This is a genomic window from Amycolatopsis sp. NPDC058278 (assembly GCF_042881395.1).
Lineage (GTDB): Bacteria > Actinomycetota > Actinomycetes > Mycobacteriales > Pseudonocardiaceae > Amycolatopsis.
Genome location: NZ_JBHVXZ010000002.1, coordinates 57,672 through 115,342 on the forward strand (window position 1 = coordinate 57,672; position 57,671 = coordinate 115,342).

Annotated in this window: 33 protein-coding genes and 1 pseudogene (2 of these 34 cut by a window edge); 24 read left to right on the plus strand and 10 right to left on the minus strand. The window is 73.0% G+C overall.

All coding sequences use genetic code 11. The features are described 5' to 3' along the window. From ACFVYA_RS01345 to ACFVYA_RS01425, 17 genes and pseudogenes are all read left to right on the plus strand, one after another. Positions 1-5,503 carry the 3' portion of an SDR family NAD(P)-dependent oxidoreductase gene (locus tag ACFVYA_RS01345; protein ID WP_387041044.1) on the plus strand. It extends 9,686 nt beyond the left edge of the window, so the window shows 5,503 of its 15,189 coding nt (coding positions 9,687-15,189); its start codon lies beyond the left edge, outside the window; the stop codon is at positions 5,501-5,503. Positions 5,504-5,512: 9 nt separating this feature from the next. After that, positions 5,513-10,804: a type I polyketide synthase gene (locus tag ACFVYA_RS01350; protein ID WP_387041047.1), complete on the plus strand. Its 5,292-nt coding sequence runs from the start codon at positions 5,513-5,515 to the stop codon at positions 10,802-10,804. Positions 10,805-10,883: 79 nt separating this feature from the next. Further along, positions 10,884-16,064: an acyltransferase domain-containing protein gene (locus ACFVYA_RS01355; RefSeq protein WP_387041050.1), complete on the plus strand. Its 5,181-nt coding sequence runs from the start codon at positions 10,884-10,886 to the stop codon at positions 16,062-16,064. Beyond that, positions 16,061-26,392: pseudogene (locus tag ACFVYA_RS01360) on the plus strand (SDR family NAD(P)-dependent oxidoreductase); the annotation flags it as partial. The gene ACFVYA_RS01355 and the pseudogene ACFVYA_RS01360, both read left to right, overlap by 4 nt. Positions 26,393-26,401: 9 nt before the next feature. Further along, positions 26,402-27,187, plus strand: coding sequence for an arylamine N-acetyltransferase (locus tag ACFVYA_RS01365; RefSeq protein ID WP_387041053.1), 786 nt, complete (start codon positions 26,402-26,404; stop codon positions 27,185-27,187). Positions 27,188-27,206: 19 nt separating this feature from the next. Further along, on the plus strand, positions 27,207-27,395 hold the full coding sequence (locus ACFVYA_RS01370; protein ID WP_285988059.1) for a hypothetical protein: 189 nt from the start codon (positions 27,207-27,209) through the stop codon (positions 27,393-27,395). Further along, positions 27,392-28,447 (plus strand): 3-dehydroquinate synthase family protein, encoded by a 1,056-nt coding sequence (locus ACFVYA_RS01375; protein ID WP_387041056.1) that lies wholly within the window; start codon positions 27,392-27,394, stop codon positions 28,445-28,447. The genes ACFVYA_RS01370 and ACFVYA_RS01375 overlap by 4 nt, the downstream gene beginning before the upstream one ends. Further along, positions 28,444-29,778, plus strand: coding sequence for a 3-deoxy-7-phosphoheptulonate synthase class II (locus tag ACFVYA_RS01380; protein WP_387041059.1), 1,335 nt, complete (start codon positions 28,444-28,446; stop codon positions 29,776-29,778). The genes ACFVYA_RS01375 and ACFVYA_RS01380 overlap by 4 nt, the downstream gene beginning before the upstream one ends. Before the next feature lie 19 nt (positions 29,779-29,797). Continuing rightward, positions 29,798-30,589 (plus strand): shikimate dehydrogenase family protein, encoded by a 792-nt coding sequence (locus ACFVYA_RS01385; RefSeq protein WP_387041061.1) that lies wholly within the window; start codon positions 29,798-29,800, stop codon positions 30,587-30,589. A 140-nt stretch (positions 30,590-30,729) separates the two neighbouring features. Next, positions 30,730-31,896: a 3-amino-5-hydroxybenzoate synthase gene (gene rifK, locus ACFVYA_RS01390; RefSeq protein WP_387041063.1), complete on the plus strand. Its 1,167-nt coding sequence runs from the start codon at positions 30,730-30,732 to the stop codon at positions 31,894-31,896. After that, positions 31,893-32,969 (plus strand): Gfo/Idh/MocA family protein, encoded by a 1,077-nt coding sequence (locus ACFVYA_RS01395; protein ID WP_387041066.1) that lies wholly within the window; start codon positions 31,893-31,895, stop codon positions 32,967-32,969. The genes rifK and ACFVYA_RS01395 overlap by 4 nt, the downstream gene beginning before the upstream one ends. Before the next feature lie 14 nt (positions 32,970-32,983). Further along, positions 32,984-33,679, plus strand: a complete 696-nt coding sequence (locus ACFVYA_RS01400; RefSeq protein WP_285988064.1) for an HAD-IA family hydrolase — start codon at positions 32,984-32,986, stop codon at positions 33,677-33,679. A gap of 4 nt (positions 33,680-33,683) precedes the next feature. Next, positions 33,684-34,595, plus strand: coding sequence for a kanosamine kinase (gene rifN / locus ACFVYA_RS01405; RefSeq protein WP_285988065.1), 912 nt, complete (start codon positions 33,684-33,686; stop codon positions 34,593-34,595). Between the two features lie 66 nt (positions 34,596-34,661). Further along, positions 34,662-35,429 (plus strand): PIG-L deacetylase family protein, encoded by a 768-nt coding sequence (locus tag ACFVYA_RS01410; RefSeq protein ID WP_285988066.1) that lies wholly within the window; start codon positions 34,662-34,664, stop codon positions 35,427-35,429. 77 nt (positions 35,430-35,506) lie between these two features. Next, positions 35,507-36,439, plus strand: coding sequence for an alpha/beta hydrolase (locus tag ACFVYA_RS01415; RefSeq protein WP_285988067.1), 933 nt, complete (start codon positions 35,507-35,509; stop codon positions 36,437-36,439). Between the two features lie 140 nt (positions 36,440-36,579). Beyond that, entirely contained in the window at positions 36,580-38,088 is a 1,509-nt protein-coding gene (locus tag ACFVYA_RS01420; protein ID WP_387041224.1) for a DHA2 family efflux MFS transporter permease subunit, read from the plus strand. 86 nt (positions 38,089-38,174) lie between these two features. Then, positions 38,175-38,903 (plus strand): TetR/AcrR family transcriptional regulator, encoded by a 729-nt coding sequence (locus ACFVYA_RS01425; RefSeq protein ID WP_387041071.1) that lies wholly within the window; start codon positions 38,175-38,177, stop codon positions 38,901-38,903. A 6-nt stretch (positions 38,904-38,909) separates the two neighbouring features. Here the strand turns inward: ACFVYA_RS01425 and ACFVYA_RS01430 are convergent, their stop codons facing one another. The 4 genes from ACFVYA_RS01430 to rfbH form a co-directional block, all read right to left on the minus strand. After that, a complete protein-coding gene (locus ACFVYA_RS01430; RefSeq protein WP_387041074.1) occupies positions 38,910-39,398 on the minus strand; it encodes a pyridoxamine 5'-phosphate oxidase family protein in 489 nt (162 codons plus the stop codon). Positions 39,399-39,494: 96 nt separating this feature from the next. After that, positions 39,495-40,706, minus strand: a complete 1,212-nt coding sequence (locus tag ACFVYA_RS01435; RefSeq protein ID WP_387041076.1) for a cytochrome P450 — start codon at positions 40,704-40,706, stop codon at positions 39,495-39,497. 28 nt (positions 40,707-40,734) lie between these two features. Next, positions 40,735-42,000, minus strand: a complete 1,266-nt coding sequence (locus ACFVYA_RS01440) for a cytochrome P450 (protein ID WP_285988071.1) — start codon at positions 41,998-42,000, stop codon at positions 40,735-40,737. 57 nt (positions 42,001-42,057) lie between these two features. Next, positions 42,058-43,365, minus strand: coding sequence for a lipopolysaccharide biosynthesis protein RfbH (rfbH, locus tag ACFVYA_RS01445; protein ID WP_387041079.1), 1,308 nt, complete (start codon positions 43,363-43,365; stop codon positions 42,058-42,060). Between the two features lie 135 nt (positions 43,366-43,500). Between rfbH and ACFVYA_RS01450 the strand changes: the two genes are divergently transcribed. Both ACFVYA_RS01450 and ACFVYA_RS01455 read left to right on the plus strand, forming a co-directional pair. After that, the gene (locus tag ACFVYA_RS01450; protein WP_387041081.1) at positions 43,501-44,712 is read left to right on the plus strand and encodes a glycosyltransferase; all 1,212 of its coding nucleotides are present in this window, start codon (positions 43,501-43,503) and stop codon (positions 44,710-44,712) included. 30 nt (positions 44,713-44,742) lie between these two features. After that, the gene (locus ACFVYA_RS01455) at positions 44,743-45,366 is read left to right on the plus strand and encodes a dTDP-4-dehydrorhamnose 3,5-epimerase family protein (RefSeq protein WP_387041227.1); all 624 of its coding nucleotides are present in this window, start codon (positions 44,743-44,745) and stop codon (positions 45,364-45,366) included. A gap of 53 nt (positions 45,367-45,419) precedes the next feature. On the opposite strand, the gene ACFVYA_RS01460 is transcribed toward ACFVYA_RS01455, so the two are convergent. Further along, a complete protein-coding gene (locus ACFVYA_RS01460) occupies positions 45,420-46,718 on the minus strand; it encodes an aminotransferase class III-fold pyridoxal phosphate-dependent enzyme (protein ID WP_387041230.1) in 1,299 nt (432 codons plus the stop codon). 24 nt (positions 46,719-46,742) lie between these two features. Beyond that, the gene (locus ACFVYA_RS01465; protein ID WP_387041084.1) at positions 46,743-47,735 is read right to left on the minus strand and encodes a Gfo/Idh/MocA family protein; all 993 of its coding nucleotides are present in this window, start codon (positions 47,733-47,735) and stop codon (positions 46,743-46,745) included. A gap of 147 nt (positions 47,736-47,882) precedes the next feature. On the opposite strand from ACFVYA_RS01465, the gene ACFVYA_RS01470 reads away from it, so the two are divergent. From ACFVYA_RS01470 to ACFVYA_RS01480, 3 genes are all read left to right on the plus strand, one after another. After that, positions 47,883-48,767 carry a TIGR03621 family F420-dependent LLM class oxidoreductase gene (locus tag ACFVYA_RS01470; RefSeq protein WP_387041087.1) on the plus strand — a complete coding sequence of 295 codons (885 nt, stop codon included), beginning with the start codon at positions 47,883-47,885 and terminating at the stop codon, positions 48,765-48,767. A 26-nt stretch (positions 48,768-48,793) separates the two neighbouring features. Beyond that, complete coding sequence (locus ACFVYA_RS01475) at positions 48,794-49,864, plus strand: LLM class flavin-dependent oxidoreductase (protein ID WP_387041090.1); 1,071 nt, start codon at positions 48,794-48,796, stop codon at positions 49,862-49,864. 81 nt (positions 49,865-49,945) lie between these two features. Beyond that, the gene (locus tag ACFVYA_RS01480) at positions 49,946-51,367 is read left to right on the plus strand and encodes an NDP-hexose 2,3-dehydratase family protein (RefSeq protein ID WP_387041093.1); all 1,422 of its coding nucleotides are present in this window, start codon (positions 49,946-49,948) and stop codon (positions 51,365-51,367) included. Positions 51,368-51,424: 57 nt separating this feature from the next. Here ACFVYA_RS01480 and ACFVYA_RS01485 read toward each other — a convergent pair whose 3' ends face one another. Genes ACFVYA_RS01485 through ACFVYA_RS01500 form a run of 4 tightly spaced genes read right to left on the minus strand, consistent with a single transcriptional unit; the run spans position 51,425 to position 56,222 of the window. Continuing rightward, positions 51,425-52,927: a bifunctional 3-(3-hydroxy-phenyl)propionate/3-hydroxycinnamic acid hydroxylase gene (locus ACFVYA_RS01485; protein ID WP_387041095.1), complete on the minus strand. Its 1,503-nt coding sequence runs from the start codon at positions 52,925-52,927 to the stop codon at positions 51,425-51,427. A 15-nt stretch (positions 52,928-52,942) separates the two neighbouring features. After that, entirely contained in the window at positions 52,943-54,139 is a 1,197-nt protein-coding gene (locus ACFVYA_RS01490; protein WP_387041098.1) for an acyltransferase, read from the minus strand. Then, a complete protein-coding gene (locus ACFVYA_RS01495) occupies positions 54,136-54,888 on the minus strand; it encodes a thioesterase II family protein (protein WP_387041233.1) in 753 nt (250 codons plus the stop codon). The genes ACFVYA_RS01490 and ACFVYA_RS01495 overlap by 4 nt, the downstream gene beginning before the upstream one ends. Positions 54,889-54,947: 59 nt before the next feature. After that, positions 54,948-56,222, minus strand: a complete 1,275-nt coding sequence (locus ACFVYA_RS01500) for a cytochrome P450 (protein ID WP_387041101.1) — start codon at positions 56,220-56,222, stop codon at positions 54,948-54,950. A gap of 259 nt (positions 56,223-56,481) precedes the next feature. Between ACFVYA_RS01500 and ACFVYA_RS01505 the strand changes: the two genes are divergently transcribed. Together ACFVYA_RS01505 and ACFVYA_RS01510 are read left to right on the plus strand one after the other, a co-directional pair. After that, positions 56,482-57,300, plus strand: coding sequence for a 27-O-demethylrifamycin SV methyltransferase (locus ACFVYA_RS01505; protein WP_387041104.1), 819 nt, complete (start codon positions 56,482-56,484; stop codon positions 57,298-57,300). Between the two features lie 14 nt (positions 57,301-57,314). Beyond that, a protein-coding gene (locus ACFVYA_RS01510) for a thiamine pyrophosphate-dependent enzyme (RefSeq protein WP_285988083.1) crosses the window boundary here: on the plus strand, positions 57,315-57,671 show its 5' portion. 336 nt of this gene lie beyond the right edge of the window; the window shows 357 of its 693 coding nt (coding positions 1-357); it begins with the start codon at positions 57,315-57,317; its stop codon lies off the right edge, out of view.

The following is a 57,671-nucleotide window of genomic DNA, read 5'->3' on the forward strand; positions in this document are numbered from 1 at the left end:
GCTGGCCGGGCTCGCCCCGGCCGACCAGCTGACGCTGCTGCTGGACCTCGTCCGGGCGCAGGTGGCGGCCGTGCTCGGGCACGCCGACGCGAGTGCCGTCCGCGTCGACACGGCGTTCAAGGACGCCGGTTTCGACTCACTGACCGCGGTCGAGCTGCGCAACCGGATGCGGACCGCCACCGGGCTGAAGCTGCCCGCGACGCTGGTCTTCGACTACCCGAACCCCCAGGCCCTCGCCCGCCACCTGCGTGACGAACTCGGTGGCGCGGCGGAGACGCCGGTGGTCACGGCGGCCGCGAAAGCCGACCTCGACGAGCCGATCGCCATCGTCGGGATGGCGTGCCGCCTGCCGGGCGGGGTTGCGGGGCCCGAGGACCTCTGGCGGCTGGTCGCCGAAGGCCGGGACGCGGTGTCGAGCTTCCCCACCGACCGCGGCTGGGACACCGACAGCCTGTACGACCCCGACCCGGCCCGTCCGGGCAAGACCTACACCCGGCACGGCGGGTTCCTGCACGAAGCGGGGCTCTTCGACGCGGGCTTCTTCGGGATCTCGCCGCGCGAGGCCGTCGCCATGGACCCCCAGCAGCGGCTGCTGCTGGAGGCCTCCTGGGAGGCCATGGAAGACGCCGGGGTCGACCCGCTTTCGCTGAAGGGCGACGACGTCGGCGTGTTCACCGGCATGTTCGGCCAGGGTTATGTCGCGCCGGGGGACAGCGTCGTCACGCCGGAGCTGGAGGGCTTCGCGGGCACGGGCGGGTCGTCGAGCGTGGCCTCCGGCCGGGTGTCGTACGTGTTCGGGTTCGAAGGCCCGGCGGTGACGATCGACTCGGCGTGCTCGTCCTCGCTGGTCGCGATGCACCTCGCCGCGCAGTCGCTGCGGCAGGGCGAGTGCTCGATGGCCTTGGCCGGTGGCGCGACGGTGATGGCGAACCCCGGCGCGTTCGTGGAGTTCTCCCGCCAGCGTGGCCTCGCCGTCGACGGGCGCTGCAAGGCGTTCGCCGCCGCGGCCGACGGCACCGGCTGGGCCGAGGGCGTCGGCGTGGTCATCCTCGAGCGGCTGTCGGTGGCGCGGGAACGCGGCCACCGGATCCTGGCCGTGCTCAGCGGCAGCGCGGTCAACCAGGACGGCGCGTCCAACGGCCTGACCGCGCCGAACGGGCCCTCGCAGCAGCGGGTGATCCGCCGGGCGCTGGTGAACGCCGGGCTGACACCGTCCGATGTGGACGTCGTCGAGGCGCACGGGACCGGGACGACCCTGGGTGACCCGATCGAAGCGCAGGCCCTGCTGGCCACGTACGGCAAGGATCGCGAGACGCCGTTGTGGCTCGGGTCGCTGAAGTCGAACATCGGGCACGCGCAGGCGGCCGCGGGCGTCGCGGGCGTGATCAAGATGGTCCAGGCGCTGCGGCACGAGGTGCTGCCGCCGACGCTGCACGTCGACAAGCCGACTCCCGAGGTGGACTGGTCCGCCGGTGCGGTCGAACTGCTGACGGAAGCCCGCGAGTGGCCGCGCACCGGCCGCCCGCGCCGGGCCGGGGTGTCCGCGTTCGGCGTCAGCGGGACGAACGCGCACCTGATCCTGGAAGAGGCCCCCGCCGAAGAACCGGTGCCCACACCCGAGGTTCCGGTGGTGCCGGTCGTGGTTTCCGCGCGGAGCACGACTTCCCTGGCCGCTCAGGCCGGCCGGCTCGCCGGGTTCGCCGGGGGTGACGTACCCCTGGCGGGCGTGGCCCGGGCGCTGGTGACGGACCGGGCCGCGCTGAGCGAACGCGCGGTCGTCGTCGCGGGCTCCCGCGGAGAAGCCGTGACGGGCCTGGAGGCGCTGGCCCGCGGCGAAGGTTCGGCTGCCGTGATCACCGGGCGGGCGGGCTCGCCGGGCAAGCTCGTCTGGGTCTTCCCCGGCCAGGGCTCGCAGTGGGTGGGCATGGGTCGGGAACTCCTGGACTCCTCACCGGTCTTCGCCGAGCGGGTCGCCGAGTGCGCGGCCGCGCTGGAGCCGTGGATCGACTGGTCGCTGCTCGACGTGCTGCGCGGCGAGTCCGATCTGCTGGATCGCGTCGACGTCGTGCAGCCCGCGAGCTTCGCGATGATGGTCGGCCTGGCCGCGGTGTGGCAATCGGCAGGTGTCCGCCCGGATGCCGTCGTCGGCCACTCGCAGGGCGAGATCGCCGCCGCCTGCGTGTCGGGGGCGTTGTCGCTGCCGGACGCGGCGAAGGTGGTCGCGTTGCGCAGCCAGGCGATCGCCACCCGGCTGGCCGGCCGCGGTGGCATGGCCTCGGTCGCGTTGAGCGAAGAAGACGCGACCGCGTGGCTGGCGCCGTGGGCCGACCGGGTCCAGGTCGCCGCGGTCAACAGCCCCACCTCCGTGGTGATCGCCGGGGCGGCCGACGCCCTCGACGAGGTCCTCGAAGCGTTGTCCGGTCAGGAAATCCGCGTCCGGCGGGTGGCCGTGGACTACGGGTCCCACACCAACCAGGTCGAAGCCATCGAGGACCTGCTGGCCGAAACCTTGGCCGGAATCGAAGCCCAGGCCCCGGCGGTGCCGTTCTTCTCGACGCTGACCGGTGACTGGATCACCGACGCCGGGGTCGTGGACGGCGGCTACTGGTACCGGAACCTGCGCAACCGGGTCGGGTTCGGGCCGGCGGTGGCGGCGCTCGTTCGCCAGGGCCACGGCGTGTTCGTCGAGGTCAGCGCGCACCCGGTGCTGGTCCAGCCGCTCGGTGAACTCAGCGACGACGCGGTGGTGACCGGGTCGCTGCGACGCGACGACGGTGGCCTCCGCCGCCTGCTGACGTCGATGGCCGAGCTGTTCGTGCGGGGTGTCCCGCTCGACTGGACCGCGGTCCTGCCGCGGACGGCCCGGGTCGACCTGCCCAAGTACGCCTTCGACCACCGGCACTACTGGCTCCGGCCCGCCGAGTCCGCGACCGACGCGGCCTCGCTGGGCCAGGCGGCGGCCGACCACCCGCTGCTGGGCGCGGTCGTCGAGCTGCCGCAGTCCGACGGCCTGGTGTTCACCTCGCGGCTGTCGGTGCGGACGCACCCGTGGCTCGCCGACCACGCGGTCGGCGGCGTGGTGATCCTCCCCGGCTCCGGGCTGGCCGAACTGGCCGTGCGCGCCGGCGACGAAGCCGGGTGCACCGCCCTCGACGAGCTGATCATCGAGGCGCCGCTGGTCGTGCCCGCCCAAGGCGCGGTCCGGGTCCAGGTCGCGCTGGGCGGCCCGGACGAGACCGGCACGCGCGCGGTGGACGTCTATTCCCAGCGCGACGGCGGCACGGGGAGCTGGACGCGGCACGCCACCGGTGTGCTGTCGTCGGCGCCGGGCCAGGCGCCCGAGTTCGACTTCCACGCCTGGCCGCCCGCGGACGCCGAGCGCATCGACGTCGAGACCTTCTACTCCGACCTGGCCGAGCGCGGGTACGGGTACGGGCCGGCGTTCCAGGGGCTGCGGGCGGTCTGGCGCCGCGGCGGTGACGTCTTCGCCGAGGTCGCCTTGCCCGAGGACCTGCGCAAGGACGCGGGCCGGTTCGGCGTCCACCCGGCGCTGCTCGATGCGGCGCTGCAGGCCGCCACGGTCGGCGGCGAGCCCGGAGAACCGGTGCTCGCGTTCGCCTGGAACGGCCTGGTCCTGCACGCCGCAGGTGCTTCGGCCCTGCGAGTCCGGCTCTCGCCCAGCGGCTCGGACGCGCTTTCCGTGGCAGCCGCCGACGAAACCGGCGACCTGGTCCTCACGATGGCATCGCTCGTGTCCCGGCCGGTTTCGGCCGAGCAGCTGGGCGCGGCGGCCGACACGGGCCACGACGCGATGTTCCGCGTCGACTGGACCGAACTGCCCGCCGTGCCGGGTGCGGAACCGCCGCCGTGGCGGCAGGTGGACACCGCCGACGACGTCGTAGCCCTGGCGGAGAAGGCGGACGTGCCACCGGTGGTGGTCTGGGAAGCCGCCGGTGCGGACGCCTTGGCCGTCACCTCCCGGGCCCTCGAAGTCGTGCAGGCGTGGCTGGCCGCGCCCGCGCTCGAGGAATCCCGGCTGGTCGTGACGACCCGCGGCGCGGTGCCCGCGGGCGGCGACCACACCCTGACCGACCCGGCCGCGGCCGCGGTGTGGGGCCTGGTCCGGTCCGCGCAGGCGGAGCACCCGGACCGGATCGTCCTGCTGGACACCGACGGCGAAGTTCCGCTGGGCGCGGTGCCGGCCTCCGGTGAGCCGCAGCTCGCGGTGCGCGGGACGACGGTCTTCGTGCCCCGGCTCGCCCGCGCCACCCGGATCGCGGACGCGCCCGCCGCGTTCGACCCGGACGGGACGGTCCTCGTCTCGGGCGCCGGATCGCTGGGCGCGCTGGTCGCCCGGCACCTGGTCACCCGGCACGGCGTGCGCCGGCTGGTGCTGGCCAGCAGGCAGGGCCTGGCCGCCGAGGGCGCCCAGGACCTGATCACCGAGCTCACCGGCGAAGGCGCGGACGTGTCCTTCGTCGCCTGTGACGTCTCGGATCGCGACCAGGTGGCCGCCCTGCTCGCGGACCTCCCGGAGCTGACCGGGGTGGTGCACACCGCGGGCGTCTTCGAGGACGGCGTGATCGAGGCGCTGACGCCCGATCAGCTGGCGAACGTGTACGCGGCCAAAGTCACCGCCGCGATTCACCTCGACGAGCTGACCCGCGACCGGGACCTCGGCGCGTTCGTCGTGTTCTCGTCCGTCGCCGGGGTGATGGGCGGCGGGGGACAGGGTCCGTACGCGGCGGCCAACGCCTTCCTGGACGCGGCGATGGCGAGTCGCCGGGCCGCGGGCCTGCCGGGCCTGTCCCTGGCCTGGGGCCTCTGGGAACGCAGCAGCGGCATGGCTGCCCACCTCAGCGACGTCGACCACGCGCGGGCGAGCCGCAACGGCGTCCTGGAACTGACCCGGGCCGAGGGCCTGGCGCTGTTCGACCTGGGGCTGCGGATGGCCGACTCCCTGCTGGTGCCGATCAAGCTGGACTTGGCGGCCATGCGGGCGGGCACGGTTCCGGTCCTGTTCCGCGGTCTGGTCCGGCCCAGCCGGACCCAGGCGCGGTCGGCGTCCACTGTGGACCGTGGGCTGGCCGGGCGGCTCGCCGGGCTGCCGGTGGCCGAGCGCGCGGCGGTGCTGGTCGACCTGGTGCGCGGGCAGGTCGCGGTGGTGCTCGGCTACGACGGGCCGGAGGCCGTCCGCCCGGACACGGCGTTCAAGGACACCGGGTTCGACTCGCTGACGTCGGTGGAACTGCGCAACCGGCTGCGCGAGGCGACCGGCCTGAAACTGCCCGCGACGCTGGTGTTCGACTACCCGAATCCCCTTGCGGTGGCCCGTTACCTGGGGGCGCGGCTGGTCCCGGAGAGCAACGGGAACGGGCACGAGGCGGACGACCGGCTGCGGCACGCGCTGGCGTCCATCGCGGCCGAGGACGCGGGCGAGGAGCGGTCGATCGCCGACCTGGGCGTCGACGACCTCGTGCAACTGGCTTTCGGCGACGAGTGATTGGGGCAAGTGGTGAGTGCGTCGTATGAAAAGGTCGTCGAGGCGCTGCGGAAGTCGCTCGAAGAGGTCGGCACGCTGAAGAAGCGGAACCGGCAGCTCGCCGACGCGGCCGGCGAGCCGATCGCCATCGTCGGCATGGCCTGCCGGCTGCCCGGTGGTGTCACCGGGCCCGGCGACCTCTGGCGGCTGGTGGCCGAGGGCGGCGACGCCGTGTCGGGGTTCCCCACCGACCGCGGCTGGGACCTGGACACCCTGTTCGACCCGGACCCCGGCCACGCGGGGACGTCGTACACCGATCGGGGTGGCTTCCTCCACGACGCGGCCCTGTTCGACCCCGGCTTCTTCGGGATTTCGCCGCGCGAGGCCCTGGCCATGGACCCGCAGCAGCGGTTGCTGCTGGAGGCGTCCTGGGAGGCGCTGGAAGGCGTCGGCCTCGACCCGGCCTCGTTGCAGGGCACCGACGTCGGCGTGTTCACCGGCGCGGGCGGGTCGGGCTACGGCGGTGGCCTGGCCGGGCCGGAGATGCAGAGCTTCGCGGGCACCGGGCTGGCGTCGAGCGTGGCCTCGGGCCGGGTGTCCTACGTCTTCGGGTTCGAGGGGCCGGCGGTCACGATCGACACGGCGTGCTCGTCGTCGCTGGTGGCGATGCACCTCGCCGCGCAGGCCCTGCGTCGAGGGGACTGCTCGATGGCCCTGGCCGGCGGCGCGATGGTGATGTCGGGCCCCGACTCCTTCGTCGTCTTCTCCCGGCAGCGGGGCCTGGCCACCGACGGGCGGTGCAAGGCGTTCGCCTCGGGCGCCGACGGCATGGTGCTGGCCGAGGGCATCAGCGTGCTCGTGCTGGAGCGGCTTTCGGTGGCGCGCGAGCGCGGCCACCGGGTGCTGGCCGTGCTGCGCGGCAGCGCGGTGAACCAGGACGGCGCGTCGAACGGCCTGACCGCTCCGAACGGCCCTTCGCAGCAGCGCGTGATCCGCGCAGCGCTGGCCGACGCCGGCCTCGGACCGTCCGATGTGGACCTCGTCGAGGCGCACGGGACCGGGACGAGCCTGGGCGATCCCATCGAGGCGCAGGCGTTGCTGGCGACCTACGGCCAGGAGCGGGAGACGCCGTTGTGGCTCGGTTCGCTCAAGTCGAACATCGGGCACACGCAGGCGGCCGCGGGCGTGGCGAGCGTGATCAAGGTCGTGCAGGCGCTGCGGCACGGCGTCATGCCGCCGACCCTGCACGTCGACGAGCCCACCTCGCAGGTGGACTGGTCCGAAGGCGCGGTGGAACTGCTGACCGAGAGCCGCGACTGGCCGCGCGGCGACCGGCCGCGCCGGGCCGGGGTGTCGTCGTTCGGGGTCAGCGGCACGAACGTGCACCTGATCATCGAGGAAGCGCCGGAGGAGCCCGCCGCGCCCGTGCCGGCTCCCGCGGACGTCGTGCCGCTGGTGGTCTCCGCGCGCGGCAGGGGTTCCCTGGCCGGTCAGGCCGAACGGCTGACCGGGGTGGACGTGCCACTGGCGAGCCTCGCCGGCGCGCTGGTGTCCGGGCGCGCGCTGCTCGAGGATCGCGCGGTCGTGGTGGCCGGTTCGGACGAGGAAGCCGCGGCCGGGCTCGGTGCGCTGGCGCGCGGTGAAGCCGCGCCCGGTGTCGTGACCGGGAGCGCGGGCAAACCGGGCAAGGTCGTCTGGGTGTTCCCGGGACAGGGGACGCAGTGGGCCGGCATGGGCCGGGAACTGCTCGACGCGTCCCCGGTGTTCGCCGAGCGGATCAAGGAGTGCGCGGCCGCGCTGGACCAGTGGACCGGCTGGTCGCTGCTGGACGTCCTGCGTGGCGAGGGTGACCTGGAGCGGGTCGAGGTGCTGCAGCCCGCGTGCTTCGCGGTGATGGTGGGGCTGGCCGCGGTGTGGGAGTCGGTGGGTGTCCGGCCGGACGCCGTCGTCGGCCACTCGCAGGGCGAGATCGCCGCGGCCTGCGTGTCCGGGGCGCTCACCCTCGACGACGCCGCGAAGGTAGTTGCCCTGCGCAGCCAGGCGATCGCGGCGCGGCTGTCCGGCCGCGGTGGCATGGCGTCGGTCGCGTTGAGCGAAGCCGAGGCCACCGCGCGGCTGGCCCGGTGGGACGGCCGGATCGAGGTGGCCGCGGTCAACGGCCCCGCCTCGGTGGTGATCGCGGGTGACGCCCAGGCCCTCGACGAGGCCCTGGAGGTGCTGGCCGGGGACGGCGTCCGCGTCCGGCAGGTCGCGGTCGACTACGCCTCGCACACCCGGCACGTCGAGGACATCCGCGACACCCTCGCCGAGACCTTGGCCGGGATCACGGCGCGGGCCCCGGACGTGCCGTTCCACTCCACCGTCACCGGCGACCGGGTGCGGGACGCCGGCGTCCTCGACGGCGGGTACTGGTACCGCAACCTGCGCAACCAGGTCCGGTTCGGCCCGGCGGTGGCCGCGCTGATCGAGCAGGGGCACGGGGTGTTCGTCGAGGTCAGTGCGCACCCGGTGCTGGTGCAGCCGATCAGCGAGCTCACCGATGCGGTCGTCACCGGGACGCTCCGGCGTGACGACGGCGGCCTGCGTCGCCTGCTGACTTCGATGGCCGAGCTGTTCGTCCGCGGTGTGCGGGTGGACTGGGCCACGCTGGTGCCGCCCGCGCGCGTGGACCTCCCGACGTACGCCTTCGACCACCAGCACTTCTGGCTCCAGCCGGCCGCGCGGGCGGACGCCGTCTCGCTCGGTCAGGCCGAAGCGGCGCACCCGCTGCTCGGCGCGGTCGTCCGGTTGCCGCAGTCGGACGGCCTGGTCTTCACCTCGCGGTTGTCGCTGCGGACGCACCCGTGGCTGGCCGACCACACCATCGGCGGGGTGGTGCTGTTCCCCGGCACCGGGCTGGTCGAGCTGGCCGTGCGGGCCGGCGACGAGGCCGGTTGCCCGGTCCTGGACGAACTCGTGACCGAGGCGCCGCTGGTCGTGCCCGCGCAGGGCGGGGTGAACGTCCAGGTCACGGTGAGCGGCCCGGACCAGAACGGCGCGCGCACGGTGGACGTCCACTCCCGGCGCGACGACGTGTGGACCCGGCACGCGACCGGCACAGTGTCGGCGACCCCTGCGGGTGGCCCCGGCTTCGACTTCACCGCGTGGCCGCCGCCGGACGGGCAGCGCGTCGAGATCGGCGGCTTCTACGCCGACCTCGCCGAGCGCGGGTACGCGTACGGGCCCTTGTTCCAGGGCGTGCGGGCGGTGTGGCAGCGCGGGGACGAGGTGTTCGCCGAGGTCGCCCTGCCCGGCGACCGGCGGGAGGACGCCGCCCGGTTCGGCCTGCACCCGGCGTTGCTGGACGCGGCCCTGCAGACCGGGACGATCGCCGCGGCCGCGTCCGGCGTGCCCGGCAAGTCCGTGATGCCGTTTTCGTGGAACCGGCTGGCGCTGCACGCCGCCGGGGCCGCGGGCCTCCGGGTCCGCGTCGCGCCCGGCGGGCCGGACGCGCTGACCGTCGAGGCCGCCGACGAGACCGGCGCCCCGGTCCTGACCATGGACTCGCTGATCCTCCGCGAGGTGGCGCTCGACCGGCTGGACACCGCGCGCACCAGCTCGCTCTACCGGGTGGACTGGGCCGAACTGCCCACTGTGGACACTGCGGTGCCCGTCGATCGGGCCGAGGTGCTCGAAGCCGTCGGTGCGGAGCCCTTGGAACTGGCCGGCCGGGTGCTGGAGGCCGTGCAGACGTGGCTTTCCGACGCGGCCGACGAAGCCCGGCTGGTCGTGGTGACCCGGGGTGCGGTGCCCGCCGGCGACGGTGTGGTGCGCGACCCCGCGGGTGCCGCGGTGTGGGGGCTGGTCCGGGCCGCGCAGGCGGAGAACCCCGGCCGGTTCGTCCTGCTGGACACCGATGGCGAAGTGCCCTTGGAAGCGGTGCTGGCGACCGGTGAGCCGCAGCTCGCGCTGCGTGGCACGACGTTCTCGGTGCCGCGGCTCGCCCGCGTCACCGAACCGGCGGAAGCCCCGCTGACGTTCCGTCCGGACGGGACGGTCCTGGTCTCCGGCGCCGGGACGCTGGGTGCGCTCGCGGCCCGCGACCTGGTCACCCGGCACGGCGTGCGGCGGCTCGTGCTGGCCAGCCGGCGGGGCCGGGACGCGGAGGGCATCGACGACCTCGTCGCCGAGCTGACCGGGCACGGCGCCGAGGTGACGGTCGCCGCCTGCGACGTCTCCGACCGGGACCAGGTGGCCGCGCTGCTGAAGGACCACCCGCTGACCGCGGTGGTGCACACGGCGGGCGTGTTCGACGCCGGTGTCACCGGGGCGCTGACCCGGGAGCGGCTGGCCAAGGTGTTCGCGCCCAAGGTCGACGCGGTCCGCCACCTCGACGAGCTGACCCGCGACCTCGACCTCGACGCGTTCATCGCCTACTCGTCCGCCTCCTCGATCTTCATGGGCGCGGGCAGCGGCGGGTACGCGGCGGCGAACGCCTTCCTCGACGGCCTGATGGCCGCCCGCCGCGCGGCGGGCCGGCCCGGGCTTTCGCTGGCCTGGGGCCCGTGGGAGCAGCTCACCGGCATGGCGGACACGATCGACGACCTCACCCTGGCCCGGATGAGCCGGCGCGAGGGCCGCGGCGGCGTCCGGGCGCTGGGGTCCGCCGAGGGCATGGAGCTGTTCGACGCGGCGCTCGCGGCCGGAGAGGCGCTGCTGGTGCCGATCGAGCTCGACCTGCGCGAGGTGCGGGCCGACGCGGCCGCGGGCGGCACCGTGCCGCACCTGCTGCGCGGGCTGGTCCGGGCGGGCCGGCAGGCGGCGCGGGCGGCGGCCACCGAGGACGGCGGCCTGGAACGCCGGCTGGCCGGGCTCACCGTGGCCGAACAGGAAGCGCTGCTGCTCGACCTCGTCCGCGGCCAGGTCGCCGTCGTGCTCGGGCACGCCGACAGCTCCGGCGTCCGCGCGGACGCGGCGTTCAAGGACGCCGGGTTCGACTCGCTGACGTCGGTGGAGCTGCGCAACCGGCTGCGCGAGACGACCGGGCTGAAACTGCCCGCGACGCTGGTCTTCGACCACCCGAACCCGCTCGCGCTGGCCCGGCACCTGCGGGCGGAACTCGGCGTCGACGAGGCGTCCCCGGCCGACGCGGTGCTGGCCGGGCTCGCCGGGCTGGAGGCGGCCATCGCGGCCGCCGGCGCCCCGGACGGCGACCGGATCACCGCGCGGCTGCGGGAACTGCTCAAGGCCGCCGAGGCGGCCGAGGCCCGGCCGGGCCCGTCCGACGATCTCGACACGGCCAGCGACGAGGAGCTGTTCGCCCTCGTCGACGGGCTCGACTGAAACCGCCGTGACATCCGGGGTTTCGCCACCCGGACCCCCGAAAAGCGAGCACACGTGAGACTTCTGGGAGTTGAGTTCAGTGGCTGACGAGGGACAACTCCGCGACTACCTCAAGCGGGCCATCGCCGACGCCCGCGACGCCCGCACGCGGTTGCGCGAGGTCGAGGACCAGGCGCGGGAGCCGATCGCCATCGTCGCCATGGCGTGCCGGTACCCGGGCGGGGTGTCCTCGCCCGAGGACCTGTGGCGGCTGGTGGCCGAGGGGACCGACGCCGTCTCCGCGTTCCCCGGTGACCGCGGCTGGGACGTCGACGGGCTCGTCGACCCGGACCCCGACCGCCCAGGCACGACGTACACGGACCAGGGTGGCTTCCTCCACGAGGCCGGCCTCTTCGACGCGGGGTTCTTCGGGATCTCGCCGCGCGAGGCCGTCGCGATGGACCCGCAGCAGCGGCTCCTGCTGGAGACGTCCTGGGAGGCCATCGAGCGCACCGGCACCGACCCGCTTTCCCTGAAGGGCAGCGACATCGGCGTCTTCACCGGCGTCGCGAGCATGGGCTACGGCGCCGGTGGCGGCGTGGTCGCGCCGGAACTGGAGGGCTTCGTCGGCACCGGTGCGGCGCCGTGCATCGCGTCCGGCCGGGTGTCGTACGTCCTCGGCTTCGAGGGGCCGGCGGTCACCGTCGACACCGGGTGTTCGTCGTCGCTGGTGGCGATGCACCTCGCCGCGCAGGCGCTGCGGCGCGGCGAGTGCTCGATGGCGCTGGCCGGCGGCGCGATGGTGATGGCGCAGCCCGGTTCCTTCGTTTCGTTTTCCCGGCAGCGCGGGCTCGCCACGGACGGGCGCTGCAAGGCGTTCGCCGACAGCGCCGACGGCATGGGGCTGGCCGAGGGCGTCGGCGTCGTCGCGCTGGAACGGCTGTCGGTCGCCCGTGAGCGCGGGCACCGGGTGCTGGCGGTGCTGCGGGGCATCGCGGTGAACCAGGACGGCGCTTCGAACGGCTTGACCGCGCCCAACGGGCCGTCGCAGCAGCGGGTGATCCGCGCCGCGCTCGCCGAAGCCGGGCTGGCACCGTCCGATGTGGACGCCGTCGAGGGGCACGGTACGGGCACGACGCTGGGCGACCCGATCGAAGCGCAGGCGCTGCTGGCCACCTACGGGAAGGGCCGGGACCCGGAGAAGCCGCTGTGGCTCGGTTCGATCAAGTCGAACCTCGGGCACACGCAGGCGGCCGCGGGCGTGGCCAGCGTGATCAAGATGGTGCAGGCGCTGCGCCACGGCGTGCTGCCCCCGACGCTGCACGTCGACCAGCCGTCCACCGAGGTCGACTGGTCGGCCGGCGCGGTCTCGCTGCTGACCGAGGCGCGGGAGTGGCCGCGCGAAGGCCGGCCGCGCCGGGCCGGGGTGTCCTCGTTCGGGATCAGCGGGACCAACGCCCACCTCATCCTGGAGGAAGCGCCCGAGGAGGAGACGCCGGTCGCGGAAGCGCCCTCCGCCGGGGTGGTGCCGGTCGTGGTGTCCGCCCGCGGCGCCGGAGCCCTGGCCGGTCAGGCCGGGCGGCTGGCGGCGTTCCTCGAGACGTCCGGCGAGCCCCTCTCCGACATCGCGGGGGCGCTGGTGTCCGGCCGCTCCCTGTTCGCGGACCGGGCCGTCGTGGTGGCGGGCACGCGCGAGGAGGCGACGGCCGGGCTGGCGGCAGTGGCCCGCGGCGAAAGCACGCCCGGCGTGGTGACCGGCACGGTGGCCGCCTCGGGCGTGCCGGGCAAGGTCGTGTGGGTGTTCCCGGGCCAGGGTTCGCAGTGGGTGGGCATGGGCCGGGAGCTCCTCGACGCGTCGCCGGTGTTCGCCGAGCGGATCGGCGAGTGCGCGGCCGCCCTCGAACCGTGGATCGACTGGTCCCTGCTCGACGTCCTCCGTGGCGAGGGTGACCTGGACCGGGTCGACGTGCTGCAGCCCGCCTGTTTCGCCGTGATGGTCGGCCTGGCCGCGGTGTGGCAGTCCGTGGGCGTCCGGCCCGATGCCGTGGTGGGGCACTCCCAGGGTGAGATCGCGGCCGCGTGTGTGGCGGGGGCGTTGTCGCTGCAGGACGCGGCGAAGGTGGTTGCCCTGCGCAGCCAGGCCATCGCGGCGAAACTGGCCGGTCGCGGGGGGATGGCCTCGGTCGCGTTGAGCGAGGAAGACGCCGTCACGCGCTTGGCGCCGTGGGCCGACCGGGTCGAGGTGGCCGCGGTCAACAGCCCGTCGTCGGTGGTCGTCGCCGGCGACGCCGAGGCCCTCGACCAGGTCCTCGAAGCGCTGGCGGGGCAGGACATCCGGGTGCGGCGGGTCGCGGTGGACTACGCCTCGCACACCCGGCACGTCGAAGACATCCAGGAGCCCCTCGCCGAGGCACTCGCCGGGATCGAGGCACAGGCGCCGTCGCTGCCGTTCTTCTCCACCCTCACCGGCGACTGGATCGGCGACGCCGGAGTTTTCGACGGCGATTACTGGTACCGGAACCTGCGCAACCAGGTCGGCTTCGGCCCGGCGGTGGCCGAGCTGATCGGCCTGGGGCACCGGGTGTTCGTCGAGGTCAGCGCGCACCCCGTGCTCGTCCAGGCGATCAGCGAGATAGCCGACGACTCGGTCGTCACCGGTTCGCTGCGGCGCGAGGAGGGTGGCCTCCACCGGCTGCTCACGTCGATGGCCGAGCTGTTCGTCCGCGGCGTCGACGTGGACTGGGCCACGATGGTGCCGCCCGCGCGCGTCGACTTGCCGACGTACGCCTTCGACCACCAGCACTACTGGCTGCGGTACGTCGAGACCGCGACCGACGCGGCCGGTCCGGTGGTCCGGCTGCCGCAGACCGGCGGCCTGGTCTTCACCTCGGCGTGGTCGCTGAAGGCGCAGCCGTGGCTGGCCGAACACACCCTGGACGACGTCGTTGTCGTGCCCGGCAGCGCGCTCGTCGAGCTGGCGGTCCGGGCCGGTGACGAGGCCGGCACCCCGGTGCTGGACGAACTCCTCATCGAGACGCCCCTGGTCGTGCCGGAACGCGGCGCGATCCGGGTGCAGGTCACGGTGAGCGGACCGGCCGAGAGCGGCGTCCGGACCCTGGAAGTGCACTCCCAGCCCGAAGCCGCCACCGACGAGTGGACCCGGCACGCCACCGGAACACTGTCGGCGACGCCGTCCGCCGGCAGCGGGTTCGACTTCACGGCTTGGCCGCCTCCGCGTGCGCGGCAGGCCGGCGACGAGATCTTCGCCGAAGTCTCCTTGCCGGACGATGCGGACCCCGGCGCGTTCGGCATCCACCCCGCGCTCCTGGACGCGGCCCTGCACCCCGCCCTGCCCGGCGACGACGGTCTGACGCAGCCCATGGAATGGCGAGGCCTGACACTGCACGCCGCGGGGGCGTCGACGCTGCGGGTCCGGTTGGTGCCCGGCGGGTTCCTGGAAGCGGCCGATGGCGCCGGCAACCTGGTCATCACGGCGAAGGAGGTTGCCCTGCGCCCGATGTCGATCGGGCAGCCGCGCACCACCACCCAAGACTCGCTGTTCCAGGTGAACTGGATCGAACTCCCCTCGGGTCACCAGGCCGACGGCGACGCCGACGTGCTGGAGGTGCCCGGGGGCGACTCCCCGCTGACGGCGACGTCCCGGGTGCTGGAGAAGCTCCAGGCCTGGCTGACCGAGCCCGAGGCGGAACGCCTGGTCGTGGTGACGCGCGGCGCGGTGCCCGCCGGGGACGCCCCGGTGACCGACCCGGCCGCGGCGGCGGTGTGGGGCCTGGTCCGGTCCGCGCAGGCGGAAAACCCGGAGCGGATCGTCCTGCTGGACACCGACGGCGAAGTTCCGCTGGGTGCGGTGCTGGCCACCGGTGAGCCGCAGGTCGCGGTGCGCGGCACAGCGCTGTACGTCCCGCGCCTGGCCCGCGCCGACGGGGCCGCGGCGGCCCCGGTGTTCAGTCCACAAGGGACCGTGCTGGTCTCCGGTGCGGGTGTGCTCGGCGAGATCGTGGCGCGGCACCTGGTCACCCACCACGGCGTGCGGAAGCTGGTGCTCGCCAGCCGCCGCGGCCTGGACGCCGACGGCGCGAAGGACCTCGTCACCGACCTCATCGGCGAGGGCGCGGACGTGTCCGTCGTCGCCTGCGACCTCGCCGACCGGGACCAGGTGGCCGCCCTCCTGGCCGCCCACCGCCCGGCGAGCGTCATCCACACGGCGGGGGTTCTGGACGACGGCGTCATCGGGACGCTGACCCCGGAGCGGCTGGCCAAGGTGTTCGCGCCCAAGGTCGACGCGGTCCGTCACCTCGACGAGCTCACCCGCGACCGGGACCTCGGCGCGTTCGTCGTCTTCTCCTCCGGCTCGGGCGTGTTCGGCTCGCCCGGGCAGGGCAACTACGCGGCGGCGAACGCGTTCCTGGACGCGGCGATGGCGAGCCGCCGGGCGGCCGGGCTGCCCGGCCTCTCGCTGGCCTGGGGCCTGTGGGAGCAGGCCACCGGCATGACCGCGCACCTCGGCGGCACCGACCAGGCGCGAATGAGCCGGGGCGGGGTGCGGCCGATCACGGCCGAGGAGGGCATGGCCCTGTTCGACACGGCACTTTCCAGTACGGCACCGGGCGCACCGCCGGCGCTGCTCGTGCCGGTCAAGCTCGACCTGCGGGAGGTGCGGGCCGGCGGTGCCGTGCCGCACCTGCTGCGCGGCCTGGTCCGCACCGGGCGGCGGCAGGCCCAGGCCGCGTCCACAGTGGACAACCAGCTGCCGGGCCGGCTGGCCGGGCTGGCGGCGCCCGAGCAGGAGGCGCTGCTCGTCGACCTCGTGCGCGGTCAGGTCGCGGCGGTGCTCGGGCACAGCGGGGCGGACGCGGTCCGCGCCGACACCGCGTTCAAGGACGCCGGGTTCGACTCGCTCACCTCGGTCGACCTGCGCAACCGGCTGCGGGAGAGCACCGGGCTGAAGCTGCCCGCGACACTCGCCTTCGACTACCCGACCCCGCTGGTCCTCGCCCGGCACCTGCGCGACGAGCTCGGGGCCGGCGACGACGCGCTTTCGGTGGTGCACGCCCGGCTCGAAGACGTCGAGGCGCTGCTCGGCGGGCTGCGGCTCGACGAATCCACGAAGACCGGTCTCACCCTCCGGCTGCAGGGCCTGGTGGCCCGCTGCAACGGGGTGACCGACCAGACCGGCGGCGAAACGCTGGCGGACCGGCTCGAGTCCGCGTCCGCCGACGAAGTCCTCGACTTCATCGACGAGGAGCTGGGTCTCACCTGACCCCGGTTCGAGACCGACGCTCCAGCAACCTTTGTGAGGACACAGGAATGGCCACGGACGAGAAACTCCTCAAGTACCTCAAGCGCGTCACGGCGGAGCTGCACAGCCTGCGCAAGCAGGGGGCCCGGCACGCCGACGAACCGCTCGCCGTCGTCGGGATGGCCTGCCGGTTCCCGGGTGGGGTGTCGTCGCCCGAAGACCTGTGGCAGCTCGTGGCCGACGGCGTCGACGCCCTCTCGGACTTCCCTGACGACCGGGGCTGGGACACCGACGGCCTGTTCGACCCGGACCCCGACCACCCCGGGACGTCGTACACCAGCCAGGGCGGCTTCCTGCACGGCGCCGGGCAGTTCGACGCGGGCCTGTTCGGCGTCTCGCCGCGCGAGGCCCTCGTCATGGACCCGCAGCAGCGGGTGCTGCTGGAGACGTCGTGGGAGGCCATCGAAGATGCCGCCATCGACCCGCTTTCGCTGAAGGGCAGCGACGTCGGCGTGTTCTCCGGGGTCTTCACCCAGGGCTACGGCGCCGGGGCGATCACGCCGGACCTGGAGGCGTTCGCGGGCATCGGGGCGGCGTCGAGCGTGGCCTCGGGCCGGGTGTCCTACGTCTTCGGGCTCGAAGGCCCGGCGGTCACCGTCGACACGGCGTGCTCGTCGTCGCTGGTGGCCATCCACCTCGCCGCCCAGGCACTGCGCGCGGGCGAGTGCTCGATGGCGCTCGCCGGCGGGGCGACCGTGATGCCGACGCCCGGCACCTTCGTCGCGTTCTCCCGCCAGCGGGTGCTGGCCGCCGACGGCCGGTCCAAGGCCTTCTCCTCGACCGCGGACGGCACCGGCTGGGCCGAGGGCGCCGGGGTGCTCGTCCTCGAACGGCTTTCGGTGGCGCAGGAACGCGGGCACCGGATCCTGGCGGTGATCCGCGGCAGCGCGGTGAACCAGGACGGCGCGTCGAACGGCCTGACCGCGCCGAACGGGCCTTCGCAGCAACGCGTGATCCGCAAGGCGCTGGCCGGGGCCGGGCTGGTCGCGTCCGATGTGGACGTCGTGGAGGCGCACGGGACGGGCACCGCGCTGGGCGACCCCATCGAAGCGCAGGCGCTGCTGGCGACCTACGGCCAGGGCCGCGAGCGGCCCTTGTGGCTGGGCTCGATCAAGTCGAACTTCGGGCACACGCAGGCGGCCGCCGGGGTCGCGGGCGTGATCAAGATGGTGCAGGCGCTGCGGCACGGCGCCCTGCCGCCGACCCTGCACGTGGCCGAGCCGACACCCGAGGTCGACTGGTCGGCCGGTGCGGTGGAACTGCTGACCGAGCCGCGCGAGTGGCCCGGCGGCGACCGGCCGCGCCGGGCCGGGGTGTCCGCGTTCGGGATCAGCGGGACGAACGCGCACCTGATCCTCGAGGAGGCACCCCCGGCGGAAGCCGTCACGGAAGAACCGGAGGCCGAGGGGCCGGTGCCGCTGGTCGTTTCGGCGGGCAGCCCCGCGTCCTTGGCGGCCCAGGCCGGCCGCCTCGCCGGCGTCCTGGAGTCCGGCGGCGTGTCACGGGCCCGGCTGGCGAGCGCGCTGCGGTCGGGCCGGGCACTGCTCGGGGACCGCGCGGTCGTGGTCGCGGGAACGGACGAGGAAGCGGTGGCGGGGCTGCGTGCGGTGGCCCGCGGGGAACGCGCGCCCGGCGTGGTGACCGGTTCGGCCAAGCCCGGCAAGGTCGTCTACGTCTTCCCCGGCCAGGGGTCGCAGCGGCTCGGGATGGGCCGCGAACTGCACGACCGGTACCCGGTGTTCGCGACGGCGTTCGACGAGGCCTGCGCGCAGCTGGACGCCTGCCTGGCCGGACGGGCCGGGCACAGCGTGCGGGACGTCGTGCTCGGCGAAGTGCCGGCCGAAATCGGGCTGCTGAACCAGACGGTCTTCACGCAGGCCGGGCTGTTCGCGGTGGAGAGCGCGCTGTTCCGGCTCGCCGAGTCCTGGGGGGTCCGGCCGGACGTGGTGCTCGGCCACTCGATCGGGGAGATCACCGCCGCGTATGCCGCGGGCGTCTTCTCGCTGCCGGACGCCGCGCGGATCGTCGCGGCGCGGGGCCGGCTGATGCAGGCGCTGGCGCCGGGTGGGGCGATGGTCGCCGTGGCCGCCTCCGAAGACGAGGTCGCCGGACTGCTCGGCGAGGGCGTGGAACTCGCGGCCGTCAACGGCCCTTCGGCGGTCGTCCTCTCCGGGGACGAAGACGCGGTCGTCGCGGCCGCCGCCCGCATGCGCGAGCGCGGGCACAAGACCAAGCAGCTCAAGGTCTCGCACGCCTTCCACTCCGCCCGGATGGAACCGATGCTGGCCGAGTTCGCCGCCGAGCTGGCCGGCGTGACGTGGCGCGAGCCGGAGATCCCGGTGGTCTCCAACGTGACCGGCCGGCTCGCCGGGCCCGGCGAACTGACCGGGCCGGGCTACTGGGCCGAGCACGTGCGGCGGCCGGTGCGGTTCGCCGAGGGCGTCGCGGCCGCGGCGGAGGCCGGTGGCTCGCTGTTCGTGGAGCTCGGGCCGGGCGCGGCGCTGACCGCCCTCGTCGAGGAATCGGCCGACGTCGCGTGCGTCGCGGCCCTGCGGGACGACCGGCCGGAGGACACCGCGCTGATCGCCGCGGTCGCCGAGCTGTTCGTCCGCGGGGTGGCGGTCGACTGGTCCGCGCTGCTGCCGCCGGTGACCGGGTTCGTCGACCTGCCGAAGTACGCCTTCGACCAGCAGCACTACTGGCTGCAGCCCGCCGCGGCGGCCACGGACGCGGCCTCGCTCGGGCAGGTCGCGGCCGACCACCCGCTGCTGGGCGCGGTGGTCCGGCTGCCGCAGTCGGACGGCCTGGTCTTCACCTCCCGGCTGTCGCTGAAGTCGCACCCCTGGCTGGCCGACCACGTCATCGGCGGGGTGGTGCTCGTCGCGGGCACCGGGCTCGTCGAGCTGGCGGTCCGGGCCGGGGACGAGGCCGGCTGCCCGGTCCTCGAGGAACTCGTCATCGAGGCCCCGCTGGTCGTCCCCGGCCACGGCGGGGTCCGGATCCAGGTCGTCGTGGGCGCGCCGGGGGAGACCGGTTCGCGCGCGGTCGAGGTGTACTCCCTGCGCGAGGACGCCGGTGCGGAGGTCTGGACCCGGCACGCGACCGGATTCCTGGCCGCGACGCCGTCGCGGCCGAAGCCGTTCGACTTCACCGCTTGGCCGCCGCCCGGCGCCGAGCGCGTCGAGGTCGAGGACTTCTACGACGGCCTCGTCGAGCGCGGGTACGCCTACGGGCCGTCCTTCCGCGGCCTGCGGGCGGTGTGGCGGCGCGGCAGCGGGCAGAACAACGAGGTGTTCGCCGAGGTCGCCCTCCCCGAGGACGACCGCGCGGACGCCGCCCGGTTCGGCATCCACCCCGGCCTGCTGGACGCCGCCCTGCACGCGGGCATGCTCGGTGCCACCACGACGGAAGAGCCGGGCCGGCCGGTGCTGCCGTTCGCCTGGAACGGCTTGGTCCTGCACGCGGCCGGGGCGTCGGCGCTGCGGGTCCGGCTCGCCCCGAGCGGTCCGGACGCCTTGTCGGTCGAGGCCGCGGACGAGGCCGGTGGTCTCGTCGTGACGGCGGATTCGCTGGTCTCCCGGCCGGTGTCGGCCGAACAGCTGGGCGCGGCGGCTCATCATGACGCGTTGTTCCGCCTGGAGTGGGCCGAGGTGACCCCGGCCGGAGAAGCCCCGGCGGATCACATCGAGGTGCTCGAAGCCGTCGGCGAAGAGCCCTTGGACCTGACCGGCCGGGTCCTGGAGGCCGTGCAGACCTGGCTCGCCGACGCGGCCGACGAAGCCCGGCTGGTCGTGGTGACCCGGGGCGCGGTGCCCGCCGGCGACGGTGTGGTGCGCGACCCCGCGGGTGCCGCGGTGTGGGGGCTGGTCCGGGCCGCGCAGGCGGAGAACCCCGGCCGGATCGTCCTGCTGGACACCGACGGCGACGTCCCGCTGGGTCCGGTGCTGGCCTCGGGGGAGCCCCAGGTCGCCGTCCGGGGCACCACGCTGACGGCCCCGCGGCTGGCGCGTGCCGAAGCCGTCGCGGAACCGGTCGTGTCCGGTCCGGACGGGACGGTCCTGATCTCGGGGGCCGGCTCGCTGGGCGTGCTCACCGCCCGGCACCTGGTGGCCCGGCACGGGGTCCGGCGGCTGGTGCTCGCCAGCCGGCGAGGCCCGGACGCCGTCGGCATGGCCGAGCTGACCGCCGAGCTCACCGCCCAGGGCGCCGAGGTCTCCGTGGTCGCGTGCGACCTGGCCGACCGGGACCAGGTGGCCGCGTTGCTGGCCGAACACCGCCCGGCCGCCGTCGTGCACACGGCGGGCGTGCTGGACGACGGCGTCTTCGAGTCGTTGACGCGGGAGCGGCTGGCCGGCGTGTTCGCGCCGAAGGTCACCGCGGTCCGCCACCTCGACGAGCTCACCCGCGAGCGGGACCTCGGCGCCTTCGTCGTGTTCTCGTCCGCCTCCGGGGTCTTCGGCTCCGCCGGGCAGGGCAACTACGCCGCCGCCAACGCCTACCTCGACGCCGTGGTGGCGAACCGCCGGGCCGCGGGCCTGCCGGGCACCTCGCTGGCCTGGGGCCTGTGGGAGCAGACCGACGGCATGACCGCCCACCTCGGCGGTGCCGACCAGGCACGCGCCAGCCGCGGTGGCGTCCTGGCCATCTCGCCCGCCGAGGGCATGGAGCTGTTCGACGCCGCGGTCGGCGCGCCGGACGCGCTCGTCGTCCCGGTCAAGCTCGACCTGCGCAAGACCCGCGCCGGCGGGACGGTGCCGCACCTGCTGCGCGGCCTGGTCCGCCCCGGCAGGCAGCAGGCGCGTCCGGCGTCCACAGTGAACCGTGGACTGACCGGGCGGCTCGCCGGGCTCGCCCCGGCGGAGCAGGAGGCGCTGTTGCTCGACGTCGTCCGCACGCAGGTCGCGCTGGTCCTCGGGCACGCCGGCCCGGAAGCCGTCCGCGCGGACACGGCGTTCAAGGACACCGGCTTCGACTCGCTGACGTCGGTGGAACTGCGGAACCGCCTGCGCGAGGCGAGCGGGCTGAAGCTGCCCGCGACGCTCGTCTTCGACTACCCGACGCCGGTCGCGCTGGCCCGCTACCTGCGTGCCGAACTCGGCGACCCGGCGGCGAGCGTTCCGGTGGCCGCCGCGGCCGCCGCGGATCCCGGCGAGCCGATCGCGATCGTCGGCATGGCGTGCCGGCTGCCGGGCGGGGTCACCGATCCCGAAGGCCTGTGGCGCCTGGTGCGCGAAGGCCTCGAAGGGCTGTCCCCCTTCCCCGAGGACCGGGGCTGGGACCTGGAGAACCTGTTCGACGACGACCCCGACAGCTCCGGCACGACGTACACCAGCCAGGGGGGTTTCCTCGACGGCGCCGGCCTCTTCGACGCGGGGTTCTTCGGGATTTCGCCGCGGGAGGCCCTGGCCATGGACCCGCAGCAGCGGCTGCTGCTGGAGACGTCCTGGGAAGCCCTCGAAGGCCTCGGTGTCGACCCGGGTTCGTTGAAGGGCGCCGACGTCGGGGTGTTCGCCGGGGTGTCCAACCAGGGCTACGGGATGGGCGCGGATCCGGCCGAACTGGAGGGGTACGCGAGCACGGCGGGCGCTTCGAGCGTCGTGTCGGGCCGGGTCTCCTACGTCTTCGGGTTCGAAGGGCCGGCCGTCACGATCGACACGGCGTGCTCGTCGTCGCTGGTCGCGATGCACCTGGCCGGACAGGCACTGCGGCAGGGCGAGTGCTCGATGGCCCTGGCCGGCGGCGTCACGGTGATGGGGACGCCGGGCACCTTCGTGGAGTTCGCGAAGCAGCGTGGCCTGGCCGGCGACGGCCGGTGCAAGGCCTACGCGGACGGCGCGGACGGCACCGGCTGGGCCGAGGGTGCCGGGATCGTCGTGCTGGAGCGGCTTTCGGTGGCGCGCGAGCGCGGCCACCGGGTGCTGGCCGTGCTGCGCGGCAGCGCGGTGAACTCCGACGGCGCCTCCAACGGCCTGACCGCCCCCAACGGGCCGTCGCAGCAGCGGGTGATCCGCCGGGCCCTCGCCGGCGCCGGCCTCCAGCCGTCCGATGTGGACATGGTGGAGGGGCACGGCACCGGGACGGCGCTGGGTGACCCGATCGAGGCGCAGGCCCTGCTGGCCACCTACGGCAAGGACCGGAACCCGGAGAAGCCGCTGTGGCTGGGGTCGGTGAAGTCGAACTTCGGGCACACGCAGTCGGCCGCCGGGGTCGCCGGGGTGATCAAGATGGTGCAGGCGCTGCGGCACGGCGTCATGCCACCCACCCTGCATGTGGACCGGCCCACCAGCCAGGTCGACTGGTCCGCCGGGGCGGTCGAAGTGCTGACCGAGGCGCGGGAGTGGCCGCGCACCGGCCGTCCGCGCCGGGCCGGGGTGTCCTCGTTCGGGATCAGCGGCACCAACGCCCACCTGATCATCGAAGAAGCGCCGGCCGAGGCGGAGCCGGTCGCCGGACCGCACGACGGCGGCGTGGTGCCGCTGGTCGTTTCGGCCCGCACCGCCGGATCCCTGGCCGGCCAGGCCCGCCGCCTGGCCTCGCTCCTCGAGGACGAGCCTCTTCCCGGCGTCGCCGGTGCGCTGCCCGGCCGCGCGCTGTTCGGCGAGCGCGCGGTCGTCGTGGCGGATTCCGCCGAGGAAGCCCGCAGTGGTCTCTCTGCGCTGGCCCGCGGCGAGGACGAACCGGGCCTGGTCACCGGCCGGGCGCCCGCGTCCGGCCTGCCGGGCAAGCTCGTCTGGGTGTTCCCGGGCCAGGGAACGCAGTGGGCGGGCATGGGCCGGGAACTCCTGGAGACGTCCCCCGTGTTCGCCGAGCGGATCGCCGAGTGTGCGGCCGCGCTGGCGCCGTGGATCGACTGGTCGCTGGTCGACGTGCTGCGCGGCGATGACCCCGGCCTGGCGGACCGGGTGGATGTCCTGCAGCCCGCGAGCTTCGCGATGATGGTCGGCCTGGCCGCGGTGTGGTCCTCGGCCGGGGTGGTGCCCGACGCGGTGCTCGGCCACTCCCAGGGCGAGATCGCCGCGGCGTGCGTGTCGGGGGCGTTGTCGCTCGAAGACGCGGCGAAGGTGGTCGCGCTGCGCAGCCAGGCCATCGCCGCGAAGCTCTCCGGCCGCGGCGGCATGGCCTCGGTCGCCCTGAGCGAAGAAGACGCCGTCACGCGCTTGGCGCCGTGGGCCGGCCGGGTCGAGGTGGCCGCGGTCAACAGCCCGTCGTCGGTGGTGATCGCCGGGGACGCCGAGGCCCTCGCCGAAGCCCTCGAAGCGCTGTCCGGCCAGGGCGTCCGCGTCCGGCGGGTGGCCGTGGACTACGCCTCGCACACCCGGCACGTCGAAGACATCGAGGAGACCCTGGCCGAAGCGCTGGCCGGGATCGGCGCCCGGGCACCGCTGGTGCCGTTCCTCTCCACCCTGACCGGTGCGTGGATCCGGGACGCGGGAGTCGTGGACGGCGGTTACTGGTACCGGAACCTGCGCGGCCAGGTGCGGTTCGGCCCGGCCGTGACGGCCTTGCTCGAGCAGGGGCACGGCGTGTTCGTCGAGATCAGCGCCCACCCGGTGCTGGTCCAGCCGATCACCGAGCTCACCGACGAAACCGACGCCGTCGTCACCGGTTCGCTGCGCCGGGACGACGGCGGCCTGCGGCGCCTGCTGACGTCGATGGCCGAGCTGTTCGTTCGTGGCGTCGAGGTGGACTGGACGTCGCTCGTGCCGCCCGCCCGGGCCGACCTCCCGACGTACGCCTTCGACCACGAGCACTACTGGCTCCGCGCCGCGGACACCGCCTCGGACGCCGTCTCGCTGGGGCTGGCCGGGGCGGACCACCCGCTGCTCGGCGCGGTCGTCGAGCTGCCGCAGTCCGACGGCCTGGTCTTCACTTCCCGGCTGTCGCTGCGCTCGCACCCCTGGCTGGCCGACCACGCGGTCCGGGACGTCGTGATCGTCCCCGGCACCGGGCTGGTCGAGCTGGCCGTGCGGGCCGGTGACGAAGCCGGCTGCCCGGTGCTCGACGAGCTGGTGATCGAGGCGCCGCTCGTGGTGCCCCGCCGCGGCGGGGTCCGCGTGCAGGTCGCCCTCGGCGGCCCCGGCGACGACGGCTCACGCACCGTGGACGTCCACTCCCTGCGCGAGGACGCGGACGGCTGGATCCGGCACGCCACGGGCGTGCTGGTCCCGGAGAACCGGCCGCGGGGAACCGCCGCGTTCGACTTCGCCGCGTGGCCGCCACCGGAGGCGGAACCCGTGGACGTCACCGGTGCCTACGACGTGCTCGCGGACGTCGGTTACGGCTACGGGCCCACGTTCCGGGCCGTGCGGGCGGTGTGGCGGCGCGGCAGTGGGGACAACACCGAAACCTTCGCCGAAATAGCGCTGCCCGAAGACGCTCGCGCGGAAGCCGGCCGGTTCGGCATCCACCCCGCGCTGCTGGACGCGGCCCTGCATTCGACGATGGTCAGCGCCGCGGCGGACACCGAGTCCTACGGCGACGAGGTGCGGCTGCCGTTCGCGTGGAACGGGCTGCGGCTGCACGCCGCCGGCGCCTCGGTGCTGCGGGTCCGCGTCGCCAAGCCCGAGCGGGACAGCCTGTCGCTGGAGGCCGTGGACGAGACCGGCGGCCTGGTCGTGACGCTGGATTCCCTGGTCGGTCGCCCGGTGTCGAACGAACAGCTGACGACGGCGGCGGGTTCGGCGGGCGCCGGCTCGCTGTACCGCGTGGACTGGACGCCACTGTCCTCTGTGGATACTTCGGGGCCGGTGCCGTCGTGGGTTCCGGTCGCCTCCGCGGAAGAGGTGGCGACGCTCGCCGACGACGTGCTCACCGGCGCGGCGGAGGCGCCGGCGGTCGCCGTCATGGAAGCCGTCGCCGGCGAGGACCCGGTGCTGGCGCTCACCGTCCGGGTGCTGGACGTGGTCCAGTGCTGGCTGGCCGGCGGCGGGCTGGAGGGGACGAAGCTGGCGATCGTGACCCGCGGCGCGGTGCCCGCCGGCGACGGTGTGGTGCACGACCCGGCCGCGGCCGCGGTGTGGGGACTGGTCCGGGCCGCGCAGGCGGAGAACCCGGACCGGATCGTCCTGCTCGACGTCGAGCCCGAAGCCGACGTGCCGCCGCTGCTGGCGTCGGTGCTCGCCGACGGCGAGCCGCAGGTCGCGGTGCGCGGCACCACCCTGTCCATCCCCCGCCTCGCCCGCGCCGCCCGGCCGGACCCGGCCGCCGGCTTCAAGACCCGGGGGCCGGTGCTGGTCACCGGCGGGACCGGCTCGCTCGGCGGCCTGGTCGCCCGGCACCTCGTCGAGCGGCACGGCGTCCGGCAGCTGGTGCTGGCCAGTCGCCGGGGCCTCGACGCCGAGGGCGCGAAGGACCTGGTCGCCGACCTCACCGGCCTGGGCGCCGACGTATCGGTCGCGGCCTGCGACGTCGCCGACCGGGACCAGGTGGCGGCCCTGCTCGAGGAGCACCGGCCGACCGCCGTGGTGCACACGGCGGGCGTTTCGGACGCCGGGGTGATCGGGACGGTGACGCCGGACCGGCTGGCCGAGGTGTTCGCGCCCAAGGTCGACGCGGTCCGCCACCTCGACGAGCTGACCCGCGACCTGGACCTCGACGCCTTCGTCGTCTACTCCTCGGTTTCCGCGGTGTTCATGGGCGCGGGCAGCGGCAGCTACGCCGCGGCGAACGCGTACCTGGACGGGCTGATGGCCCACCGGCGCGCGGCCGGCCTGCCGGGCCAGTCGCTGGCGTGGGGGCTGTGGGACCAGACCACCGGCGGCATGGCGGCCGGGACCGACGAGGCCGGCCGGGCCCGGATGACCCGGCGCGGCGGGCTGGTCGCCATGAAACCCGCGGAGGGCATGGACCTCTTCGACGCCGCCATCGGGTCGGGGGAGGCACTGCTGGTGCCCGCCCAGCTCGACCTGCGGGGCCTGCGCGCCGAGGCGGCGGGCGGCACCGAAGTACCGCACCTGCTGCGCGGCCTGGTCCGCGCCGGGCGCCGTCAGGCCCGTGTGACGTCCACTGTGGACGAAGACTGGACCGGCCGGCTGGCCGGGCTCGAGCCGGACGAGCGGGCGGAGGTCCTCCTGGACCTGGTGCGCGCCCAGGTGGCCGGGGTACTGGGCTACCGCGCCGCCCACCAGGTCGATCCGGACCAGGGACTGTTCGAGATCGGGTTCGACTCGCTCACCGCGATCGAACTCCGCAACCGGCTGCGCGCCCGCACCGAACGGAAGATCGGGCCCAGTGTCGTCTTCGACCATCCGACGCCGGCCCTGCTCGCCGCGCACCTGAACGAGCTGCTCTGAAAGAAGGTGGAGAACGTGTTCGACCTGGAGACCTACCTCCAGCGGATCGGCTGCGGCGGGGAAACCGGCGTGGACCTCGAGACGCTCGCGAAGCTGCAGAAGAGCCACCTGATGGCGATCCCGTACAACAGCCTCGCCTACGAACTCCGCGACGCGGTGAACGTCGTCGACCTCGACGAGGACGACGTCTTCGTGACCAGCATCGCCGAAGGGAACGGGGGCGCCTGCTACCACCTGAACCGGCTGTTCCACCGGCTCCTGACCGAACTCGGTTACGACGTCACGCCGCTGGCCGGCAGCACCGCCGAAGGCCGGGAGACCTTCGGCACCGACGTCGAGCACATGTTCAACCTGGTCACCCTGGACGGCGCCGACTGGCTCGTGGACGTCGGCTACCCCGGCCCCACCTACGTCGAGCCACTGGAGGTCTCGCCCGCGGTGCAGACCCGGTGCGGGAGCCAGTTCCGGCTGGTGGAGCAGGAATCCGGGTACGCGCTGCAACGCCGGGGTGCGGTCACCCGCTGGAGCGTCGTCTACACGTTCACGACGCAACCGCGTCAGTGGAGTGACTGGAAGGAACTGGAGGACAACTTCCGGGCCCTCGTGGGGGACACCACCCGCACCGACACGCAGGAAACCCTGTGCGGCCGGGCGTTCGCGAACGGCCAGGTGTTCCTGCGGCAGCGCCGCTACCTGACGGTCGAGAACGGCCGCGAGCAGGTGCGCACGATCACCGACGACGACGAGTTCCGGACGCTGGTGTCCCGCGTGCTGTCCGGCGACCTCGGCTGAACTGGCGAAAGGCACGACGATGACGGAAAAAGCGGGCCTGCTGGCGAAGTTCGCCGGCTTCTGCAAAGCCGCGTACGAGCACCACTACATCCCGTACCTGAACTTCTTCTATGGCGGCGAATACCTCCACCACGGCAGCGAGCCGGTGTCCCGGATCGCGGACCTGCCGTACGTGACCGTGCCGGAGCCGCGGAAGAAGACGCCGTGAGGACGACGATTCCGGTCCGCCTGGCGGACCGCTCCTACGACGTGCTCGTCGGCCCCGGGGTGCGGACGACATTGCCCGAGGTCGTCCAGCGGCTCGGCGCGAGGCGGGCCGTGGTCGTGTCCGCCCGCCCGGCGGACTGGGTGCCCGGCACCGGCGTCGAGACCCTGCTGCTCCCGGCGCGCGACGGCGAGCCGGCCAAGCGCCTGTCCACAGTGGAGGAACTGTGCGGTGAGTTCGCGCGGTTCGGGCTCACCCGGTCCGACGTCGTGGTCTCCTGCGGCGGCGGCACGACCACGGACGTCGTCGGGCTCGCGGCCGCGCTGTACCACCGGGGTGTCGCGGTGGTCCACCTGCCCACGTCCCTGCTCGCCCAGGTCGACGCCAGCGTCGGGGGGAAGACCGCGGTGAACCTGCCGGCGGGCAAGAACCTCGTCGGTGCGTACTGGCAGCCCAGCGCGGTGCTGTGCGACACGGACTACCTGACGACACTGCCGCGGCGGGAGGTGCTGAACGGCCTCGGCGAGATCGCCCGCTGCCACTTCATCGGCGCGCCGGACCTGCGGGGGCGGTCGCTGCCGGAGCAGATCGCCGCCAGCGTGACCCTCAAGGCGGGCATCGTCGCGCAGGACGAGCGGGACACCGGGCTGCGCCACCTGCTCAACTACGGCCACACGCTGGGGCACGCGCTGGAGATCGCCACCGGCTTCGCCCTGCGCCACGGTGAGGCGGTGGCGATCGGCACGGTCTTCGCGGGCCGGCTGGCGGGCGCGCTGGGCCGCCTCGAACAGTCCGGAGTGGACGAACACCTCGCCGTCGTCCGCCACTACGGCCTGCCCGCCGCGCTGCCCGCGGACGTCGACCCGGCCGTGCTCGTCCGCCAGATGTACCGGGACAAGAAGGCGATCACCGGGCTCGCCTTCGTCCTGGCCGGGCCGCGGGGCGCGGAGCTGGTGAGCGACGTGCCGGCGCGGGTCGTCACGGACGTCCTGGACCGGATGCCCCGCGACAGCCTGGAAAACCTGGTGGGGGCGACGGAAGCGGCGGCGACGTGAAGCGGCTGCCGGCGGAGCCGGACCTCGCGGTCCACGGCCGGGCGGTCGACCGGGTGCTGGCCGGCCGGCTGAGCGCGGCGCTGGCCCGGCCGGCCGCGCAGCAGCCGTGCTGGCCGGACGCCGGGCGGGCGGGCACGGTGCTCGAGCTGCTGCACGACGCCGAGCCGATCGTGGCGCCGGAGGAGACGGCCCGGCTGAGCGCGCGGCTCGCGTCGGTCGCCCGCGGTGAGGCGTTCCTGCTGCAGGGCGGGGACTGCGCGGAGACGTTCGCCGGCAACACCGAGCCGCACCTGCGGGCCAACCTCGGGGTGCTGGAGCGGATGGGCGAGGTGCTGGCCGATGCGGCCGGCCTGCCGGTGGTCAAGATCGCCCGGATGGCCGGGCAGTTCGCCAAGCCGCGGTCCCAGGCCGTCGACGCGCTGGGCCTGCCGGTGTACCGGGGCGACATCGTGAACTCCCCGGAGTGCACGGCCGCCGCCCGCACCCCCGACCCCCACCGGATGCTGCTGGCCTACGCCCACGCCGCCGGCGCGATGGACCTCGTCCGCAAGCTCTGCGCCGAAGGCATCGAAGAACCCCTGGCCGCGCAGGTGGTGCTCGCGGGCGCCCGCCGCGCGTCCTCGGCCGGCGGCCGGCCGTTCCCGGACTTCGGGCGGCCGGCGCGCCCGGCCGAGATCTACGTCAGCCACGAGATGCTCCTGCTCGACTACGAGCGGGCCATCCTGTGGGCGGATTCGAGTGGCCCGGAACCGCGGCTGTCCAGCGGGCTGGCGCACTTCCTGTGGATCGGCGAGCGCACCCGCCAGCTCGACGGCGCCCACATCGCCTTCGCGGAACTGCTGTCCAACCCGATCGGCCTGAAGCTGGGGCCGAGCTGCACGCCGGAAGAGGTCGTCGAGTACGTGCGGCGGCTCGACCCGCACCGCACGCCGGGCCGGCTGACGCTGGTCAGCCGCATGGGGCACGCCCGGGTCCGGGAGCTGCTCCCGCCGATCGTGGAGAAGGTCGCCGCCTCCGGGCACGAGGTGATCTGGCAGTGCGACCCGATGCACGGCAACACCCGGACGTCGGGCAACGGCTACAAGACCCGGCACTTCGGTCACGTCGTCGCCGAGCTGGCCGGCTTCTTCGCCGTGCACCGGCAGCTCGGCACCCACGCCGGCGGCATCCACGTCGAGGTGACCGGCGAGGACGTGACGGAATGCCTCGGCGGGGCCGCGGGCATCGCGGAGGCCGACCTGCCCGACCGCTACCTGACCGCCTGCGATCCGCGGCTCAACGCCGGCCAGTCGGTCGAACTCGCGTTCGCGATCGCGAAGATGCTGCGCTAGCCGCAGCGGGGAGACCGAGATGACCATCAGCGGCAGCACCCGCCTGTACGTCGTGCTGGGCGATCCGGTCGCCCAGGTCCAGTCGCCCGGGCTGCTGAACCCGCTCTTCGCGGAGCTGGACGTCGACGCGGTGCTCGTCCCGGTGCACGCGCCGGCGCCGGACCTCGAGCGGATCGTCGCCGGGCTGCGGGCCGTCGCCAACCTCGACGGCATCTTCGTCACCGTGCCGCACAAGGTGGCCGTGGCCGGGCTCGCCGACCGGCGCAGCCCGATGGTGGAGATCACCGGCAGCGCCAACGCCCTGCGGCGCGAAGCCGACGGCCGGTGGTACGCCGAGAACTTCGACGGCACCGGGTTCACGGCCGGGCTCGTCGGCGCCGGGCACGACCCGAAGGCCCGCCGGGTGTCCCTCGTCGGTGCCGGGGGCGCGGGCAGCGCCATCGCGGCCGCCCTCCTGGCGGCCGGTGCCGACCGGCTGGCGCTGTGCGATCCGGACACCGCGAAGCTGGCCGCCCTGAAGGGCCGCCTGGACGCGCACTGGCCGGGCCGGACGTCGGTGTCGGCCGAGCCGGACACCGCGGGCGCCGACATCGTCGTGAACGCGACCCCGCTCGGGCTGCGACCCGGCGACCCGCTGCCGTTCCGGCCGGACCGGCTGGCCCCGGGCCGCGTGGTCGCCGACATCGTCATGAAACCCCGCGAAACCCGCCTTCTCCGCGAAGCGGCGGCCCTCGGTCACCACGTCCATTACGGCAGCCACATGCTCACCGGGCAATTGGACTCCTACCGCGATTTCTTCGGCCTCGGTTGAACGAACCGGCCACTACCAAGCCGAGGGATGTAGGCCGCCCGGGGGCCGATCTAGCCTGGTGGGGACGCTGATTCCGAGGCATTCCGGACACGGCACGGGCTTTTTCTGCAATTCGAACCCCAGCGGAGATTCGGAGAACCATGAACGCGCGAAAGGCACCGGAATTCCCCGCGTGGCCGCAGTACGACGACGCCGAGCGGGACGGACTGGTCCGCGCGCTCGAACAGGGTCAGTGGTGGCGCATGGGCGGGGACGAGGTGAACTCCTTCGAGCGCGAGTTCGCCGCCCACCACGGCGCCGCGCACGCGCTGGCGGTCACGAACGGGACGCACGCGCTGGAACTGGCCCTGCAGGTCATGGGCGTCGGCCCGGGCACCGAGGTCATCGTGCCGGCCTTCACCTTCATCTCCTCGTCCCAGGCGGCCCAGCGGCTCGGCGCGGTCACCGTCCCGGTCGACGTCGACGCGGCCACCTACAACCTCGACCCGGAGGCGGTCGCCGCGGCCGTCACCCCGCGCACCAAGGTGATCATGCCGGTGCACATGGCCGGGCTGATGGCCGACATGGACGCGCTGGCGAAGATCTCCGCCAACACGGGTGTCCCGCTGCTGCAGGACGCCGCGCACGCGCACGGCGCACGCTGGCAGGGCAAGCGCGTCGGCGAGCTGGACAGCATCGCCACGTTCAGCTTCCAGAACGGCAAGCTGATGACGGCGGGCGAGGGCGGTGCGGTCGTCTTCCCCGAGGGCGAAACCGAAAAGTACGAGACCGCGTTCCTCCGGCACAGCTGCGGCCGTCCCCGCGACGACCGCCGGTACTTCCACAAGATCGCCGGCTCCAACATGCGGCTCAACGAGTTCTCCGCGTCCGTGCTGCGCGCGCAGCTGGCCCGCCTCGACGAGCAGATCGCCGTGCGCGACGAGCGCTGGACGCTGCTGTCCCGCCTGCTCGGCGAGATCGACGGCGTCGTGCCGCAGGGCGGCGACGTGCGTGCCGACCGCAACTCTCACTACATGGCCATGTTCCGCGTTCCCGGGCTCCCCGAGGACCGGCGCAACGCCCTGGTCGACCGGCTCGTCGAGGCCGGCCTGCCCGCCTTCGCCGCGTTCCGCGCGATCTACCGCACCGACGCCTTCTGGGAGCTCGGCGCCCCGGACGAAAGCGTGGACGCGATCGCGAAGCGCTGCCCGAACACCGACGCGATCAGCAGTGACTGCGTCTGGCTGCACCACCGGGTCCTGCTGGCCGGCGAGCCGGAGCTGCACGCGACCGCCGAGATCATCGCCGACGCCGTGGCCCGGGCATGAGTGTCCGGGCCGCGGTGGTCGGGCTCGGCTGGGCGGGCCGGGAGCTGTGGCTGCCCCTGCTGCGCGAGCACGCGGACTTCGAGGTGGTCGCCGCCGTGGACGCCGATCCGGCGTCGCGCCAGGCGTTCACGAAGGCGACCGGCATCCCCACGCACGCCGCGGTGTCCGCGCTGACCGCGCGCGAGGTCGACCTCGCCGTCGTGGCGGTGCCCAACTACCTGCACACCGAGGTGGCGGGCGCGCTGCTCGCCACCGGGATCTCCGTGTTCCTCGAGAAGCCGGTGTGCCTGACCTCGGCCGAGATCGACGTCCTCGCGGCAGCCGAACGCAGCGGCGGGATGCTGCTGGCCGGCAGCGCCGCCCGCTACCGCGGTGACGTCGGGGCGCTGCGGCAGGTCCTGCCCGAGCTGGGCGACATCCGGCACATCGCGATGGGCTGGATCCGGGCGCGCGGCGTGCCGCGCGCGGGCGGCTGGTTCACCCAGCGTGAGAAGGCCGGCGGGGGAGCGCTGTACGACCTCGGCTGGCACCTGCTCGACACGCTCGCGTTCCTGCTCGGCCCGGCCGCCTTCACGCAGGTCATCGGCGTGACCTCGGACGACTTCGTCAACGCCGGCGCCTGGCGCGCCGCGTGGCGGCAGGACCAGCTCGGCGCGGACGCCGCCGACGTCGAGGACACCGCGCGCGGCTTCCTGGTCCGCGAGGACGGCGTCTCGGTCTCCCTGCGGGCGAGCTGGGCCTCGCACCAGGCACGGGACGTCTCGCTGATCCACGTCGAGGGCAGCGCCGGCACCGCCGACCTGCGGTGCACCTTCGGGTTCAGCCCCAACCGCGAGCCCGAACCCGTGCTGTCGGTGACCCGCGAGGGCACCACCACCCGGCTGCCCGTGCCGCTCGAGCGCGTCGGCGTCGAATACACGCGCCAGGTGAGCGACCTCGCCGCGATGCTGGCCGATCCCGGCAACCGCGGCCGGGCCGTCGCCGAAGCGCGGCCGATCGTCTCGATGATCGAGAACTTCTACGCCTCCGCGGGCTCGGCGCGCGGCCGGGGTGCGGTTCCGGCGTACCAGTGATGAAGGAGCGCTCCATGACATTCCCGATCGTCGACCGACCGCACGCCGGGGCCGATCCCTCGGCACCGGTCCGGCACGCGGTCATCTTCGACCTCGACGGGGTCGTCGTCGACAGCTTCGCGGTGATGAGCGAGGCCTTCGCGATCGCCTACGCCGAAGTCGTCGGTGACGGGCCCGCGCCCTTCGAGGAATATCGGCGCCACCTCGGCCGATACTTTCCCGATATCATGCGGATCATGGACCTTCCACTGGAGATGGAGGAACCCTTCGTCCGCGAGAGCTACCGCCTCGCCGGCGAGGTCCAGGTCTTCGACGGGGTCACCGAGCTGCTGCTGACGCTGCGGGCCCGTGGCCTGCGGCTGGCCATCGCCACCGGCAAGAGCGGACCGCGGGCGCGGTCGCTGCTCGGCGACCTCGGCCTGCTCCCGTTCTTCGAGCACGTCATCGGCTCGGACGAGGTCGCCCGGCCCAAGCCGGCGCCCGACATCGTGCGGCACGCGCTGGACCTGCTGGACGTCCCGCCGGAGCTGGCCATCATGATCGGTGACGCGCCCACCGATCTGGCGAGTGCGCGAGGTGCCGGCGTCGCCTCGGCCGCCGCGCTGTGGGCGCCTCCGGACGACATCGGCGAGCTGCTCGCCGCCGGTCCCGACGTGGTGCTGCGGCAGCCGGCCGACCTGCTCGCGCTCTGCCCGTCGGTGCCCGGCTGACGACGTGGGCACCCCGTACCACCTCGGCATCGACGTCGGCGGCACGAAGGTCGCCTTCCGCGTCGAGACCGGATCCGTCTGTGTCGAGGAAACCTCGTTCTCCTGGGGAGCCCGGCACAGCGCCGAGGAGGACCTCGCCCAGCTCACCGGCCACGTGGCCCGGCTGCGGGACCGCCTCGGCACGCCGCTGGAGGCGGTCGGGGTCGCGATGCCCGGCACGGTCGGCCCGGACGGCCGGGTGGCGACCTGGCCCAGCCGTCCGGAGTGGACCGGGGTGGACCTGAAAACGGCGTTGCACAAGCTGTTCCCCGAAGCGGCGGTCGCCTGGGCCGACGACGGTGACCTCGGCGCGCTCGCCGAGGCGCGGGCATCCGGCTGCGAGAACCTCCTGTACATCGGGATCGGCACCGGCATCGGCGGCGGCCTGGTCCTGGGTGGCGTGCCGTGCCCCGGCCTCGGCCGGGGTTCGTTCGAGATCGGCCACGTGATCGTGGAGATGGGCGGAGTCCGCTGCGTCTGCGGCCGCCGCGGCTGCCTGCAGGCGCTCGCCTCGGGCCCGGCGACCCTCCGCCGCGCGAGCCTGTTGCGCGGAGCGGACGTCACCTACTACGGGCTGCAGCGCGCGTTGCGCAACGGGGAGCCGTGGGCGGCGGACGCGCTGGAAGGAACGACCCGGGCGCTGGCGGCCGCGGTGACCGGCGTCCAGGAGCTGGTCCACCCGGACCGGGTGCTGATCGGCGGCGGTTTCGCGGCCGGGATCCCGGAGATCGTGCCGTCGGTGTCGGGGTTCTTGGCGGATCTGGTGCGTCAGGGTCAGGCGCCGCTGCCGGTGGAGCCGGCCGCGTTGGGCGGGTTGTCGTCGTTGCGGGGCGCGGTGGCCCTCGCCGGGCTGGTGGCGGCCGGGGAAGTGCCGTGAGCCGCCCCCGCAGCACTGCTCACCTGCGGGATCCCGCGCGCGTCTCGCGTGCGTAGGTTCGGCGCCATGGGCACTCTCGTTTCCTTCCACGCACACCCCAACGACGACACCACCACCTGCGGCGGCGTCCTGCGCAAGGCCCACGAGGACGGCCACCGCGTAGTCCTCGTGCTCGCCACCCGCGGCGAGCAGGGCTACCAGCCGGACGGTCTCCTCGCCGAGGGCGAGACGCTGGCCGACCGCCGGGCCGTCGAAGCCAGGGCGGCCGCCGACGTGCTCGGCGTGGACCGGGTCGAGTTCCTCGGCTACACCGATTCCGGGATGGTGGCCGCGGCCGACGGCGCCCGCACGTTCCAGACGGCCGACGTCGAGGAAGCGGCGCAGAAGGTTGCCGCGATCCTCCGCGAGGAGCAGGCGGACGTGCTGACGGTGTACGACGAGAAGGGCACCTACGGCGACCCCGACCACATCCAGGTGCACCGCGTCGGCACGCGCGCGGCGGAGCTCGCGGGCACGCCGAAGGTGTTCCAGTCCACGATCAACCGCGAGCACATCAAGGCGAACCAGCGTGTGCTCGCCGAGCAGGCCGGTGTCGAGCTGCCCGCGGGGCCGGACTTCGGCACCCCGGAGGCGGAGCTCACCTGCCGGGTCGACGTCTCCGCGTACACCGAGTACAAGCGCAAGGCGCTGCTCGCCCACGCCAGCCAGATCACCCCGCAGTCCACGCTGTTCACGGACCTGCCGGAGGACACGTTCCGCACCATGTTCGGCACCGAGTGGTTCATCCGCGCCGGTCAGGGGCCGGGGATCACCGAAACCGACCTCATGGCGTAACCACCCCTTGTTCTCTCCGGGCCGCACCGCACGGGCACCCGCCCGCGCCGTGCGGCCCGTCTTTTCACGGAGGCACCATGGTCTATGCGTTCGACCCCGAGCTCGCCACCGCAGTACCGGCCCTGCCGGTCACCGACCTCGGTGACCTCGCCCTGGCCCGGGCGGCGGTCAGCGAGCTCAGAGATCGGCTGCCGGCGCCGGACACGGCGGGCCTGCGGATCGACGACGTGCGGGTGCCGGGTGACGGGCACGAGGTGGCGCTGCGCGTCTACCGCCCGGCCCGGCCGCTGACACCGGCCGCGCTGTACTTCATCCACGGCGGCGGGTTCGTGGTCGGCGACCTCGACGTCGCCCAGGTGCCGTGCGTCGAGCTGGCCCGCGCGCTGGGGATCGTGGTGGTCTCGGTGGAGTACCGCCTGGCGCCGGAAACGCGCTACCCCGGCCCGCTCGAGGACGTCTACACCGGCTTGTGCTGGCTCGCCGGTCACGCGGAGGAGCTGGGCGTGGACCCGCGGCGGATCGTCACCTACGGCATCAGCTCGGGCGGCTGCCTCAGCGGCGGCCTGGCGCTGCTGGCCCGCGACCGCGGCGGGCCGCACCTCGCGTACCAGTTCCTCAACGCACCCGTCCTGGACGACCGGCTCGAGACGCCGAGCATGCGCGAGTTCGTCGACACGCCGCTGTGGAACCGGCCGCAGGCGGAGATCAGCTGGGACGCCTACCTCGGCCCGGGTGTCCGGGCGACGGAAGCGGTGCCGTGCTACGCCGCCCCGGCCCGCGCGGCCGACCTGAGCGGGCTGCCGCCGGCGTACGTCGCGGTGAAGCAGTTCGACCCGTTGCGGGACGAGGGAATCGCGTACGCGGTGGCGATGCAGGCGGCCGGGGTGAACGTCGAGCTGCACCTGTTCCCCGGCACGTTCCACGGCTCGGCGCGCTGCGCGGACGCCGCGATCAGCCGGCGCGAGCAGGAGGAGCAGCTCGCGGTCCTGCGGCACGTGACCGGTCGCTGAACCGGCCTTGTCGCAGCTTTCTTCCGGCGCCTTCGCAGCCCCGCCGAAGCCTGCCCCTTGCGCGCCGCCCGACTACCCTTATATGGTGTATAAGAACTTGTCGGACGCAATTCGCTACCGGGGGAGCCCTCTTGCGCGAAATGCACGCCACGGTGGCGGTGACCGAAACCCGCAATCCACGTCGCTGGCTGATCCTGGCCGTCATCTCCCTGGCCCAGCTGGTCGTCCTGGTCGACAACACGGTCCTGAACCTGGCCATCCCCAAGCTCACCGAAGATCTCGGCGCCACCACCGCCGATATCCAATGGATGATCAACGCGTACGCACTCGTCCAATCCGGGCTGCTTTTGACGGCCGGCAGTTTCAGCGACCGGTACGGCCGGAAACGGTCGTTGCTCGTCGGGCTTCTGCTCTTCGGCGTGGGTTCGCTGGCCGCGGCGTTCAGCCTGTCCTCCGGGCAGCTGATCGCGGCCCGGGCCGGGATGGGCATCGGCGGTGCGCTGCTGACCACCACCACGCTGGCCGTCGTCATGCAGGTCTTCGACGAGAAGGAACTGCCGAAGGCGATCGGGCTGTGGAGCGCGGTCAGCTCGTTCGGGTACGCCAGCGGCCCGCTGATCGGGGGCGCGCTGCTCGCCCACTTCTGGTGGGGCTCGATCTTCCTCGTCAACATCCCGGTGGCGCTGCTCGGCTGCGTCGCCGTGGTGAAACTCGTGCCGGAATCCAAGGACCCGCAGGGCAACCGGCCCGACCTGATCGGTGCGGCGCTCTCCACGATCGGTATGGCCGGGATCGTCTACGCGATCATCTCCGGCCCGGAGCACGGCTGGGCTTCGGCCACCGTCCTGGTGGCGGCCGGCATCGGCGTGGTCGCGCTGGTCGCGTTCGTCCGGTGGGAGCTGCACGTGCCGAACCCCATGCTCGACATGGGTTTCTTCCGCAACCGCCGGTTCAACGGCGCGATCTCCGGCGGCCTGCTGGTCGCCTTCGGGATGGGCGGCTCGGTCTTCCTGCTGACGCAGCAGCTGCAGCTCGTGCTCGGCTACGACCCCCTGGAGGCCGGGCTCCGGACGGCGCCGCTGGCGCTGGTGGTCGTCGCGCTGAACGTCGTCGGCCTCGGCGCGAAGCTGCTCGAGAAGCTGGGCATCGCCATGACGATCGCCGTCGGGATGACGCTGAACGCCGTCGGTCTCGCCATGGTGGCCGTGCTGGGCACGCCCGACCGCGGGTACGGCGGGATGCTGGCCGGCCTGCTCGTCATGGGTGGCGGCATCGCGCTGGCCATGCCCGCCATGGCCAACGCCATCATGACCTCGATCCCGGCCGAGAAGGCGGGATCGGGAGCCGCGGTGCAGGGCACCGTGAACCAGTTCGGCAGCGGGCTCGGCGTCGCCATCCTCGGCGCCGTGCTCAACTCGCGGTTCGCCGCGCTGCTGCCGGTCGGCCTCGGTGCCGGCGCCGCCGGTTCGCTGCACGAAGCGCTGCTCGAGGCGCGGACGCCCGAGCTGCAAGCGCAGGTGCGCGACGCCTTCGCCGGCGGCGTGCGGGCCAGCGAGCTGATCGGGGCGCTGGCCGTCGTCCTCGGCGGCCTGCTCGCCGGCCTGCTGCTGCGCCGGGCGGCCCGGTCGGAGGCGCTCCAGGCGGCCTGAGGCGGCCCCCACGATCAGGCAGGGTGCGTGGCGCCACGCACCCTGCCCCCTTTACCGTTGAACTCCGGTGAGAACGGAGGGCCACGATGGGCAAACGGGCCTCACAGCCCCGCGAGAGCGTGTGGCTTTCCCCGCGGCCGGCCCGCAAGCACCGGGCCGGCGAATCCGAGCTCGACCGGGAAAAGATCGTCGCCACCGCGGTCCGCGTCCTCGACGCCGAGGGCGACGCGAAGTTCTCGATGCGGCTGCTGGCCGAGGAACTCAACGTCACCCCGATGTCGGTGTACTGGTACGTCGCGAACAAGGACGACCTGCTGGAGCTGGCCCTCGACGCGGTGGCGGGCGAGATCGAGCTCCCGTCGATCGACGACGGCAACGACTGGCGCGAGGACCTTCGCGCCCTCGCCCGCGCGTGGCGCCGCACGATGGTGGCCCACCCGTGGGCGATCCGCTGCTACGGCGAGTACCTGAACATCGGCCCGAGCAGTCTCCGCTTCACCGAGTGCGCCCAGGCGGTGATGGCCCGTTCACCGTTGCCGCTGAAGGACCGCTCGGCGGCGCTGAACGTGCTTTTCCAGTACGTCTACGGCTTCACGGCGACGGAGAGCCGCTGGCTGGAGCACCTCGCCGAGACGGGGCGCACGGCGGAGGAGTTCGCGGCCGAGGTGACGGGCAGCATGGCGGCGATGTCCTCGACGCTGGAACAGGGCGGCCTGCTGGAGCGGGACGGCGACCAGTCGATCGGGGAACTGCGGGATCGGGACTTCGACCGCGGGCTGAACTGGCTGTTCACCGGCATGGTCGCCGGCGGGTGACGCCGCTCAGTCGCGCCCGCGCCCGCGCCGGGCCGTCTGCACGTGTTCCCGCAGCCGGGTACCTTCGCTGTCGGTGAGGACGTTCGACGTCTTGCCGTAGTCGACGCTGCGCCAGCGGTCCGGCGTCATCCTGATGATCACGTGGCCCGCGTTGAACGCCTCGACGAACTCCCGCGCCTGCCGCTCGGGCAGGTACCGCGACGCCACCGAGTACGCGGCCTCGACGGTGGCTTCCTCCCACGCCGTCACCGGCCCGGACACGGAAACGTACCGGTAGGGCGGATCCTCGTTCTGCACCACCAAGGTGAAGGCGCCGTTTTTCTTGATCAGCCTGCCCTTCAAGGTGTCCTCGCCGTCGGTCCACAACAGCACGTCGCCGCCGGGCTCGTAGCCGTACCACATCGGTACCGCCAGTGGCGGCCCGCTTCGCCGGTGCAACGCCAGCACGCCGATGTGCTTGTCGGCCAGGAACTCCTGCTGTTCCCGCTCGGTCATGCTCAGGTCCACCGAGATCCCCTCCAGACGTGGTGTTCCACCGAAAGCCGCTTCGGCCGGCCGGAAACCGGCCGGCCGAAGCGGACAGAGGACGCGCTACCAAGCGACGGGCAGCTCCGCCAGTCCCTGGAACGCGTCTCCCGGCTTGACCCGGACTTCGTTGGCCGGGACGGCCAGGCGCAATCCCGGCAGCCGGTCGATCAGCCGCTGGAAAGCGATTTCCATGATGGCGCGCGCGTGGTTCATCCCCGCGCACTGGTGCGTCCCGAACCCGTATGTCAGGTGGTCGCGGAACGTCGGTCGGTGCCAGTCGAGCGTGTCGCCCTGGTCGTACGCTTCCTCGTCGCGGTTGATGAGCGAGAAGAGGAAGAACACGCCGTCACCCTTGCGGATGGTGGTGTCCGCGTCGACCTCGATGTCGTCCGCGGCCACCCGCTGCAGGCCGTCGGGGACGACCACGAACCGGGTCAGCTCGTCCACCGCGGCGGGCATCAGCGACGGGTCCGCCCGCAGCTCGGCCAGCTTCTCCGGGTGCTGCAGCAGGGTGAACGCGCCCAGCCCGATCGAGCTCGACGTCGTGTCGTGCCCGGTCACCAGCACGATGAGGAACATCTGGAGGATTTCCTCGTGGTCGATGTCGCTCGACGGGTCGCGCTCGGCGAGCAGGGCCTGCAGGAAGCCCTCCTCGGTGGGGTTCTGCTGGGCCTTGTCGATGAGCTTCGACAGGTAGGCCATCAGCTCGTCGTAGGCCCCGCCGGCGTCCGGCCCGAACAGGATCTGGTGGGCCTTCTTCTCGAAGTAGTCCTGGTCCTCGTGCGGGATGCCGAGCAGATCGCACAACGCCATCAGCGGCACCGGCGAGGCGAACTTCTTGAGCAGGTCCGCCGGAGCGCCTTCGGCGATCATCTCGTCGATCTGCCGGTCGACGATCGCCTGGATCTTCGGCCGCAGGGAGTCGATCCGCTTGACCGTGAACCCCGCCTGCACCAGCTTGCGCCGCGCCCGGTGGGCCGGGCCGTCGACGCCCACCAGCGCGGTGAGCAGCTTGATGACCTTCTGCTGGACGTCGGTGAACTCGACGGCCGCGGCCGCGCTGACCATCGGCCACGCGGGATTGGTCCGGTCACTGGAGATGCGCTGGTCGGTCAGGAGCTTGCGGGCCAGCTCGTGCCCGGTGACCGCCCAGGCCTTGCGGCCGTCGTAGAGGGTGACCTCGGCGATCGGGCGCCGGTCGGCGAGCGGCTCGTAGCCCGGCGCCGGCCGGTACGGGCAGGTGCGGTCTTGCGGGAAGGCGACGGTCTCCGTCAAGGGAATCCTCCTCAAGCGACGAGCTGGCTCAGGACGCCGGCCGGACGAGCCGCACCGGGAGGTCCTTGGTCCGGGTGAAGCCGGGCCGCAGGATCCAGGGGATCTCCTCGCGCGGCACCGCCAGCGTCATGTCCGGGAACCGCGTGTACAGCCCGCGCAGCGCCACTTCCGCCTCCAGGTAGGCGACGTGCTGGCCGAGGCAGCGGTGGATGCCCTTGCCGAAGCCGAGGTGGCTTTCGCTGCCGACGGCGAGCCGGTCGATCTGCAGCTTCTCCGGCTCGGGGAACTTCCGCGGGTCGCTGTTGGCGGCCATGATCAGCGGCACCACGGGCATCCCGCGGGGGATCACCGTGCCACCCACCTCGATGTCCTCGGTCGCGAACCGCGGCTGCCCGAACTGGATCGGGCCCAGGCGCTGCAGTTCGCGCACGGCCTGCGGCCACAGCGTCGGGTCGGCCTTCAGCCGCGCGAGCTGGTCCGGGTGCTCGTGCAGGGCCAGCACCGAGTTGCCGATCAGGTAGGTCGTCGTCTGGTGCCCGGCGGTGACCAGGCTGAACAGGACCCCGACCAGTTCGTCGTCGGTGGCGATGCCGGGGTTCTTGGCCTGCGCCTCGACGAGCGCGGTGACCATGTCGTCCTTCGGCTCGGCGCGCCGCCGCTCGATCATCCCGCGGGCGGCGGCGAGGGTCTTGCGCACTTCTTCCGGGAGCCGCTTGCCGTCCAGGGTGGCCATCGCGTCACTCCACGCGCGCCACTGTGGACGGTCTTCGTGGTCGACGCCGACCAGCTCGCAGATCACGGTGACCGGCAGCGGGTAGCAGAACGACTCGACGAGGTCGATCGGCGTGCCGTCGCCTCCGGCCGCCTCGAGCTTGTCGAGCAGCTCCGCGGTCAGCGCCTCGACCCGGGGGCGGAACTTGCCGACCCGGTGCGCGGTCAGCGCGTAGGAGACCAGCTTGCGCAGCCGGGCGTGCTCCTCGCCGTCGGAGGCGTTGATGAGGTTCTTCAGCCAGGGGATCAGCTCCTCCGGCATGTCCAGGTGCCGGAAGACGCCGTTGCGGATGTCCTCGGCGGGCGAATCGGCCAGCGGGTTGCACTGGAACCGCTGGTCCATGAGGACCTGGCGCACGTCCTCGTAGCGGGCGGCCAGGTACATCGGCGGCCCGCCCATGAAGCCGCCGATCTGCAGCGTCGGCGCCTCGCGGACGGCCGCGTGCGCTCCCCACGGGTCGGCGACCACTTCCGGGGAGAACAGGTCGACCGGTTCGGCCGAAGTCTCGGCAGTGGTGGTCATGGGCCCTTCCTTTCGTGTTGGAACTCGGCAGCGAAGTCCACAGTGGACGGCACTCGGTCAGTGCGTGGCGACGAACTCCTTGAGCGTGCCGATCACGTACTCGATCATTTCCGTGGTGATGCCCGGATAGACGCCGATCCAGAACGTCCGCTCGGTGACGATGTCGCTGTTGGTCAGCGGCCCCGCGATGCGCTGTGGTTTGCCGATGTAGGCGGGGTGGCGGGTCAGGTTGCCCGCGAACAGCCGCCGGGTGCGGATGTTGCGCGCCTCCAGGTACTCGACGACCTCCGGGACGTCGAAGCCCGCGTCGGGTTTCACCGTGATGATGAAGCCGAACCAGCTCGGGTCGCTGCCCGGCGTCGCCTCCGGCAGGATCAGCCCGGGCAGGCCGTCGAGGCCCTCGCGCAGCTGGCGCCAGTTGCGCTTGCGGGCGTCGATGAAGTCCGGCAGCTTCGCCAGCTGGCTCAGCCCGAGCGCGGCGTGGATGTCGGTGCTCTTGAGGTTGTAGCCGACCTCGGAGAAGACGTACTTGTGGTCGTAGGCCTCCGGCAGCGTGCCGAGGTGCAGGTCGAACCGCTTCAGGCAGCGGTCGTCCTCGCCGGGCTCGCACCAGCAGTCGCGGCCCCAGTCGCGGAACGACTTCGCCAGCTTGGCCAGCTTGATGTCCGAGGACAGCAGCATGCCGCCCTCACCCATGGTCAGGTGGTGGGCGGGGTAGAAGGACACCGTCGAGAACCGGCCGAACGTGCCGGTGAGCTGCCCGTGGTACGTCGAGCCGACGGCATCGCAGTTGTCTTCGATGAGGTGGCAGCCGTGGCGCTTCGCGATCTCGGCGATTTCCGCGACGGGGAAAGGATTTCCCAGCGTGTGCGCGATCATGATGGCGCGCGTGCGCGGGGAGATCGCGGCCTCGACCCGCTCGGCCGTCGTGTTGTACGTGCCGAGTTCGATGTCGACGAACACCGGGATCATGCCGTTCTGCAGGATCGGGTTCACCGTGGTCGGGAAGCCGGCCGCGACCGTCACGACCTCGTCGCCGGGCTTGAGCTGCTCGTCGCCCAGCGTCGGGGACGTCAGCGTGCTCAGCGCCAGCAGGTTCGCCGAGGAGCCGGAGTTCGTCAGCACCGCCTTGCGCCGCTTGAGTTTCCGGGCGAAGGACGACTCGAACTTCGTCGCGATGGTGCCGGAGGCGATGCGCAGGTCGAGCGCGGCGGCCACCACGGCTTCGCGGTCGGCGGCGTCCAGCACCGCCCCGGACGACAGGATCGGCGTCTGCCCCGGGATGAACGGCGCCGGCCCGGGGGACTGGGCGTCGTGGTAGTCGCGGACCTGCGCCAGCAGGTCCGATCGGGCTGAGTCGACCATGTCGTATCGATCCCCTGCGGTCGGGTGCGGTTGCGGACCTAACGCTCCAGTGACGCTAGAAGCGCCCGCGTTACGGGACATCCCTCAACGTGGTAGGCCGCTCCGGGCAACCGGCCGGAACTACCCGCGTTGGTGATGGCTGGCGGCGGTGTCGTGGGCAAGCTGGAGCCGACCACGAGCCACCCCTGGGAGGACGATCTTGTGAAGGTTCTTAATCTCGCCGGGGTCGCCCCGTCGACGGTGTTCAGCCACGTTCCGCTCGCGAACGCCCTGCGCAACGCCGGGCACCAGGTGATGACCACGGCGTCGGTCGACGAGATGGTCGACACGATCGCCGGCGTCGGGTTGTCCGCGGTGCGGACCACCGCCCCGGGCGTCACCCCGCGGCAGGTCATCGCCGAAAGCGGCCTGACGCACGTCCCGGAGGACCCGGAAGAGCGCGAAATCATGGCGGGCCGCTGGTACGCGCACATGGAGTACGTGACCCTGGACGCCCTGCTGGCGTTCAGCAAGGACTGGCGGCCGGACGTCATCGTCAGCGGCGTCACCTCCTACGCCGGCCCGCTGCTGGCCGCCCACCTCGGCGTGCCGTACGTGCGCCACGCCTGGGACATCCACAGCCCGCGGCGGATGGACTCCGGCGCCGAAGACCAGCTGCGCGAGCAGCTGAAGGAGCTCGGCCTGGACGGCCTGCCCGAGCCCGCCATGACGATCGAGATCGCGCCGCCGAGCCTGCTGCCCGAAGATCTCGAGGGCGGCCAGCCGATGCGGTGGATCCCGGGCAACTCGCAGTCGGTGCTGGAACCGTGGATGTACACCAAGGGCGCGGGCACCCGGATCGGCGTCACGATCGGCACTGGCGTCGCGAACTACAACCAGTACGACTTCCTGCAGGGCGTCGTCGAGCAGGTCGCCACCCTGGACGCCGAAGTCCTCGTCGCCGTCACCGAGGACGCGGCGCCGGAACTGCGTGAGCGGCTGAAGAACGTGCGGGCGGGCTGGATCCCGCTGGACGTCGTCGCGCCCACGTGTGACGTCCTGGTGCACCAGACCGGCGGCAGCACCATGATGACGGGCCTGAGCTTCGGCGTGCCCCAGGTGCTGATCCCGGACCCCAACCTCTACCGCGCCTGCGACATGGCCCGCCGGCTCGCCGACACCGGCGCCGCGGTCGTGCTCTCACCCGAGGAGGCCACGAGCGAGGTCATCGCGAAGACGTGCGGCGAGCTGGTCGCCGACCCGGCGTTCAAGGCGGCCGCGGGCGAGCTCGCCCGCGAGATCGCCGCCCTCCCGTCGCCGAACGAGGTGGCGCTGCGCATCGAGCAGCTCGTCCGGGAAGCGTCCTAAGAGGACATGGGTAGCGTCAGCACCCGCAGCATGGCCGTCCGGCCGCTGGCCATCGACGGCGCGCACCTGGTCACGTCCCAGCCGTTCGGAGACGAGCGCGGCGACTTCTTCGAGGTCTACCGCGAGGACGTGCTCACCGAGGCGCTCGGCTACCGGCCGAGGTTCCTGCAGACGAACGTCTCGACGTCGTGCCGCAACGTCGTCCGCGGCGTGCACGGGGCGATGACCCCGCCCGGCCTGGCCAAGTTCGTGACGTGCCTGCGGGGTTCGCTGCTCGACTTCGTCGTCGACGTGCGGACGGGCTCCCCGACGTTCGGGCAGTGGGACATGATCGTGCTCGGCTCCCGCGGCGGCACCGCCGTCCACGTCGAGGAAGGCCTCGGCCACGCCTTCGTGGCGCTGGAGGACGACACGTGCGTCCAGTACCTGCTGTCCGACCTCTACCGGCCCGCGGAGGTGCTCACCGTGCACCCGCTGGATCCCGCGATCGGCCTCCCGCTGAACCTGCCGGGCGAGCCCATCCTGTCCGAGCGCGACGCGGCGGCGCCGACGTTGCGGGAGGCGGGGGAGCTGGGTCTGCTGCCGCGTTACGAGGAGTGCCTGGCGCTGCGGGAGGCGCGCGTGCGGCTGACCGAGGTCGCCGCCGCTTCCTGAACCGGCAACGAGAAAAGGCCCGGGACCACGGTCCCGGGCCTTTCTTCAGGTCCTCAGGCGATCTGTTCGAGCGAGGTACGCAGTGTCTCGCCGAGGAAGTCGAGATCGCCGTCGGTCGCGTTGAGCGGCGGGGCCACCAGCAAGCCCTCTCCGGTGCGGTCCGGGCGGAAGCCGACGTACGGGTACAGCAGCAGGCCCTTGCTCCGGGTGATCCGCATGACGTCGCCGATCGTGCCGGGGGCCAGCTCGATGCCGTGGAAGTACCCGAGCCCACGGACGTCGGTCACCACCGGCCGGCCGCGCACCGCGTCGGCCACGAGCCGGCCCACAGCCGCGCCGCGGACCTCGTCGCGGTCGAGGGCACCCAGGTCGTCGAGCACCGACAGCACCGCCAGCCCGGCCCGGCCCTGCAGCGGCGTCGCCGACATCGTGCCCATCAGCGGCAGCCACTTTCCGCTGGCCATGATGTCCTCGGCCAGGTTCGGCGAGATCATCGTGGCCGCCAGCGGGACGTACCCCGCGCCGAGGCCCTTCGACAGCGTGACGATGTCGGCCGCCGAACCCGGTGTGTGGTGCGAGGCCAGCGGCAGCCCGCAGCGGCCCAGCCCGGTGAGGACCTCGTCGTGGACGACGAGGACGCCGAACTCGTCGCAGACCTCGCGCAGTGCCCGCAGGTATCCCGCCGGCGGGACGTAACCGCCGCCGGTCGTGCCGTTGACCGGTTCCAGCAGCACCGCGGCGACGGTCTGCGGGCCGGCCGCGACGATCGCGTCGCGCACCGCCCGCACGCAGTCGACCCGGCAGGCGCCGAACGGGCAGTCGAGGTGCTGGCCGGGGTACGGCGGGTTGAACGCCGGAGCGAGGCCGAAGCTGTCGTCCTCGTGCGGACGCCGGGACCGGTGGCCCGACAGGGCGAGCACGAACGCGCTGTTGCCGTGGTAGCCCAGCGTCGACGTCAGGATCTTGTGCCGTCCCTCTTCGCCGCGGGCGCGCTGCACCAGCCGGGCCAGCGCGATGGCGGATTCCGTCGCGTGCGTGCCGGTGGGGGTGAACATGACCCGGTCGTCCGGCCGGTGCACCGCCCGGGCGGTGGCCGCGGCCAGCTGCTCCATCAAGTCGGGCGCGAACGTGCCCGGGCTGGCGTAGGTGCAGATCCCGACCTGGTCCCGCAGGGCCTCGACCACCGTGGGGTGGGCGTGGCCGATGTTCACGTTGACGATTCCGCTGGCGCCGTCGAGGTAGCGCGTGCCGTCGGAGGCGTACACCCAGGACCCGGCGGCGTGGCTGTAGGGGATCGGGGGGATCTGCAGCCGGGCCGCCAGCAGCTGGGACGGCGCTTTCTGCGCGGTCATCGTCACGATCTGTTCCTCCTGGCCTCAGCCCACCGGCTCGGTGGCGTGATCGACGTAAAGCCTTGCCTTGGTGCGGATGTCGTCGACGAGCACGGCCTGCCGGGCCACGTCGTCGTTGTCGGGCAGCCGTCCCGAACGGACGGCCGCGGCGAAGGCGGTGAGCGTGTTCGCCACCTGATCGTCGGGCGGCAGCGGGATTTCGTCAACGCCCGAACGTCGTTCCAGGCGGACCAACGGGATGTGGTCGGCGGGCGGGGTGAAGGCGTGGTCGAGCACGATCCGGCCCTCACTGCCCCAGAGCTCGTACCCGGACCGGTAGGCGTGGTCGATCCCGAAGGTCGCGGACGCGCCCACGCCGTCGCCGGTGCACAGCAGCGCCTGCCCGGCGGAGTCGACGGGATGGCCGTGGCGCCGGGTGAGCACCGCCGAGACGACGTCGACTTCGCCGCCAAGGAAGGACATCGCCGCGCGCACCGGGTAGACGCCGGTGTCCAGCAGCGCACCGCCGCCGAGCTCGGCGCGGTGGCGGATGTCGTCGGACGGGCGGGCCGGCACGGCGAACGCGGCGTGGAACGCCCGCAGCTCGCCGATCGCGCCGCCGGCCAGCAGGTCCCGGACCGCCACGTGCTGGCTGTGGTGGAGGAACATGACGTTCTCCATCAGTACGAGCCCGGCCGACCGCGCCGCGGCGATCAGGTCCCGCGTGCGGGAAACACTGGTGGTCAACGGTTTCTCGGCGAGCACGTGCTTGCCGGCGGCCAGTGCGCGCTCGATCCAGCCGGCGTGCGTCGCGTTCGGCAGCGGGATGTAGACGGCTTCGACGTCGTCGAGGTCCAGCAGTGCCGAATACCCCTCGACCGCGCGGCACGCGTAGGCGCGCGCGATTTCCCCGGCCTTGCCGGCGTTCCGGCTGGCGATCGCCGCGATTTCCGTGCGGGGCAGGGCCGCCATGGCGGGCAGCATCTTCCGGAGCGCGATGCTCGCGCATCCCATGATCCCGATGCGCAGTGGGGCCACGGGATCTCCTTCACGGACGCACGATTCCGGCACGGTTCGCCCGCCACGTTAGGACAGGGCCGCCGATCCGGGCATCCCCCGTCCTGATAGCGATCGTGCGCGAGGAAAGGGCCGGACAACGGATCGGATGATTGGTACTTTGCCCTTATGGCCACTGGGAGGAAGCCGTTCCGGTTCGGGGTCGACCTCATTACACCCGCGCCGCGGCGAGCTTGGGTCGAAAAATGCCGCAAGGCCGAGGAACTCGGCTACGACGTCATCGGGGTGGGTGATCACCTGGGCATGCCGGCGCCGTTTCCGGCGCTGGTGCTGGCCGCGGAGAACACCGAACGCGTCCGGCTCACGACCTTCGTCCTCAACGCCGGGTTCTACCATCCCGTGCTGCTCGCCCGGGAGGTCACCGGCACCGACCAGCTCACCGGCGGCCGGCTCGAACTCGGCCTCGGTGCGGGATACGTCGAAGCGGAGTTCGACGCCGCCGGGATTCCCTTTCCGAAGGCCCGGCAACGGCTCGATCACCTGGAACGGACGATCAAGGAGCTCAAGAAGAGCTACGCCGATCCGGCGCACCAGCCGCGGCCGGCGCAGCCGGGCGGGCCGCCACTGCTGCTGGGCGGACGCGGGAACGGCCTGCTCACCCTGGCCGCCGAGCACGCGGACACCATCGCGTTCATCGGCGCCACGGCCTCGCACAAGATGCTGCTGGCCGACGCCGCCGAGCTCACCGACCGGGTCGGGTTCGCCAAGGCCGCGCTCGGCACGCGGGCGGCGGAGGTCGAACTGAACGTCTTCGCCCACTGCGTCGACGTCACCGCCGATCGCCGGGCCGGCCTGGAAGCGGTGCACCGGCGGATGCCCGAGCGCACGGTCGGGCAGCTCGCCGAACTGCCGACCGTGCTCGTCGGCACCGCCGCGCAGATCGCCGAACAACTCGAAACCCACCGGGAGCGCTACGGGTTCAGCTACTTCACCGTGCTCGAGCACAACCTCGAAGCGCTCGCCCCGGTCATCGATCTCCTGCACGGGAAGTAGGGGACCACGACGAAGGGAGCCCGCCCGTGGCGAACCGCCCGATGAAGTTCTCCACCTTCCACCTCTTCCACCAGTTCGCGGGGATGAGCGCGCCGGAGGTCTACGGCTACCACGTCGAGCTCGTGGAGCTCCTGGAGGAGCTCGGCTTCGACGGCGTGTGGATGGCCGAGCACCACTTCCACGACTTCGGCACCGTGCCGAACACCCTCACCATGCTCGCCCACCTGGCGGGCCGGACCGAACGGCTCCGGCTCGGCACCGGGATCGTCGTGCTGCCGCTGCGCAACCCGATCCACGTGGCCGAGGAGGCCGCGATGGTGGACCTGCTCTCGGGCGGCCGGCTCGAGCTCGGCATCGGCCGCGGCTACCAGAGCATCGAGTTCGAGAACTTCGGGCTCGACCTCGCCGAATCCCGCGACCGGTTCGACGAGTGCCTCGACGTGCTGCTCGGCCTCTTCACCACGGAGAAGTTCGAATACCAGGGCCGGTTCCACGAGACCACCCACCCCCTGACGCTGTTCCCCAGGCCGGTGCAGCGGCCGCACCCACCGCTGCACGTGGCCGCGATCAGCCCCGAGACCGTGCGGAAGTACGCCGCCCGCGGCCTGCCGATCCTGGCCGACCCGGCCGCCCCCTTCGCGCGGATCGCCGAGGCCGCGCGGACCTGGCACGAGACCGCCGCCGCCCACGGGATCGACGCGGTGGACACCGAACTCGTCGCCAGCCGCGTGGTGTACGTCGCCGAGTCCGACGAGCGGGCCCGCGAAGAGCAAGCCCGGTTCGAGGCGGCGTTCGACCGGACCCGGGTCTTCCTGGCGGGCAACGCGCCGATCGACCTGAAGACCGGCGGGGCCGCGAAGAGCTACGAGTACCACCTGGAACGCCTCAAGGACCTCTCGGCCGAAAAGGACTTCGCCTGGAACCAGCTGGAGGTCATCGGCGATCCCGAGCGCGTCATCGGCCAGATCCGGTCCATTCAGGACATGGGGTACGGCAACCTGTTGTGCGACTTCGGCTCGACGCGGCAGATGCCGCTCGAGGAGATGAAGAAGCTGCTGAAGTTCTTCGCCGCCGAGGTCATGCCCGCGTTCCGCTGACCACCCGGTTCCTATCAGGTCGGGGGATGCCCGCCGCGCGGTGCCCGTCCTACGCTCGCCGGAGCCGAGGAAGGGAGTGACGTGGTCCACAGCGCGATACACGAGGACACGGCACGGGACGGACGCTCCGACGCCGTGGCCGACGACGCGGTCATGTCCATGGCGGACTTCCACTCCTGGTTCAACGCGCGGGCCCGCGCGAACAGCTTCCAGGTGGACCGGATCCCGTTCGCCGACCTGTCCGGCTGGGACTTCGAGCCGGACACCGGCAACCTGGTGCACGCCAGCGGCCGGTTCTTCTCGGTCGAGGGCCTGCGCGTCCGGACCGACCGGCCCTGGGTGAGCGAGTGGGCCCAGCCGATCATCGTGCAGCCGGAGATCGGCGTGCTCGGCATCCTCGTCAAGCGGTTCGACGGTGTCCCGCACTGCCTGATGCAGGCGAAGATGGAGCCGGGCAACATCAACGGCCTGCAGATCTCGCCGACCGTGCAGGCCACCCGCAGCAACTACATGAAGGTCCACGGCGGCGCGGCCACCAAGTACATGGAGTACTTCCGGCCCGGCTCCCGCGGCCGCGTGCTGTTCGACGGGCTGCAGTCCGAGCAGGGGTCGTGGTTCCTGCACAAGCGCAACCGCAACATCGTCGTCGAGACCGACGACGACGTCCCGCTGGACGAGGACTTCTGCTGGCTGACGCTCGATCAGATCCGGCGCCTGCTGCGGCTGGACCACATGGTGAACATGGATTCCCGGACCGTACTGGCGTGCGTCCCGCCCGCCTTGGCGCGGCCGGACGAGGGGACCACCGGCGACGGCTCGTTCGTCGAAGCGGTCCACCGCTCGCTGTCGGGCCGCGGCCGGGCCGTGCACGACCCGGGCCACATCCTCAGCTGGCTCACCGAGGTGCGCGCCCGCCAGGAGCTGGTGCAGCGCCGGGTGCCGCTCAAGGAGATCGCCGAGGACGGCTGGCGCCTCGGCCACGACGTCATCGACCACCGCGACGGCAAGTACTTCGACGTCGTCGCGGTGGCCGTGGAAGCCAGCAACCGCGAGGTCACCGCGTGGACCCAGCCGCTGGTGGCGCCCCGGCAGTCCGGCCTGCTCGCGTTGCTGGTCAAGCGGATCGGTGGCACGCTGCACGCGCTGGTGCAGGCCCGCAGCGACGCGGGCACGCTCAACATCGCCGAGCTGACCGCGACGGTGCACTGCCAGCCCGGCAACTACACCGACGCGCCGGCGGAGTACCGCCCGCCTTACCTCGACTACGCGCTGGCCGCCGCGACCGGACGCGTGCGGCTGGACGTCGTCCATTCCGAGGAGGGCGGCCGGTTCTACCACGCGCAGAACCGCTACCTGGTGATCGAGGTCGAGGACGACTTCGCCGCCGAGCCCGACGACCGGTTCCTCTGGACGACGCTGAGCCAGCTGATGTCGCTGCTGTCGCACAGCAACTACCTGACGGTGGAACTGCGCAGCCTGATGGCCGGCATGCGCAGCTTCTGAGCGCGGTGCGCGAAAAGGCCGGTCCCGCGGGACCGGCCTTTTTCGCTTGCGTCCGGATCAGCCGGTCGGCACCGCGGCGCGCAGCCGGTCGCGCAGGGCGTCGACCAGGGCTTCGAGCCCGCCCGGGCCGGCCGTGCCGAAGACGTGGTAGTCCGGTCGCACCAGCACCGAAGCCGCGCCGAACCGGGCCAGGAACGGCCGGTAGACGTCGTCGACGTCCACGCCGTCGTCGAGCCGGACGACGTGCGTCTCCAGCTCGGCGAGGAAGTCCGAGTGGGTCTCCTCGGTGGTCAGCAGCACGAAACCCCGGCCGACGACGTCGTCGAAGAGCCCCGTGGTGCCGGCCAGGCGCACCCGGCCCTGTGGCACCACCACGCCCGCGCCCGGGCTTTCGTGGCGCAGCCCGCCGGTGAGCGGCTTCGCCGGTTCGGGCCGGCCCGCCGGCTTGCCGCGGCGGTTGGCCAGCACGGTCGCGTCCCGCTCGGCGGCGGCCGCCGGGTCCGTCACGCAGATCACCCGGCCCAGCTGGACCGACGCGAGGATGGCCTCCCTGGCCTGCTCGCGGCGCTCGTCCCCGTAACTGTCCAAAAGGGACTCGGAGGCCAGGCCGCGGAGCGTGAGGTCCAGCTTCCACGCCAGGTTGGTGACGTCGCGGATGCCGGAGCACATGCCTTGCCCGGCGAACGGCGGCATGAGGTGCGCCGCGTCGCCGGCGAGCAGGACGTGCCCGGCCCGCCACCGGTCGGCCCACCGGGCCTGGAAGATGTAGGTGGTGCTGCGCAGCAGGGTGGCGGTTTCGGGGGTGACGCCGAAGGGAGCCATCAGCCGCCACGCCGTCTCGTCCTTGTTGAGCTCGGCCGCGTTTTCGCCCGGCAGCCGCATGAACTCCCACCGGCGGCGGCCGGGCCCGCTGCCCACCAGCGTGGTGGGCCGGGCCGGGTCGCAGATCTGCACGTTCGTCGGCACGAACTCGCGCGGCTCGGTCAGCTGGACGTCGCAGAGCAGCCACTCGTAGGAGAAACCGAGGTCGGTCACCGGCACGTCGAGGTGCTCGCGCACGAAGCTGTTGGCGCCGTCGCAGCCGACGGCCCACCGTGCCGTGAGCGTCCGTGAAACGTCGTCGGAGTCGACGGCGGTCACCTGGACGTGCTCGCCGTCCGCGATGGCCACGACCTCGTGCCCGCGCAGCACGGTGATCCCGGGTAGTTCCGCCGCCCGGGCCGCGAGGAGTTCCTCCAGCGCGGGCTGGTGCATGGTGTTCGCGTCGGGCCAGCCGTACCGGCCGTCGGTGGTGAAGGCGATGTCCAGCAGGGTCTGCCCGTCGGCGGTCTGCCACTGGTAGCCGTTGGCCGGGGCGGTGATCCGCCCGAGGTCCGGGCCGATACCGGTGGCGGCCAGCAGCCGGGCCGTCTCGCCGTCGAAGCTGGTGGCCCGCGGCAGCTGGTACGGCCGGGGCCGGCGTTCGAGCACCGTCACCCGCCAGCCGCGTTGCGCCAGCAGCACCGAGAGCGTGGCGCCGATGGGACCGTTGCCGACGATGACGACGTCCGTGTCCGTCAAAAGAACCTCACAGGGTCACAGATCGCGAGTCAGGCGGGCCAGCTGTTCGCGCAGGCAGCCGAGGCGCTGCGGCAGCGACGGATCGCCCTCGGGCCAGCCCAGGTCGATGCCCACCCGGCCGCCGAAGCTGCTCAGCACGTAGCCGCCGAGCGCGATGGTCTCCCGCATCCGGGACGCCGAGTGCAGGTTGGTCAGCCGCAGGCCGTGCGGGGTGCGCATCGGCGGGGCGACGCCCCAGTTCATGACGCTGACCACGGCGAGGCCGAGCTTCGGGTCCCACGGTTTCGCGGCGGCGGGCCGCGCGAACATGTCCAGGATGCTGCGCTGCACGGACCCGTCGGCGAGGCCGGCCCGCAGCTGCTCGCCGATGGCCCGGCCGATCGCGACGGCGTCGTGCGGGAGCTCGTCGGTGACCTTGAAGCCCACGCCGCCGAGCACGTTCGTCCCCTCGGTCGCGCCGACCGGGGGAGTGAGCCTGCTGCGCAGGTTCACCGAGTACCGGTGGATGAGGTCGGTCAGCGGCATGTCGCGGATCTCGGCCTCGGCGAGCAGCACCGCGCCCGACACGAGACCGTTGATCGTCACCTTCTCGCGGTGGCCCAGTTCCGCCAGCGCCGTCGTTTCGGCTTCGGTCAGCCGGTGCTGGACGACGTGCCGGATGACGGGATCCGGCCGGGACGTGGGTGGCGCCGCCGGGGTGACGGTGCCGTTCGCGTGGATGCCGCGTTCGGCCAGCAGGTCCTCCAGCGACCGCGGGTACGGGTGCCGGCCCAGGTCGAGCGGCACACCTTCGACGACGTCGGTGTAGCAGGACCAGAGCGCCGAGAGGATCGCGGTGGCGTGGTGGGCGTCGGCGACGCTGTGCTGGATCGCCAGGCAGACGCCGGCTTCGTCGCCGTCGCGGACGACGTTGAGCGCGCTCAGCGCCCGGCTCTGGTCGAGGTCCAGTCCCGCGAGTGGCCGGGACGGGTCGCCGTCGGCGAACCGGATTTCCGGCCGCGTGTCGGACTCGGTGAGCACCGCGCCTTCGCCGGTGAACTCCACCCGGGCCGAAAGCTGGGGGTAAGCGCGGCAGACCGCTTCGAACGCGGTCGTCAGCGCCTCGGGATCGAGCCGGCCCTCGGCGCGCACGGTGTACCCGATGTAGGCCTCTTTGACGGCGTGGATGCTCTCGCTGGGCGCCAGCGCGCGCCGGACAGCCGCTCGCGTCACGAGTTCCCTCCCGCGGATCCGGTCAGCGCGGGGACGGCCAGCTTCTCCGTCATCGTCGCGATCATCGGGGCGGCCTGGTCGACCAGGAAGAAGTGGCCGCCCGGCAGCACCCGCAGGTCCGCCGGCCCGGTGGTGTGCTCCTCCCAGGCGCGGGCCTCCTCGACCGACACCCGCGGATCGCGGTCGCCGGTGAACACCGTGATGGGGCAGTCCAGCCGCCGTCCGGGCTCGTGCCGGTACGTCTCGACCGCGCGGTAGTCGCTGCGGATCGCGGGCAGCACCATGGCCAGCAGTTCGGGGTCGGCGAGCATGGCCGCGTCGGAACCGCCCAGCTTCCGCAGCTCGGCGACGAGCCGCTCGTCCGACGCGCCGCGCACGTCGTCGTCGCGGTAGCGCGACGGCGCCCGCCGCCCGGACGCGAACAGGTGCACCGGAGCGGGCAGCCCGGCTTCGGTCATCCGCAACGCCAGTTCGTAGCCGATGATCGCGCCCATGCTGTGCCCGAACAGCGCCAGCGGCCGGTCGCCGAACGGGCGCAGCACCTCCAGCAGCCGGTTCGTCAGCCCGCCGATGCTGTCGACGGGCGGCTCGTGGCGCCGGTCCTGGCGGCCCGGGTACTGGACCGCCAGGACCTCCACCGCGGGAGCGAGGGCCTTGGCGAGCGGGAAGAAGAAGCTGGCCGAGCCGCCGGCGTGGGGCAGGCACACGAGCCGCGCTCGCGCGTCGGGTGCCCGCTCGAAACGGCGCAACCACTTCTCGGCATCTGGTCGGTGCACGGCGGACTGCCTTTCGGAGCTTTTTCCCGCCCTCAGGCGAGCTTCAGGGGGAGCGTCTTGGTCCGGGTGAACGCCGGTCGCAGGATCCACGGGATCTCGTCCCGCGGCACGGCCAGGGCCAGGTCCGGGAACCGGGTGAACAGCCCGTGCAGCGCCACCTCGGCCTCCTGGTAGGCGAGGTGCTGGCCCAGGCAGCGGTGGATGCCCTTGCCGAAGGACAGGTGCATCTCGTTGGCGACGCTCAGCCGGTCGACGAGCAGCTTGTCCGGCTCCGGGAACTTGCGCGGGTCGGTGTTGGCGGCCAGCAGCAGCGGCGCGACCGGCGTCCCCCGCGGGATCGTGACGCCGCCCAGTTCGACGTCTTCCGAAGGGAAGCGGGCCTGCGTGAACTGGAGCGGGCCCAGGCGCTGCAGCTCGCGCACGGCCTGCGCCCACAGCGCCGGCTCGGCCTTCAGCCGCGCGAGCTGGTCGGGCTGCTCGAGCAGGAACAGCACGGAGTTCCCGATCAGGTAGGTCGTCGTCTGGTGCCCGGCCGTGACGAGGCTGAACAGGATGCCGACGATCTCGTCGTCGGACACCCGGCCCGGATCCTCCGCCTGGGCTTGCACCAGGGCGGTGACCAGGTCGTCCTTCGGCTCGACGCGCCGTCGTGCCATCAGCTCGCGCGAGAGGGCGATGCACTGGCGCAGGGCGGGCGGGATCTTCGGCCCGTCCATCGTCGCCATCGCGTTGCCCCAGGCGTGCCAGGCCGCGCGGTCGGGTTCGTCGATGCCGACCAGCTCGCAGATGACCGTGACCGGCAGCGGGAAGCAGAACTCCTCGACGATGTCGACCGGTGACCCGTCCGCGCCCAGCTCGGCCATCCGGTCGAGCAGGTCCTCGGTGATCTTCTCGACGCGCGGCCGCAGCGCGTTGACGCGGCGCGCGGTCAGCGCGTACGAGACCAGCTTGCGCAGCCGCGTGTGGTCCTCGCCGTCGGCGGTGTTGAGCTTGTTGGCCATCCACGGGATGAGGTCTTCGGGGAAGTTCATCGCCTTGAAGACGCCGTCGCGGATGTCGGCCAGCGGCGAGTCCGACGGCGGGTTGGTGAGGAAGCGCGGGTCGGTCAGGACCGTGAGCACGTCCTCGTAGCGGGTGGCCAGCCACATGTCCGGCCCGCCCATCATGGTGCCGATGTTCAGCGTCCCGGTGTGCGGCAACGGTTCTTCGCGCAACCGCGCGTACCAGCCGAACGGGTCGGCGACCACTTCCGGTGAGAACAGGTCGACCGGCTTGGCCGAAGGCTTGGCGGTGGCGGTCATGGCCATCCCTTCCTGGTGCCGACGCGGGCGGTCCCGCTCGCGTGCGGCGGGCCCGGATTCGGACGGTAGGCAAGGGCCGCCCGGTTGAGCATCCCCCAACCTGACAGTGCTCGCGCCTGCGTCCCTTGTGGACGGTCGCGGGCCGCCCCGGCGCTATCAGAACGAGGGATGCCCGGCCGGGCGAGCCTGACCTAGTCTCCGAAAGACCTTGCAGGCCAGGCGTTGATCGACACGCGGTCACGCGAAACGATGCTTAGGGGTACTGGTGACGAAGCCGACTCCGAACGAGATTGGTAAGGGCTACGACGCTTTCGCGGACCTGCTCGACCAGCTCTGGGGTGAAAACCTGCACCACGGTTACTGGGACGACGAGTCCGCGACGCTCGAAGAGGCCACCACGCGGCTGACCGACCGGCTGGCCGGGATGCTGCCGCTGCGGGCCGGCGACCGGCTGCTCGACATCGGCTGCGGCAACGGCGAACCGGCGATCCGGATGGCGACGGCGAATGACGTCATGGTCACCGGCATCTCGATCAGCGAGAAGCAGGTGGAGCGCGCGAACGACCGCGCGTACAAGGCCGACGTCGACGACCGGGTCGTCTTCGAGTACGCCGACGCGATGGAGCTGCCGTACGAGGACGGGTCGTTCGACCTCGTCTGGGCGCTGGAGTCGCTGCACCACATGCCGGACCGCTGGCACGTGATCCGCCAGGCCGCCCGGGTGCTGCGGCCGGGCGGCCGGCTGGCGCTCGGCGACTTCCTGCTCGTGCCGAGCCCCGCCGGCCTGGAGGCCGACGCCGAGCGCGTGCGCGAGGTGGGCAAGGGCGTGGTGGCGGTCGTGTCGCTCGACGAGTACCAGGAGCACCTCCGCGAAGCCGGTCTCGAGCCCGAAAACGCCGAGGACGTCAGCCAGTACACCCGGTCGTCGTGGACCAAGGCGGCGGAGCGGTTCGAAGGACTGCGGGAACAGGCCCTGCAGCACATCGAGGCCGCGCAGTTCGAGGTCACCCTCGGCCGGTTCCGCGCGTTCAGCGAGGAACCGTCGCTGGGGTACGTCCTGCTGACCGCGCGCAAGCCCGACTGAGGAAGCCCGAAACCATGCAGATGACCGAAGAGAACCTCCGCGGCCTGTTCGGCCGGATGACGGGGGACGAGAAGCACGGCTGGGCCGCGGCGTCGACGTTGCACGCGATCTGGGTGCTCTACGAACGCGTGCTCAACGTGTCGCCGTCGAACATCGACGACCCCGGCCGCGACCGGTTCTACCTCTCCAAGGGCCACGGCCCGATGGCCTACTACGCGGTGCTGGCCGCGAAGGGCTTCATCGAGCCGGAAACGCTGGACACCTGGCGGCAGTGGGGTTCGCCGCTGGGCATGCACCCGGACCGCAACCTGGCGCCCGGCGTGGAGATCAGCAGCGGCTCCCTCGGCCACGGGCTCCCGCTCGGCGTCGGC

Bases quoted from the DNA above. Each gene is read 5' to 3' on its own strand.
- ACFVYA_RS01370 (WP_285988059.1), top strand. From the start codon at position 27,207: ATGACGGAAAAAGCGGGCCTGCTGGCGAAGTTCGCCGGCTTCTGCAAA.
- ACFVYA_RS01385 (WP_387041061.1), top strand. From the start codon at position 29,798: ATGACCATCAGCGGCAGCACCCGCCTGTACGTCGTGCTGGGCGATCCG.
- rifK (WP_387041063.1), top strand. From the start codon at position 30,730: ATGAACGCGCGAAAGGCACCGGAATTCCCCGCGTGGCCGCAGTACGAC.
- ACFVYA_RS01395 (WP_387041066.1), top strand. From the start codon at position 31,893: ATGAGTGTCCGGGCCGCGGTGGTCGGGCTCGGCTGGGCGGGCCGGGAG.
- ACFVYA_RS01400 (WP_285988064.1), top strand. From the start codon at position 32,984: ATGACATTCCCGATCGTCGACCGACCGCACGCCGGGGCCGATCCCTCG.
- ACFVYA_RS01410 (WP_285988066.1), top strand. From the start codon at position 34,662: ATGGGCACTCTCGTTTCCTTCCACGCACACCCCAACGACGACACCACC.
- ACFVYA_RS01415 (WP_285988067.1), top strand. From the start codon at position 35,507: ATGGTCTATGCGTTCGACCCCGAGCTCGCCACCGCAGTACCGGCCCTG.
- ACFVYA_RS01420 (WP_387041224.1), top strand. From the start codon at position 36,580: ATGCACGCCACGGTGGCGGTGACCGAAACCCGCAATCCACGTCGCTGG.
- ACFVYA_RS01425 (WP_387041071.1), top strand. From the start codon at position 38,175: ATGGGCAAACGGGCCTCACAGCCCCGCGAGAGCGTGTGGCTTTCCCCG.
- ACFVYA_RS01430 (WP_387041074.1), bottom strand. From the start codon at position 39,398: ATGACCGAGCGGGAACAGCAGGAGTTCCTGGCCGACAAGCACATCGGC.
- ACFVYA_RS01440 (WP_285988071.1), bottom strand. From the start codon at position 42,000: ATGACCACCACTGCCGAGACTTCGGCCGAACCGGTCGACCTGTTCTCC.
- rfbH (WP_387041079.1), bottom strand. From the start codon at position 43,365: ATGGTCGACTCAGCCCGATCGGACCTGCTGGCGCAGGTCCGCGACTAC.
- ACFVYA_RS01450 (WP_387041081.1), top strand. From the start codon at position 43,501: ATGGCTGGCGGCGGTGTCGTGGGCAAGCTGGAGCCGACCACGAGCCAC.
- ACFVYA_RS01455 (WP_387041227.1), top strand. From the start codon at position 44,743: ATGGCCGTCCGGCCGCTGGCCATCGACGGCGCGCACCTGGTCACGTCC.
- ACFVYA_RS01460 (WP_387041230.1), bottom strand. From the start codon at position 46,718: ATGACCGCGCAGAAAGCGCCGTCCCAGCTGCTGGCGGCCCGGCTGCAG.
- ACFVYA_RS01470 (WP_387041087.1), top strand. From the start codon at position 47,883: ATGGCCACTGGGAGGAAGCCGTTCCGGTTCGGGGTCGACCTCATTACA.
- ACFVYA_RS01500 (WP_387041101.1), bottom strand. From the start codon at position 56,222: ATGGCCATGACCGCCACCGCCAAGCCTTCGGCCAAGCCGGTCGACCTG.